The following is a 57,671-nucleotide window of genomic DNA, read 5'->3' on the forward strand; positions in this document are numbered from 1 at the left end:
GCCACGTAGGTGTTCGTCGCGGCGAGCAGACCGGCCTGCACGGCAGCACCGTAGCCCGGGGTCGCCTCGTGCACGACCCTGGCGCCGAGCGCGCGGGCGACGTCGGCGGTGCCGTCGGTGGAGCCGTTGTCGACGACGATCACCGACAGGTCGGGCGGGATGCGGGAAAGCAGGGCGCGCAAGGCAGCGGCCTCGTCGCGGCAGGGGAGGATGAGGTCGCAGTCTGGCATGGTGCTGACAATCTAGGGGTCCACGACCTCCGGGAGCCCACCCGAAGGCTTACAACCCTGTGACACGTCCGGACCCGGGCCGCGCCGGGCTCGTCGGGGGGCCGACGCGTCGTTAGGGTCGGAGCCGATGACCTCGACGACGACACCACCGGCTGCGGCGACCGAGCCCGACGCCCGCCGGGTCACGACGGCGGCGTGGGTCGGCGTCTCGCTGTCGGTCGTCCTGCTGGTGCTGGCCTTCGGGCTGCCGCACCTGCTGTCGTTCGACACCTTCTCGCGCACCCGCTATCCCGGCGAGGACCCGGTGCCGCCGCTGCGCGGCTACCTCGAGGTCAAGGCCGTCGGAGTCCCCACCCTGCGTCTGGTGCTCGTCGGGGTGCTGGCGTGGTTGTTCCTGCCCCGGCTCGCCGCGACCGCGCGGTGGCCGGTGCTCCTGCTGGCGTCGTACGCCGTGGGGCTGGTCTGGCTGCTCACGCTCGCCCTCGTCGACGGGTCCGAGGGGCTCTCGCGGGTCGAGGACATGCCCGGTGAGTACCTCGAGACCGCCCGCACGGTCGGCGACGTGCCCCAACTGCTCGACACCTACGTCGACGGCATCAGCTACGGCGAGCCCGACAGCTGGCCCACGCACGTGTCGGGCCACCCGCCCGGGGCCCTGCTGTTCTTCGTGACGCTGGTGCGACTGGGGGTCACCACCTCCTTCGGCGCCGGCCTGGCCATCACGCTCGTCGCGGCGGCGTCGGTCCCCGGCGTGCTGGTCGCGCTCAGGGCCCTCGACGCCGAGGCCCTGGCCCGCCGGGCCCTGCCGTTCCTGGTCCTCACCCCCGCAGCGGTGCTGATGGCCGTCTCGGGCGACGCGGTGTTCATGACGGTCACGTCGTGGGGGCTGGCCCTGCTCGCCCTGGCCGCGACCTCGTCGACACCGCGCCGCCTGGTGGGCTGGTCGTTGCTCGCGGGGCTGGTGCTCGGACTGTCGGTCTTCATGTCCTACGGGCTGCTGCTCATCGGTCCGGTCGCCCTGGCCGTGCTCGCCGCGGCCCGGTCGTGGCGCCCGCTGCCGTGGGCGGTCGCCGGCGCGCTCGTGGTGGTCGCGGCCTTCGGGGCGTTCGGCTTCTTCTGGTGGGAGGCCTACCCGGCGGTGCACGACCGCTACTTCGCCGGGCTGGGCGGCAAGCGTCCTCAGGCCTACTGGGCCTGGGGCAACCTCGGCGCGCTGCTCGTCAGCGCCGGCCCGGTGCTCGGCGCGGGCCTGGCCTGCGCGCTGCCCGGCCTGCGCACGACGGTCCGCGGCCCGGTCGGCCCCCGGCGTACGGCGGTGCTGCTGTCGTTGGGCGCCGCGGTGGCCGTGGGGGCCGCCGACCTCTCGGGGATGAGCAAGTCGGAGGTCGAGCGGATCTGGCTGCCGTGGGTGCCGTGGCTGCTGCTGTCGACCGCCCTGCTGCCCGAGCGGTGGCGCCGCCCGGCGCTGGCGGTGCAGGTGGTCACGGCGGTCCTGCTGCAGCAGCTGGTCTTCACGCAGTGGTGAGCCCACGAGCGTCGTACGACGTCACCCCACGGTGGTCCTAGGCGCGCAGCGGGGCGGTCGCGAACGCCCGCAGGCCGTCGGCCGGCAGCACCTGCGCGGTGAAGCCGAGCCGTTCGGCCGCCCGGGCGGGCGAGGCGACGACGTGGCGCACGTCGCCGAGGCGGAAGCCGCCGGTGACCTCGGGCTCGATGTCGGCGCCGGGGACCCCCTCGCTGACCAGCCGGGCGACCTCGAGGATCGAGACGGGGTGGCCGGAGGCGACGTTGTAGGCGTCGTAGGCCGCCGACGGACCGGCGACGACCGCCTCGAGGGCGAGCACGTTGGCGCGGGCGACGTCGGCGACGTGGACGAAGTCACGGGCCTGGGCGCCGTCCTCGTAGACCTTGGGTCGCTCGCCGCGCTCGAGGGAGGAGCGGAACATCGCGGCGACGCCGGAGTAGGGGGTGTCGCGGGGCATGCCCGGGCCGTAGACGTTGTGGTAGCGCAGCGCCACCGCGGCCGCGTCGGCCTGGCGCACCCACGCCGCCGCGTAGTGCTCCTGGGCCAGCTTGCTGGCGGCGTAGGAGCTGCGGGGGTCGAGGCGGGCGTCCTCGTCGACGGTGGCCCAGGCCAGCGGCTCGCCGCACACGCCGCAGTGGTTGTCGAAGTCGCCGGCCTCGAGCGCGGCCACCGCCCGCGGCGGCGGCACCTGGTCGCTGTGGGTGGCGCAGGTGTAGCGCCCCTCGCCGTAGACGACCATCGAGCTGGCCAGCACCAGCCGGTCGACGCCCGCGGTGTGCATCGCGGCCAGCAGGGCGGCCGTGCCGAGGTCGTTGTGGGCGGCGTACGCCGGCAGGTCGGCCACGGTGACCCCGGCCCCCACGACGGCGGCCTGGTGGCAGACCGCGTCGACGCCGGCGAGCAGCGGCGCCCACCGCTGGTCGTCGACCGCGTCGCGCACGTCGAGCCGGTGGGTGCCCTCCGGCGGCGTGGACGCACCGTGGGCCTGGGCGAGCATCACGTCGACCCGCACCACCTCGTGCCCGGCCTGCTCGAGGGCCGCGCCGATCGCCGCACCGATGAAGCCGGCCGAGCCGGTGAGGAGGACGCGCATGCACCCACCCTAGGAAGGTCGGGACCGACGGCGGTCAGGTGGGTCAGGAGGTGACGCAGTGGTGCCAGAACAGCTGGGTGCCGGCGTCGCTGAAGGCGTTGAAGGCCCGGTCGAAGGCGATCGGCGTGAAGGGACTGGCGGCGGTGTAGTCGCCGGTGAACTCGTACTGGCCCGGGTTGCCGTCGGCCCAGTCGAAGTCCTCGGTGTGGGCCGCGATCCACCGGGTCTCGGCGGTGGTCGGCAGCCGGCCGTTGCGACCGTCGCAGTCGTCGATCGCCGCCTGGTAGGACGTCGGCCCGCTCGACGCCCGGCGCACGCACCCGCCGAAGACCCCCACCTCACCGGTAGCGCACGCCTTGTCGAGCTTGACCCGTGGGACGGAGCGGTTCTTGAGGTCCTGACCGGTGAGCCCGCCGTTGCGGACGTCGCGGCCCTGGATCGTGCCGTCCTTGATCTGGCGCGAGGTGATCTTGCCCGCGGCGTAGCCGGTGCCCCCGGCGGCCAGGACGAGGGCGAGGACGGCGACGAGCAGGGACGGCGAGACTCGGGTGCGCATGGCCGGACGCTAGGACGGGCCCGGCCTCGGGGGAATGGCCCGAACGGGTCAGGCGGTCGGGCCCGGGACGTCGTAGGTGAGCGCGACGCCGTCGGCCCAGGTCGAGCAGCCGCAGCCCTCGGGGTCGGGCAGGTGGGTGATCGTGTCGGTGAGCAGGCCGGTGAGGCGCTCGAGGTTGGCCTTGAACAGCGCGAAGACCTGCTCCTGGCCGACGCCCTCGCCGGACTCGGCGCCGGCGTCCATGTCGGTGACCAGCGCGATCGGGGCGTAGCACTGGCGCATCTCGCGGGCCAGGGCCGCCTCGGGGGCGCCGGTCATGTTGATCAGGTCCCACCCCTGGGCGGCGTAGTGCTGCGACTCGGCGCGCGTGGAGAAGCGCGGTCCCTCGATGACGACCATGGTGCCGCCCTGGCGTACGTCGGGCGCGGCGGCGGCCACGGCGGCGGAGACGCCCGGGCAGTAGGGGTCGGCGAACGGCAGGTGGCAGGCGCCGGACTCGACGAACGACCCGACCCGGCGATGGGTCCGGTCGACGAGCTGGTCGGGCACCACGACGTCGCCGGGTGCGACCCCGTCGGGCCCGGTGGACAGACCGCCCACGGCACACGGCGCGAGCACCTGGCGCACCCCGAGCGAGCGCAGCGCCCACGCGTTGGCGCGGTAGGGGATGCCGTGCGGCGGGTGCCGATGGTCCTGGCCGTGACGGGGCAGGAACGCGACCCGGCGGCCGGCCACCTCGCCGACGGCGATCGGGCCGGACGGGTCGCCGTAGGGCGTCTGGACGGCGTGCTCGGTGACGTCACCGGTGAGGAAGGAGTAGAAGCCGGTGCCGCCGATGACGGCCACGTCTGCGATCGGGAGGGTCACCGGGCCATCGTCTCAGGTGGGGTCAGCCGGCGTCCGGCGGCGTCGGGCGGCGTCGGGTGGCGTCAGGACGCGCACTCGGTGAGGCCGTAGTCGGTCAGGGCGGTGTTGACCTCGGCGAAGGGGTTCTCGTCGCCGGTGAGCAGGGTCGGGTCGGCCTCGATCTCGTCGAGCGCGGTGCTCGCGTCGGTGAGCGTGGAGTCGAGGAGCTCGGCGTCGTCCTCGGGGAAGCCGAGCGCCCGGATGTCCTCGAGCTGGCCGCGCACGTTGGGCACCAGCACGTCGGTCGCGAACGCCGCCACCGCGTCCGGGTCCTGCGGGTCGACGTCGGCACCGGCCGTCGCGAGCTCGCCGTTGCCGGCGGCGCAGACCTCGTTGGCCCGGGTGACGAACTCGTCCTTGGTGGGCCCGGCGGTCTCGGCGGCGTCGGTCTCGGGGGCGGCGCTCTCGCTGCTGCCGGCCCGGTCGGCGGGCGCGGTGTCCTCGGCGTCGGTGTCGCCACCCCCGCAGCCCGTGAGGACGAGGGGGAGCAGGAGGGCGGCGGCGGACAGGGCGAGGGTGCGCTTCACGGGCGCGAGCCTAGGGATCGCGGCGCGACCTGCCTACCGAGGACCAGACCGGTCCCGGTGGACCCGGGCCCGGCGCTCAGCGCTCGGTGTCGGGCAGGCCGAGGGTCTGCCAGACCGCGGCCCAGACCCGCTTGGGGGCGACCCCGGCGTCGAGCGCGTCCTGGGCGGTGAGCCCGAGGTCGGACATCACGACCTGGGTCGCCCACACGCGGTAGTAGCCGGTGCCGAGCGTGTGCTCGAGCCGGGACCAGAACTCGGTGTGCCTCACGGGTCCCTACGCTAGGCGACGGGTGGCGAGCACCGAGAGCCAGCGCTCTCCGCGCTTCCCGTCGCCGTGCTCCAGGCGGTCGACGGCCCACCCGGCGCCGACGAGCACGTCCTGCAGGTCGGGGGCGCGCCAGTAGGTGAACATCCGCGGCACCCCGATGCTGCCGTGGGTCGACCAGCCCTCGCCGTCGCCCTCCTTGACCGCCAGCCGCAGCACTCCCCCGGGCCTGGTGACCGCCGCCAGGCGCCCCAGGACCGTCGGCACGTCGGCGCGCGCGACGTGCAGGAGGCTCGCGTTGGCCCAGACGCCGTCGTGCAGCCCGTCGGGCGCGACGGTGCGGTCGGCTCCGAGGTCGTCGGTCAACGGGTCGAGCACCTCGGCGTCGTGGCCGGCGTCGCGCAGCAGCGCGACGAAGCCCGGAGCGACGTCGGTACGCCGGACGCGCAGCCCCCGAGCCTCGAGCTCGCGCGCGTCGCGCCCGCCCCCGCTGCCGATCTCGAGCACCAGCGCGCCCGGCGCCAGGCGGGCGGCGACCTCGTCGAGGCCGGCGCGGACCCGGTCGTCGAGCGGGGCCGAGGCGTCGCGGTAGTCGGCGGCCTGCTGGTCGTAGGCGGCGACCGTGAGCGCGCGTCGCACGTCCCACGCGTGGTGCACCACGTCGTGCAGGTGGTAGCGCGCGATCGAGTCGACGGTGAAGGTGCTGCCGTTGCTGCGGACACCGGCCCGGCCGAGGTCGTGGGTCGCCACGGCGTCGTAGCGGGCGGCGACGGCGTCGGCCGCGGCGAGCAGTGCCGGTCCGACCTCGGCCGGGTCGGCCAGGTCGTAGCGCTGCTCGACGGCGGTGGCGTCCTGGTCCCAGTCGTCGAAGAGCGGCCCGTCCTCGGCCAGCATCAGCGCGACCCGCTGGTCGAAGACCGTATGGACGTCGCGGACGTGGCAGGCGTACTCGGTCACCGACCAGGTGCCGGGCCCCGGTCGCCGCGACGGCGCCGGCCCCGCCAGGACCACCGGCCACAGCGCCGCGTTGGCGCGGATCGCGTCGCCGACCCGGGCGACGTCGACGTCGCCGGCCACGAAGCCGCACTCGGGGCACGGCGTCGCCAGCACCCACGTCCAGTCCTTGCCGTCGGGCTCGATCACGCGACCGATTCAACCAAGCACGCAGGTGCCCGGTCCCCCGCGATACGGCCAACCTGCGACAGGATGCCGCCATGGTGGCCCCTGCGATGCCGACGGTCCGCGACGCGACCCCCGACGACCTCCCGGCGGTCAAGGCGATCTACGACGAGCAGGTGGCGCACGGCATCGCGACCTTCGACACCACAGCGCCGCCGCTGGACCACTGGCGCGACCGGCTCGACTCGCCCGGGCACCTGCTCGTCGCGGTCGAGGACACGACGGTCGTCGGCTACGCCTTCTCCTCGACCTTCCGGCCGCGGGCGGCGTACGACCGCACCCAGGAGGTCTCGGTCTACCTCGACGCGCGCGCCCGGGGCCGTGGCCTGGGGCGCGCGCTGTACGACGTGCTGCTGGCCCGGTTGCGGGACGACGGGATCCACACCGTGCTGGCGGTGGTCGCCCTGCCCAACGACGCCAGCGAGGCGCTGCACCGCGGGTGCGGGTTCGAGCGCGTCGGAGTGCTGCCCGAGGTCGGCCACAAGCTCGGCCGGTGGATCGACACCGCGCTCTACGCGCGGGTGCTCGACGACGGCCTCACGTGAGCAGCAGGGTGCCGAGCCGCCGGCGGACCACCACGAGACCGATCGTGCCCATCACCAGCAGGTAGACCACCGAGATCGCCGACTCGACGCTCACCGCGCCGGTGGTGAGCTCGCGGCAGAGCACGACCCCGCGGTAGAGCGGGGTGCACTCCACGACCCAGCGCAGCCACCCCTCGAAGGCCGTGACGGGGAAGAAGGTGGCCGAGAACAGGAACAGCGGCACCTGCACGAGCGTGACCTTCTCGAAGTCCTGCCACGACGTGAACCACGTGGTGCACGCCATCGCCATCGCGCTGAACGCGAAGCCGATCAGCAGCGCGGCGGGCAGGGCGAGCACGGCCCACCAGGTGTGGATGTAGCCGAGCAGCAGCATCACCACCAGGAACGCCGCGGAGTACGACCCACCGCGCAGCTGGCCCCACACGACCTCCCCGCGCGCGACGTCGCCGGTGCCGACGGGGGTCGCGAGCACGGAGTCGTAGAGGCGTTGGTGCTTGAGCTTGAAGAAGAAGTTGAAGCAGCTGTCGAGCAGCGCGCCGTTGAACGCCGAGGCGGCGAGCATGCCGGGGGCGACGAACTCGGCGTAGGGCACCTGCTGGCCGTTGAACTCGAAGGTGTCGATCAGCTGACCGACGCCGATGCCGATCGAGAGCAGGTAGAAGACCGGCTCGAGGAAGCCGGTGATGAACAGCTTCCACTCCGAGCGGTAGGTGATGGCGTTGCGCTCGACGAGCAGGAGCGTGGCCTGCCACGAGGTCAGCGGCAGGACCCTCAGCCGGGCGGCGGCCGGGCGCGCGGCGCTCACGAGGCCATCCGCCGCTCGAGGCCGCTGGTGGCCCACCACGCGCCGAGACCCGCGACCGCCAGCAGCACGCCCACGTTGAGCAGGGCCGTGCCCGGCTCGAGGGTGGCCAGGCTGCAGGTGCGCGAGAGGTTGACGCCGTGCCACAGCGGCGTGAGCTTGGCGACCACCTCGCCGACGGGGCCGAGGTTGGCCACCGGGAAGAACGCGCCGCTGAACAAGAACAGCGGGAAGACGGCGAGCCGGAACACGACGCCGAACGCGGCGTCGGAGCTGATGCGGCAGGAGTAGCCGTACATCAGCGTCGCGAAGGCCAGGCCGGTCAGGCTCTGGGCGCCGAGGGCCGCGACCGGGCTCCACCACGCGGCGTAGACGTCGAACGGCGCGACGACCAGGTCGAAGATCGCGCACACCACGGTCACCCGCACCCACACGAAGAACAGGTGGGCGACCGCGACCTGGCGCACCGTGATCGGGGTGGCCACCATCGAGTCGTAGACGCGGTTCCACTTGAAGTTGCTGAAGACCGGCCACGAGGTGTCGGCCACCGCGGTCTGCATCGCGTGACCGGCCACCAGGCCCGGCACGATGAACGCGAGGTAGGTCGGGGCGCCCTCGAGCCGGGCGGGGTCGCTGTCGATGAAGCCGCCCAGCAGCACCCCCATCGCCACGACGTAGAAGACCGGGGCGAGGAACGCCGAGACGACCGAGCCGCGCCAGGTGCGCAGCGAGACGGTGAGCCAGTAGGGCGCCATCCGGCGGACTGCCTCGACGGTGGACAGGCGGCCGGCCTGCGCGGCGCGGGGGGTCGCGGCGGCCGGGGTGCGTGCGGTGCCTGCGGTGGCCATCAGTCGACCAGGGTCCGGCCGGTGAGGCGCAGGAAGACGTCCTCGAGGGTGCTGCGGCGCACCAGGGTCGCCACCGGGCGCAGCCCGCGGCCGTGGACGGCCTCGAGGACGGCGTCGCCGTCGGCGCTGTAGACCAGCAGCCGGTCGGGCAGCACCTCGACCCGGTCGCCGTACGCCGCGACCCCGGCGGCATGGGTCTCGTGCGGGTTGGTGTCGTCGTGGCCGTCGCCGAGGCCGAAGCGCAGCTCGGCCACCTCGCGCGAGGAGTGCTGTCGGATGAGGTCGGCCGGGGAGCCCTCGGCGGCCACGACCCCCTTGTCCATGACGACCAGGCGGTCGCACAGCTGCTCGGCCTCGTCCATGTAGTGGGTGGTGATGACCAGCGTGACGCCCTGCTGCTTGAGACGGAACAGCTGGTCCCACAGCACGTGACGGGCCTGCGGGTCCAGGCCGGTGGTCGGCTCGTCGAGCAGCAGCAGGTCGGGACGGTTGACCAGGCTGCGCGCGATCGTGAGACGGCGCTTCATGCCGCCGGACAGGTCGTCGACCTTGGCCCGGGCCTTCTCGGTGAGGTTGACCAGCTCGAGCAGCTCGTCGGCCCGGTCGCGGGCGTCGCTGCGGGAGATGCCGAAGTAGCGGGCGTAGATGACCAGGTTGTCGCGCACGTTGAGCTCGCTGTCGAGGGTGTCCTCCTGCGGGCACACCCCGAGGCGGGCGCGGATCGCGGGACCGTCGGTGGCCGGGTCGAGGCCCAGGATGCTCAGCTCACCACCGCTGACCGGCGAGACCGCGGCGATCATCCGCATCGTCGAGGACTTGCCGGCCCCGTTGGGGCCCAGGAACCCGAACGCCTCGCCGCGACGCACGTCGAGGTCGATGCCCTTCACCGCCTCGAAGGCCGACGCGCCCTCACCGAAGGTCTTGCGCAGCCCGCGCGCCTGGATCATCGACTCCGTCACCCGCGCGACCTTACGTCCACCCACCGACAGGTCCGACGGGGTTACGGTGCCGGGCGTGGTGACCACCGGGTCGGCCGTCGTGCTGGTCGAGGGCGAGAGCGACCGACGCGCCGTGCTCACCCTCGCCCCACGCCTGGGGGTCCCCGTCCCCGAGGTGGTCGTGATGCACGGGATCACCAACCTGCGCGCGCACCTCGCCGCCCGCCACGGCGCTGTGCTGCTGCTGCACGACGCCGCCGAGACCACCTGGGTGGGCCGGGTGCTCACCGACACCACGCGGCCCGACCTCCAGGTCGCCACGTTCGTGTGCGACGTCGACCTGGAGGACGAGCTCGTGCGGGCGGTCGGGGTGCGCGGCGTGCTCGCCGTCGTGGTCGAGCAGGGCGAGCGGGCGGCGTACGAGCGGATGGCGCAGCAGCCCGCGCAGCGCGACCGCACCGACGCCCAGCGGCTGCGCCGGTGGCTGGGTGCGCGCAGCGGCCACAAGACGACGTACGCCGGTCTGCTCGCCGGCGCCGTGCCGCTGGACCGCGTGCCGGTGCCGCTGCGGTCGCTGCTCGCAGCCGCGGATGCTCATGACCAGGCGGCGACCTGAGCGCGGGTGGGGTGCCAGGGCTCGACGCGCAGGTGCATGCCGGCCTCGGCGGGGGTGCGGTTGCCCTTGCGCTCGTTGCAGGAGCCGCAGGCGGCCACGGTGTTGAGCCAGGTCCAGCCGCCGCCGCGCGAGCGCGGGAGCAGATGGTCGATGGTCTCGGCGCGCCCGCCGCAGTAGGCACACCGGTGGCGCTCGCGCGCCAGGACGCCCTGGCGCGTGTAGCCGGCCGGGCGGTAGAGCCACTTCGTGGCGACGTAGCGGACCAGGCGCAGCGCCCGCGGCCACTGGTAGGGCCCGATCATGCGCTCGGGGTGGGCCTCGTGGACCACGGCGACCTCGCGCACGAGCATCTTGACGGCGTGCTTGAAGCTGACCCGGCCCAGCGGCTCGAAGGACGCGTTGAAGAGCAGCACCGTTCCCGTCAGTGTGGTCATGGGGGCCGCTCTCCTCTCCAGGTCGGATCCTACGTTCTCGGTGTGCGATTTCCCCGGGGTTGCAGGCATGTGGTCTCTGCATGAAGCCTCGGGGTCGACCCCGGAAACCGTAAGCAGTCAGGGCCCGGGCCGCACCCCCCTTTTCGCGCGCGGTCGCGCACGCCGCCCCGGGTGGGCCGCACGCTCCAGCCACCAGTCCAGGGCCGCGTGGTCGTCGTACGCCGTGCACATCGCCCGGGCGAGCGCGTCCAGCGCCGCGGGGCGGTCGGTCGGGCACGCGGACTGCGCGGCCTGCGCCAGACCCGCCCCGACGTCCCAGGCCGCGGTGTCGGCGGGCAGTGGGAGTGCGGCGACCTGGCGGGCGCTGAGCTTGATGGCGGTCGCGGTCAGCGCGGTGCCCGCGTAGCGCGCCGCGGCCAGGGCGGCCACGGGCGGCGCGAGCAGCACGGCCAGCACGTGCCAGAGCCGCTCGGGCGCCACGGCCACGGTGACCACCGGCACCGACGGCAGCCAGGCGCCCTCGACGTCGACGACCGCCTCGACCACCCGACCCTGCGGGGCGACCAGCACCTTGGGCACCAGCCGCGCCGCGGCCCACCCGTCAAGCGTGCCCTCGGCGCGCAGGGACGTGAGGTCGACGACCGGTGCCTCCCAGTCCTGCTTGGCGAAACGGGTCGGCGCCTCACCCCAGCGGCAGTGCGCGGGATCGACCAGACCGGCGGTCACCAACGGCGCCCCGGGTCCACCGTCGCGCACGTGGGGCACCAGGCCGTAGTACTGGTCGCGGAAGTCGGCGGTGCACGCCCCGAGGTCGCCGAGCAGGCCGTCGACGACCGGCGCGACCGCCGGGACGCCGAGCGCCGGTGCGTGCAACGCCCCCCACTCGTGGACCGGCAGCGCGACGTCGACGCCGTGCGAGGTCCGCACCCGTTCCTGCGCCGCCCCCACCCACACCACTGGCACGCACGTGAGCACCGAGGTCCCGGGGAAGACCGGCGTCGTCGAGGACCAGAGGTCGGTGACGGCGCCGGCCCGCGCGACGGCGGCCCGCACCGGTCCGGCGTCGCGGGCGGCCAGCAACGACAGGGGTTGCACCATCGCGACGTGGCCGCCGGGACGCACCAGCCCCAGCGCCCGCTGCAGGAAGACCGCGCTGGTGTCGGTGTAGGCCGCGGGCGCCCCGTCGGGCACGGGCGCGCGGGGTCGCAACCGGCCGCCGAACGGAGGGTTTCCCAGCACCACGTCGTACGGCGCGCCGGGGTGCTCCCCCAGCCCGTCACCCACCCGGACCGTGTGCTCCACCAGGGCCGGGTCGGTGCCCGGCGCCTCGATCCGCAGCAGCAGGCGGGCGATGGCGACCGCGACCGGGTCGAGGTCGACGCCGTGGACGCGCCCCACCGCCGCCGGCCCGAGACGGCGGACGACGGCCAGCAGGAAGTTGCCGGTGCCGCAGGCCGGGTCGAGCACCGTGTCGCCCTGCTCGAGGCGCACCCGGTCGAGGACCCAGTCGACCAGCGCCGGCGGCGTGTAGAACGACCCGCTCCCGACCCGGTCGGCCAGCAGCGACTGGTGGACGGCGCCGAGGTGGGCCGCGGCACCGGGAACGAGCCACGGCGCGAGCGCCGGGTCGTGGGTGGCCGCGCCGAGGCCGTGGGCCCCGGCGACCGCCTCGAGGACGGCATTCCACCCGGCAGCACGCACCGCCGCCCGCAGGTCCTCCACGGCACGACCCTAGAGCGACCCGTCGGCGACCGTGTTATAGTCACTTTGACTACAAATCAGGAGCCGCCCGATGAGCCCCGTACACGTCTCCCGCACCACCTCCCGCACCACCTCGCCCGGCCTGCTGACCGACCGCTACGAGCTGACCATGCTCACCTCGTTCGTCACCGACGGCACGGTCGACCACCCCGCGGTGTTCGAGGCCTTCGCGCGACGACTCCCCGAGGGCCGCCGCTACGGCGTCCTCGGCGGGCTGGGTCGGCTGCTGCCGCTGCTCGAGGGGTTCACCTTCGACCCGGCCGAGGTCGACTGGCTGCTCGAGCAGGGGGTCGTCAACGAGCCGACGGCGGCCTACCTGCGCGACTTCGCCTTCCGCGGCGACGTCGACGCCTACCGCGAGGGCGAGCTCTACTTCCCGGGCAGCCCGGTGCTCACGGTGAGCGGCACCCTCGGCGAGTGCGTCGTGCTCGAGACGCTGGTCCTCAGCGTGCTCAACCACGACAGCGCCATCGCCTCCGGCGCGGCCCGCATGGTCGTGGCCGCGGGCGGGCGCGACGGACGCCCGCTGGTCGAGATGGGCGGGCGGCGCACCCACGAGGAGGCGGCGGTGGCCGTCGGCCGGGCGGCCTATGTCGCCGGCTTCGCCTCCACCTCCAACCTCGCCGCGGGCCGGCTCCACGCCGTCCCCACCGTCGGCACGGCCGCGCACGCGTTCACGCTGGCCCACCGCAGCGAGGTCGACGCGTTCCGCAGCCAGGTCGCGGCGCAGGGCGTCGGCACCACGCTGCTGGTCGACACCTACGACACCGCCCAGGGCATCCGCAACGCCGTCGAGGTCGCCGGGCCCGGGCTCGGCGCCGTGCGCATCGACTCCGGCGACCTGGCCGACGAGTCCACCGCGGCCCGGGCGCTGCTCGACGAGCTCGGCGCCACCAGCACCCGGATCACCGTCACCAGCGACCTCGACGAGTACGTCATCGCCGCCCTCGCCGACGCCCCCATCGACGGCTACGGCGTCGGCACCCGGGTCGCGACCGGGTCGGGCCACCCGACGGCCCAGATGGTCTACAAGCTGGTCGCCGTGGGCGACGAGCCCGGCGGCGCGCTGCGCCCGGTCGCGAAGAAGTCGCAGGACAAGGTCTCGGTCGGCGGGCGCAAGACGGCCTACCGCACCCACGACGCCGACGGCACCGTGATCGCGGAGTGGTTCACCACCGACCCCGACGTCCTCCCCGGCGACGGCGACCGTCCCCTGCAGGTCGCCGCGATCCGAAGAGGCGACGTTGTCCACTCCCCCGCGCTCGACGAGGTGCGCGACCACTGCGCCGCCGCCCTCGCCAGCCTCCCGCCCGCGGCGCTCGCCATCACCGGCGGCGGCGCCCACCTGCGGGCTCAGCCCCGCACCGCACCCCAGCCCCGCCCGACCACCGCGACCACCGCGACCACCGCGACCACCGCGACCACCGAAGGAGCCACGGCATGACCCGCGCACTCATCGTCGTCGACGTCCAGAACGACTTCATCGAGGGCGGCTCGCTCGCCGTCACCGGCGGTCGCGACGTCGCGACCCGCATCAGCGAGCACCTCGCCGCCCACGCCGACGACTACGCCGCCGTCGTCGCCTCCCGCGACTGGCACGACGCCCACAGCACCAACGACGGCCACTTCGCGGCCCCGGGCACCGACCCCGACTACGTCCACACCTGGCCGGCGCACTGCGTCTCGACGACCGGCGGCTCCGACTACGCCCCCGAGCTCGTCACCGACCGCATCACCCACCACGTCCGCAAGGGCCGGGGGGTCGCGGCCTACAGCGCCTTCGAGGGCGTCACCGACGACGGCACGACCCTGCGCGAGGTGCTCGACGGCCTCGGCGTCACCGACCTCGACGTCACCGGCATCGCCACCGACCACTGCGTGCGCGCCACGGTGCTCGACGCGCGCCGCGCGGGTTTCGGCGTACGCCTCCTCAAGGGCCTGCACGCCGGCGTCGCGCCCGACTCGAGCGCCGCCGCTCTCGCCGAGATGACCGACGCCGGGGCCGCCGTATGAGCGAGCACCCGCCGTTCGCCGTCACCGTCGACCTCGCGGTCTTCACCATCCGCGACGGCGCCCTGGCCGTGCTCCTGGTCGAGCGCGGCACCGAGCCGTACGCCGGCTCGTGGGCCCTGCCCGGCGGCTTCGTCGGGCCGCACGAGGACGCCGAGACCGCCGCCTGGCGCGAGCTGCTGGAGGAGACCGGCGTGGAGCAGTTCGGGGTCAACGGGGGCCACCTCGAGCAGCTGCGCACCTACTCCGCTCCCGACCGCGACCCCCGGATGCGCGTCGTCTCGGTGGCCCACGTGGCGTTCGCGCCCGACCTGCCCGAGCCCGAGGCCGGCTCCGACGCGGCCGGTGCCCGGTGGTGGGCGGTCGACGACGTGCTGGGCGCCCCCGACGGCCCCGCCCTGGCCTTCGACCACGAGGAGATCCTCACCGACGCCCGCGAGCGGGTGCGCGCCAAGCTCGAGTACACGACCCTGGCCCTCGACTTCGTCACCGAGCCCTTCACCCTGCCCGAGCTGCGCCGCGTGTACGCCGCCGTCTGGGGCGTCGCCCCCGACCTCGGCAACTTCCGCCGCAAGGTCCTCGGCACCGCCGGGTTCGTCGTGTCCACCGATGCACAGGGTGCGCCGGGCGGCGCGACCGGCGCCGGCGCCACGGGTGGGGTCGCCGGGCGCCCCGCGCTGCTCTACCGCCGCGGCGCGGCCACGGTCATCACGCCGCCCATGCTGCGCACCGCCGGCGACTGACGTCGTCGTCAGGCCGACCACGCACCTGACGTCGACGTCGACGCACACCGCGTCGACTTCCGGCCACCCCCGCGGACCGGCATGACCCACCCCGCGTCGACTTCCCACCACCCCCGCGGACCGGCATGACCCACCCCGCGTCGACTTCCCACCACCCCCGCGGACCGACATGACCCACCCCGCGTCGACTTCCCACCACCCCCGCGGACCGACATGACCCACCCCGCGTCGACTTCCCACCACCCCCGCGGACCAAGGTGACCCACCCCGGGTCAGAACGCGAGACGGACCCCACCCGAACTCGACGCACCCCGGGTCAGAACGCCACACCGACCCCACCCGAACACGACGCACCCCGGGTCAGAACGCCACACCGACCCCACCCGAACACGACGCACCCCGGGTCAGAACGCCACACCGACCCACCCGAACTCGACGCACCCCGGGTCAGTCCTCCGCGACGCCCCCCTCCGGGCGAAGGGGACTGTCGGTGGTGTCCGTCAGACTGGCGAGGTGCCTGCCGATCCCCTCGCCGCGTTCAGCGAGCCCACACGCACGTGGTTCGAGGCGGCGTTCGCCGAGCCCACCCCGGCGCAGGCCGGGGCGTGGGCGGCCATCGGGGCCGGTCGGCACGCGCTGGTGGTCGCGCCCACCGGGTCGGGCAAGACCCTGAGCGCGTTCCTGTGGTCGATCGACCGGTTGCTGACCTCGCCGCCGCCGAAGGACAAGAAGCAGCGCACGCGCGTGCTCTACATCAGTCCGCTCAAGGCGCTCGGCGTCGACGTCGAGCGCAACCTGCGTGCCCCCCTGACCGGCATCCGTCACACCGCCGACCGGCTGGGCACCACGCTGCCCGAGGTCACGGTCGGGGTCCGCTCGGGTGACACGGCGGCCGCCGACCGCCGCAAGCTGCAGACGTCGCCGCCCGACATCCTCATCACGACGCCGGAGTCGCTGTTCCTGATGCTCACCAGCCAGGCGCGCGAGTCGCTGCGCGGGCTGGAGACGGTGATCATCGACGAGGTCCACGCGGTCGCCGGCTCCAAGCGCGGTGCTCACCTGGCGCTGAGCCTCGAGCGCCTCGACGCCCTCCTGGAGCGCCCGGTGCAGCGCATCGGCCTGTCCGCGACGGTCCGTCCGCTCGAGGAGGTCGCCCGCTTCCTCGGTGGCAGCGCCCCCGTCGACATCGTCGCTCCCCCGGCCGCCAAGAGCTGGGACCTCAAGGTCGTCGTCCCCGTGGAGGACATGACCCAGCCGGGTGGCGCCGACGCCGTCGACGACGACGACGACGACGAGCGCGACGGCCGCAACAACAGCATCTGGCCCCACGTCGAGGAGAGCGTGGTCGACCTCATCGAGCAGCACACCTCGACGATCGTCTTCGCCAACTCCCGCCGGCTCGCGGAGCGCTTGACCGCCCGGCTCAACGAGATCGCCACCACCCGGGCCGGTCTGGCCCTGCCCGAGGGCGACGGGGCGCCCGCCGAGGTGATGGCGCAGAGCGGCGCTTCCCTGGGCTCGGAGACCGTCATCGCCAAGGCCCACCACGGCTCGGTGAGCAAGGAGCAGCGGGCGCTGATCGAGGACGACCTCAAGCGCGGCCGGCTGCCCGCGGTGGTCGCCACCAGCAGCCTCGAGCTCGGCATCGACATGGGCGCGGTCGACCTCGTGGTCCAGATCGAGTCGCCACCGTCGGTGGCCAGCGCGCTGCAGCGCGTCGGCCGCGCGGGTCACCAGGTCGGCGAGACCTCCCGCGGCGTCCTCTACCCCAAGCACCGTGGCGACCTGGCCCAGACCGCGGTCGCCGTGCGCCGCATGCGCACCGGGGGCATCGAGGCGCTGCGCATCCCCGCCAACCCGCTCGACGTGCTCGCCCAGCAGGTCGTCGCCGCGACCGCGCTCGAGCCGATCGACGTCGACGAGCTCTATGCGCTGTGCCGCCGCAGCGCGCCGTTCACCCAGCTGCCCCGCTCGGCCTACGACGCCACCCTCGACCTGCTCGCCGGGCGCTACCCCAGCGACGAGTTCGCCGAGCTGCGCCCGCGCATCGTCTGGGACCGCGTCACCGGCCAGCTCACCGGGCGCCCGGGCGCCCAGCGCCTGGCGGTCACCAGCGGCGGCACCATCCCCGACCGGGGGCTCTTCGGGGTATTCCTCGTCGGCGGCGAGGGTCCCGGCAAGCGGGTCGGCGAGCTCGACGAGGAGATGGTCTACGAGTCGCGGGTCGGCGACATCTTCGCGCTCGGCGCGACGAGCTGGCGCATCGAGGACATCACCCACGACCGGGTGCTGGTCACCCCGGCCCCCGGCATCCCCGGGCGGCTGCCGTTCTGGAAGGGCGACACCCTCGGCCGGCCGGCCGAGCTCGGCGCGGCCATCGGCGCCTACACCCGCGAGCTCGGCGCGCTCCCCCGGGCCCAGGCCGAGGCCCAGGCCGTCGGCGACGGCCTCGACGCGTGGGCCGCCGGCAACCTGGTCAGCTACCTCCACGAGCAGGTCGAGGCCACCCGGGTCCTCCCGAGCGACACCACCCTGCTGGTCGAGCGCTTCCGCGACGAGCTCGGCGACTGGCGGCTCGTGGTCCACTCCCCCTACGGCGTGCCCGTCCACGCCCCGTGGGCGCTGGCGATCAACGCCCGGCTGCGCGAGCGCTACGGCGTCGACGGGCAGGCGATGGCCTCCGACGACGGCATCGTCATCCGCATCCCCGACACCGACGCCGAGCCGCCCACCGGCGACCTCATCGTCTTCGACGCCGACGAGATCGACGCCGTGGTCACCCAGGAGGTCGGGGGCTCGGCACTGTTCGCCGCCCGCTTCCGTGAGTGCGCGGCCCGCGCGCTGCTCCTGCCGCGCCGCGACCCCGGTCGCCGTTCCCCGCTGTGGCAGCAGCGCCAGCGCGCCGCCGCCCTGCTCGAGGTCGCCTCCAAGTACCCCTCGTTCCCGATCGTGCTCGAGGCCGTGCGCGAGTGCCTGCAGGACGTCTACGACCTGCCGGCGCTGGTCGCGCTGATGCGGGCGGTCGACCGCCGCGAGGTCCAGGTCACCGACGTCGCCACCCAGAGCCCGTCGCCCTACGCCCGCAGCCTGCTGTTCGGCTACGTCGCCCAGTTCGTCTACGAGGGCGACTCCCCCATCGCCGAGCGCCGGGCCGCGGCCCTCTCGCTCGACCAGGGGCTGCTGGCCGAGCTGCTCGGACGCGCCGAGCTGCGCGAGCTGCTCGACCCCGAGGTGCTCACCGAGGTCGAGGCCGAGCTGCAGCGCCTCGCCCCCGACCGCCGGGCGCGCGACGCCGAGGGCGTGGTCGACCTGCTGCGCATGCTCGGCCCGCAGTCGCTCGACGAGGTGCGCGCGCGCAGCGTCGACGGCGCCGACGTCGACCACTGGCTCGAGGCGCTCGCCTCCTCCCGCCGGGTCGTCGAGGTGCGGCTCGCGGGAGTGCCGTCGTGGGCCGTCGTCGAGGACGTCGCCCGGCTGCGTGACGCCCTCGGCGTCCCCGTCCCGCCCGGCACCCCCGACGTCTTCGCCGAGCCGGTCGACGACCCCCTGGCCGACCTGGTCGCCCGCTACGCCCGCACCCACGGGCCCTTCACCACCGACGACGTCGCCGACCGGCTGGGCCTCGGGGCCGCGGTGGCCCGCCACACGCTGCAGCGCCTGGCCGCGCAGGGCCGTGTGCTCGACGGCGAGTTCCGCCCCGCCGGCTCCGGCTCCGAGTGGTGCGACGCCGAGGTGCTGCGACGACTGCGGCGTCGCTCGCTGGCCCGGCTGCGCCAGGAGGTCGAGCCGGTCGAGCCGGCCGCGCTGGGCCGCTTCCTCGCCGCGTGGCAGCACGTATCAGGCCGCGGGCTGCGCGGCGTCGACGGCGTGCTGAGCGCGATCGACCAGCTCGCGGGCGCGCCGGTCCCGGCCTCGGCCCTCGAGCCGCTCGTCCTCGCCGCGCGGGTGCGCGACTACGAGCCCTCCTACCTCGACGAGCTCACGACCTCCGGCGAGGTGGTGTGGGCCGGCCACGGCGCCCTGCCCGGCAACGACGGCTGGGTCTCCCTCCACCTCGCCGACCAGGCCCACCTGACGCTGCCTCCCCCCGCAGCGTTCGAAGCGGGCGAGCTGCAGGAGGCCGTGCTCGCCTCCCTCGACGGCGGCGGCGCGTGGTTCTTCCACCAGCTCGCGCAACAGGTCCGCACCCGCCTCGACAAGGCGTCGCTCACCGACGCGGCGGTCAGCGCGGCCCTGTGGGAGCTCGTCTGGGCCGGGCGCGTCGGCAACGACACCCTCGTCCCGCTCCGGGCCCTCATCGGCGGTGGCCGCACCACCCACCGCACCCGCCGCCCGCCCCCGCGGCCCGGCCGCGTCGCCCGCACCGGCCCGCCCGAGACCGCCGGTCGCTGGTCGGTGCTGCCCGAGGTCGACGCCGACCCGACCCGCCGGGCCAAGGCGACCGCCGAACGACTCCTCGAGCGCCACGGCGTCGTCATTCGCGGCGCCGTCGTGAGCGAACGCGTGCCCGGCGGGTTCGCGGCGGTCTACAAGGTGCTCTCGGCCTTCGAGGACTCCGGGCGCTGCCGACGTGGCTACTTCGTCGACGGCCTCGGCGCCGCCCAGTTCGGCACCGCCGGCGCCATCGACCGGCTGCGCACCTTCAGCGACGTGCCCACCGACGTCAAGGCCACCGCGACCGCGCTGGCCGCCACCGACCCCGCCAACCCCTACGGTGCCGCCCTGCCCTGGCCCGACTCCGGGGGCGGGCACCGTCCCGGTCGCAAGGCCGGCGCGATCGTCGTCCTCGTCGACGGCCGACTGCTCCTCTACGTCGAGCGCGGCGGCCGCACCCTGCTCACCTGGTCCGACGACGTCGACGACCTCACGCCCGCAGCCGCCGCGCTGGCCGAGACCGTGCGCCGAGGAGCTCTGGGCCGGCTCACCGTCGAGAAGGCCGACGGTGCCGCGATCCTCGGGGGCGGCTCGACCCCGCTGCGCGAGGCCCTCGACGCCGCCGGGTTCGTCACGACGCCGCAGGGGCTGAGGCTGCGCAGTGCCCGAGGGTGACACCGTCTACCGCGCCGCGCGGCTCCTCGACCGCCACCTGAGCGGCCGCGACCTGGTCGCCACCGACCTCCGGGTCCCGCAGCACGCCACGGTCGACCTGGCCGGCGGCCGGGTCGTCGAGACGGTCAGCCGGGGCAAGCACCTGCTGACCCGGATCACCCACGGCCCCGACGCCTGGACGCTGCACACCCACCTCAAGATGGAGGGCGCCTGGCGGGTGCTGGGGCTCCGCGACCGCTGGCCGCGCCCGGCCCACCAGGCCCGGGTCGTGCTCACCGTCGCCGACGAGCAGGCCGTGGGGTTCTCCCTCGGCATCGTCGAGCTGCTGCCCACCGCCGACGAGCAGTCCGTCGTCGGCCACCTGGGCCCCGACCTGCTCGGGCCCGACTGGGACGAGGAGGAGGCCCTGCGCCGGCTGACCGCCGACCCCGACCGCGAGGTCGTCGAGGCCTTGCTCGACCAGCGCAACCTCGCCGGCATCGGCAACATGTACGCCGCCGAGCTCTGCTTCGTCGCAGGTCTCCACCCGCTCAGCCCGGTCGCCGCCGCGACCGACCTGCGTCGTGTCGTACGCCGGGCGCGGCAGATGCTCGACGTCAACAAGGAGCGCGCCGTGCAGTCCACCACCGGCAACCTGCGCGAGCGGGAGCGGATGTGGGTCTACCGCCGCGACCGGTCGGCATGCCGCCGGTGCGGCACGCCGGTCCGGGTCGCGATGCGCGGGCCGGCCGAGCGTGAGCGGGCGACCTACTGGTGCCCGCGCTGCCAGCCCGGACCCGCGACGTCGGTGGCGGCCGCTACGACGGCGGGATGACGAACGACCCGACCCCGTCGATGACGACCGGCTTGCGGTCCAGGGTGCGCAGCGTCAGGGTGCCCGACCGTGGAGCAGCGAACGAGCCGGACGCGTAGAGGACCTTCAGCTGCGGTCGCCGGGCCGACAGGTCGACGACCTTGAGCCGCTTGCCGTTGAGCTCGATCGCGACCCGGCCCAGTCCCTTGCCCCGGGCGAACAGCACCGCGATGCGCGAGGCCCGGCTGACCCGGTAGCTGAGCGTGCGGCCCTTCTCGCGGGTCGAGAAGTACGTCGCCCGGTAGAACCGCTGGTCCTTGACGTTCTTCCAGCCCGGGCTGCGCTTGACGGGCAGCCGCTCGTTGGCCAGGACCGCGAACTCGCGCCGGGCCGGGGTCGGGTCGACGAGGCCGTCGGCGCTGGTGGCGGCGACCTTGAAGACGTGCGTGCCGGGCTTGAGCCCGCGCAGCCGCGCCGAGCCGTTGCCACACGGCACGCTCGCGCCGTCGAGGGTGCACGCGAACGTGGACCCGGCCAGCGAGGAGGCGAAGCCGTAGGAGGCGCGGTAGCTCGCCACGAACCCACGCTTGGCGACCCCGGAGGTGATCGTGGTCTGGGGCGGCACGAGGTCGACGCCGCCCTGGATGACGAAGTCGGCGTCGTTGGTGTCGTAGAAGTAGTTGTCGATCGCCTCGATCTTGATCCGGGCCTTGGTGGTGTTGAACTTCGGCAGCGTGACGTCCTCGGTGCCGTCGTTGGGCGTCGAAGCCGCCACCACGTAGGGGAAGGTGGTGCCGCCGTCGATCGACACGCTGATCCTCACCAGCGGCGCGAAGGCCGCGGCGTCGGTGCCGGCGACGTCCCAGGTCACCGTCTCGGTCCCGCTGGCCGTCGCCGGTGTGCCGGCGGTGGCGCGCGAGGTGACGGCGAACGGACCCACCGTCGGGTCGGGGGTCAGTACGACGTCGTCGTACCCGGTGCCGCCGCCGGTGACGGCACCGTCGCGGACGGTGAGGCGGAAGTTGAGCTCGCCGGCCAGCAGGCTGGTGGCGTAGGCCGCGTCGGGCAGGAACTCCGAGTAGCAGTCCAGCGTCGCGCCGGTCATGGCCGCCGACGGGTCGGCCGGGAGCGGGCAGGGGCCCTCGGCGTTGGTGTTGTCGGCCAGCACCTGGGCGAGGTCGGGGAAGGACCGGCTCGGATTTCCGTCGACGAGGTTCTCGCCCGGCGAGTTGTAGAGCAGGGTGTCGTCGGCGCTGACGTCGGCGTAGGTCCCGAACACCCGGAACAAGGGGCCGGCCAGCTTGACGGGCTGCGACAGGTTGGTGCCGGGCCCGGTGCCGAGCACGGGGTCGCCGGGCAGGCCCGGGTCGTTCTGCTCCCACAGGTAGGTCAGTCCGGCCTGCTGGGCGCTCTCGGCGTCGGTCGCCGAGCCGGTGAGCACGAACGGGGTCTGGATCGGGATGGACTTGTCGGCGCCGGCGGCGACGACCGGGCGGTGGTCGGTCGTGGTGGTCGCGGTGCCCTGGTTGGTGATCGGGCCACCGTTGAGCGTCACGCCGACGAAGCCGGTCGCGCCGTTGAACCCGCTGAGCGTGAGACGCTCGGCGTCGGCCTGGTCGGGCCAGTCGGCGGTGAAGCCGTTGGTGTCGAGGGTCATGGCGCCGTCGTACGCCGTCACCTGGACGGCCTTGCCGGTCAGCAACAGCAACGCCGCCTCGAGCCCGGCGACGGTGTAGTTGGTGCCGTTGGTGATGGTGATCGGGGCCTTGCCCGGGTAGCCGAGCTGGAAGGAGTCGGTGCCGCCAAAGCCGGACAGGTTGACGACCTGCTGCTCGGCCAGCGTCGTCGGCTTCGCCGTCGTGACAGCGGTGAACTCGTCGATCGTGCGCTGGGAGAAGTAGGGGTCGGTGTGCGGCTGCAGGTCGTCGTTGGTGCAGATGCCGGCGTAGGCCATCACGCTGGTGCCCGAGCCCGGCTCGACGGAGGTCTCGGCGTTGCGGTTGGGTGCCATGCAGGAGCCGTTGTTGCCGTCGAACGTGTGGTTGCCACCCATCTGGTGGCCGACCTCGTGGGCGAAGAAGTCGATCGCGTAGAAGTCGCCGCGCGGCTCGTCGAGGGCGGTGCAGCCGCCGGCCTTGAGCTCGCCGCCGACGACGCCCAGGTAGGCCACGCCACCCCCGCCCTCGCCGGAGCCGAGGTGACCGATGTCGAAGCCGTCGGCACCGATGATCTGGCCGGCGACGAAGTTGTTGCGGTCGATGCCGTCGCCGCCGCAGGAGGCGATGTCGGCGGCGGCGAAGCAGGCGTTGGCGCCGCACGGACCGTTGGCGCCCGTGGCCTTGGCCGCGGTGTCGAGGTTGAGCTTGTCGGTGCCGTCGACGAGCACGAACTTGATGGCCATGTCGTCCATGTAGATCGCGTTGGCACGGTTGATGACCCGCACCTTCTCGGCCAGCACGTTGGCGGTACCGAAGTCGGCGGCGTACGACGGTGTGGTCACGAACGCCATGCGGTAGGTGCGCTGCACGACGACCTCGCCCGCGCGGCGGGCGGCGTCGACCCGGGCGGCGCGCCCGGCGAGGCTGGCCCGTGCGGGCGTGGTGATCTCGCGCTCGGGGAAGGCCTGCAGCGACCGCGGGACGGCGGAGCGCAGGTAGCTGAGGTGCGTGGTGACGCCGCGGCCGTAGTAGGCCGGGTCGACGTACCAGGTGCGGTTGCCCTTGATGTTGCGCACCGAGGCGCTCAGCCCCAGCGGGGTCACGGCCAGGCGGATCGTGTCGCTCGGGTCGGTCACTCCGGTGCCGGCGTAGGTCCGCAGCTCGGGGTGGGCGGCCTGCAGCCCGGGCTCCATGACGGAGTCCTCGACCATCGCGAAGACGACCTCGGTGCCGTCGGGGGCCGGCAGCGACACCCGCACCGGCGCGGCGCCCCGGGCGGCGGCCTGCGCGCTCGGCGCACCGGCGAGCGCCGAGCGCACGACGGCGTCGTCGATGCGGGAGGCGAAGAAGCTGCGTGCCGGCACGTTCACGCGGCGCGACCGGTCGAGCCGGAACCCGGTCAGCGGCGTCGCGAGGGCGGCCACCGCGTCGTCGACCCCGCGGGCCACGCTCGGCGCGGCGGCGGGCAGCGACGCGGCGACCGAGGTCGCCCGGGTCGAGCGGCCGGACGCGGCGTCCGCGCTGGAGGCGATCGCTGGCAGGCCCGCGGCGAGCAGGCCGGCCAGGGCCACGGGAACGGTGCGGCGAAGGAGAGCAGGAAGCACAGGGATCCACCTCGGGGAGGGTGCAGACTCGGAGACCGCCTGCAGGGCGCGGTCGAGTGTCAAACGAGCCCGGGGCGCGGTCGTTACGCGGTGGATCAGGCGGCGGGTGCCACTACGCGGTCAGGACGCGGGTGCGCGTTGATCGGGGTGGCCAGCGCGAGCGCGGCCTCCTCGAGGGCCACGGCGTCGGAGACCTCGCGCAGCACCTCCGACAACGGCGCCTCGAGCGCCCCGCACAGCGAGGCCAGCAGCTCGGAGGACGCCTCCTTCTGGCCGCGCTCGATCTCGGAGATGTAGCCCAGGCTGACCCGGGCCTGCGCGGAGACCTCGCGCAGGGTCAGACCCCGCTGGACCCGGCGCTCGCGGAGGACGTCGCCGAGAAGCCGGCGGAACAGCACCATCTGGTGGCCTCCCTGAGCTGGACGAGGACCCTGCGGTCCCGGACGTGGGGGCAACGGTACCGGAGAGCCGTTTCTTCCGGGGGGTGAAGTCAGCCGGTCGGCCCGGGCGCGTCGGCCAGGACGGCCAGCAGGGCCCCCAGGGCCTCGGCGCAGGTGCGCGACACGACCTGCTCGCGACTGCCGGGCAGCTCGAGCGCGAGCGTCGGACCACCGTCTGGCCCCGCCACCGCGACGAAGACCGTGCCGACCCGCTTGCCCTCCTGCTCGGTCGGCCCGGCGACCCCGGTGGTCGCCACGCCGTACGTCGCCCCCGTGAGCGCGCGGACGCCGCGGGCCATGGCGGCCGCGCACTGCGCCGAGACGACCCCGACGGAGGCCACCACCTCCTCGGGGACGCCGAGGACCGCGACCTTGACCTCGGTCGCGTAGGCCACGACTCCCCCGCGGAACACATCGGAGGCGCCGGGGACGGCGGTGAGGGAGGCGGCGAGGCGGCCGCCGGTCAGCGACTCGGCGGTGGCGAGCGTGGCCGAGAGCCGGCGCAGCTGCGCGAGGACCTCGCCGGCGGCGACGCCCGACCCGGCGCGACGTGAGGAGGCGACCATCGATCGATGCTCGCAGAACGACGACGGGAGACCGACACGAGGTCGGTCTCCCGTCGTCGAGAGTGGTGCGTCAGCACCCGGTCACGGCGTCACCGCCCGGCACCGTCCGGCACCGTCAGCGACGCACGACCCGAATGGTGTGGGTCGTCGTGCGGCTCTGCGTGGTGGCGTTGCCGCCGTACTTGACGAAGACCGTCTTGACGCCCGGCGTGGCGAAGCGCGGCAGCCGCACCGAGATCCGGCCGTCCTCCAGCTTGCGGACGAAGGTCTTGCCCGCCACCCGCACCTGCACGTAGCCGGTGGCCGGTGCGCCGGCGCTGCGCACGACGACCGACAGCGTGGCCCGGGTGCGGCCCGCGATCACCGTGGCCGGCGTGTGCCGGACCGTGAGCGTGGGCACGACCGGCTCCGGCGCCGGCGGCGTGGTGCCCCCGTCGACGACGGGAACCGTCACGGTGGTGCCGCTCGGCTGGGCGACGAAGGTGACGACCCCTCCGGCAGCACCGGCGGGCACCGCGATCGTGACCGCCGCGGTGCCGTCGGTGACCGCGAAGTCGCCGAGCGGCGTCTCGGTGCCGCCCTGGGTGAGCGTGGCCGTCACCGAGGTGTTGGCGGGGCTGCCCAGCGACGTGAGGTCGAGGGTCGTGCCCGTGATCGGGGTGAGGGGCCCACCCGCGGGACGGCCCAGCGTGAACGTCGAGGTCTTGCCCGCGACCAGGCTGTCGCCGAGGCCGTCGACGAAGACCTGCTGCCGCGCGAAGTCGGGCGACAGGGGTGCGTTGTCGGCCAGGTAGTCGCGCCACAGCTGGGCATCGAGCAGCCCGGTGTCGACGTAGGACGCCTCGGTGAAGGCCCGGAAGTTGTCGCCACCCTGGGCGAGGAACGACAGGGTCGAGACCGTGTAGGTCGCGGCCGGGTCGAGGGGCTCGCCGTCGATGCGCACCGAGACGATCCGCGAACCGGCGGGCTGCGACGGGTCGGCGACGACCGCGACGTTGTCGGACATGCCGAGCTGGGCGTAGGGACGCGAGGGGATGTTGCCCTCGGCGTCGGTCTGCCACTGCTGCTCGAGGACCGCCTTCAGCTGGGCCCCGGTCAGGTCGACGATCGCCACCGTGTTGTTGAACGGCAGCACCGCGTTGGCCTCGGCGTAGGTCACCGTGCCGTCGGTGTTGTTGGGTCCGCCGGTGCTGGTGTTGCCGGCGAAGAGCAGCTCGGCGCGCAGGCCGCCGGAGTTGGTCAGACCCAGGTCGGGCTCGGCGAAGTCGGACACGCCGTCGCGCAGGGCGTTGGCCACCAGGCCACCGAGCGTCGACTCGGCCGCACGGTCGTCACGTGAGCCGCCGGTGTAGCCGTCGGCACCGTAGGAGCCGCCCGAGAACGCGGTCGTGATGTCATCGGTGACCTGCCCGATGGGCTGGTTGCCGACGGCCGCCGCGTTGGCGAGCGCCGCGTCGGTGATCGTCTTGACCTGCTGCACCCGGGGCAGGCCCAGGTCGGCGGTGGCGGCCCGGGCGACGTTGCGCTCGGTGTAGGACACGACGGTCCCGGTGGCGGGGTCGACGGTCAGCTTGATCTGACCGACGTTCTCGCCGTAGGAACCGGTCTGCAGGATCGGTCGGGTGCGACCGGGCTGACCGGGGACCGGACCGTCCCAGGCGTACTGCTTGTGCGTGTGCCCGGTGAAGATGGCGTCGACCTCGGCGGAGGTGTCGTTGACGATCGAGGCGAACGCGCCACCCTGGGCGACCTCGTCCTCGAGGGTGGCACCGTCGGGGATCCCCGCGCCGGCACCCTCGTGGAACTCCGCGACGATGACGTCGGCCTCGCCGTTGGCGTCGTCACCGTCGCTGAGCTGGGCGGCGACCCGGTTGACGGCCTCGACGGGGTCACCGAACGAGAGGTCCGCGATTCCACCGGGGCTGACCAGGGTCGGGGTCTCCTGGGTGACCGCACCGATGACGCCCACGGTCACGCCGTCGACCACGAAGGTGTCGTACTGGTCGAGCGCCGGGGTGGTGGTGCCCTTCTGGTAGACGTTGGCCGCCAGGTAGTCCCAGTCGGCGGAGTCGCTGACCCGGCCCGTCAGGTCGGCGAAGCCCCGGTCGAGCTCGTGGTTGCCCAGGGCCGAGGCCCGCAGCTGCAACGCGTTGAGGACGTCGATCGTGGGCTCGTCCTGGTCGATCGAGGAGGCGAACAGCGAGGCGCCGATGTTGTCGCCGGCGGACAGGAACAGGGTCTTGTCCTCGCCGCCCTCGGCCCGCAGCTGCTCCACCGTGGTGGCGAACTTCGTCGTGTTGGCGTCGATGCGCCCGTGGAAGTCGTTGATGTTGAGCAGGTTGATCTCGGTCTGCGTGCCGTCGGGAGCGGTGAAGCCCACGATCTCCGGGTTGTGGTCGGAGGCCGCGAACGGGTCGGAGGCGTCGAAGAACTGGGTGACGTTGTAGTTGCGACGGCTGTACTGGTAGGCGATCGGCTCGTCGGCGTTGATCTCCCAGACGTCGGCACCCGTCACGAGCGCCTTGGCCGCGTCGTTGGCGAAGACGTGGTCGAGGGAACCCGAGTAGCCGCTGAAGCTGTAGGAGTAGTCGTCGGCGTCGTCGGACTCGACCAGCGAGTAGCCGGCGGCCTCCAGCGTGGTGACCGGGGCCTCCTGCGAGTAGGCGTTGAAGTCACCGGTCAGGAAGACGGCCTCGGTGCCGCGGTCGGCGGCGAACTGCTGGGCGAAGCTCGTCAGGGCCTGGGCCTGGCGCACGCGGTCGCCGTTGAACGCGCCCTGCGGACCGTTGGCGTTGTCGCCGGTCGCCGCCGGGGTGCTGTCGCCCTTGGACTTGAAGTGGTTGACCACCACCGAGAACGCGGCGTCGGCACCGGCACCCACGGGCTTGAAGGCCTGGGCGAGCGGCTGGCGCGCGTTGGTGAACGCGGTCGACCCGACCAGGACACGGGAGGCACCGACAGGGTTGACGGCAGCCGGGTCATAGATGAAGGCGGTGCGGATGACGTCCTGCGACGCCACCGGCGGCAGGTCGGCGGCGGCCGGCGACGGGACGAAGGCCCACCGGCGGGTGCCGGCAGCGTCGTTGAGCGCGGTGACGAGCTTCTTCAGCGCCGCGTCACGGTCGGTCTCGCCGAGCATCTTGATGGAGTTCTCGATCTCCTCGAGGGAGACGATGTCGGCGTCCATGGTGTTGATCGCGTTGACGATCTTGGCCTGCTGACGACGGAGGTCACCGAGCTCGGCCGCACCACGCGGGCCGTTGGGGGTGCAGGTGTTGACCGTCACCGGGTCGGCCTGGCGGTCGGTGTAGTAGGTGCACGACCCTCCGCGGCTCTCGAAGACGTGGCCCGTGGTCGGGAAGTAGTTGAGCACGTTGAAGGTGCCGAGCCGCAGGTCGCCGCCGACGGCTGCGGGCGCCAGGTTGGCGGCCCGGGTGTCCTCGAAGGTCGCCACGTCGGCACCGTCGTCGGTCACCTGCTGCTGGGGCTGGAACTTCCAGGTGTTGTTGCGGTAGTCGAGGATGACCGGCGCCACGAGCGTGGCGGCGGAGTCGACGCGCACCGAGCGCGTGGGGGTCAGCCACGGCAGGGGGATGTCCTGGTTGGCACCGCCGCCGAAGGGCAGGAAGTTGATGCTGGCGCCGTCGTCGAGGGTGACCGCGCGCGCCGCGTTGTCGGCGACGACCGCGTCGTACTCGGGGGTGCCGACGCTCGCCACGTCGGTGGGCTGCAGCAGCGGCTTGTCACCGGTGGCCAGGCCGATCTCGCCGTACTGGTTGGTGCTGTAGACGTTGGTCACCGTGAAGGCGTCGGTCGGGGCGAGCAGCTCGCCCTCGTGGGCCTCGCGCGCGTCGGTCGTCGTCGGGTAGGCGGCCACGAGCGGTGTCACGGGGGCCAGCGCGGAGCCCAGCTCCTCGATGCCGCTGCCGGCTGCGGTGACCTGCGTCTGACCAGCGAACTCCGAGACGGTGCCGGTCACCTGGACCGAGTCGCCCAGCGCGAGGCCCTGGGCGTTGTCGAAGTCGCTGCCGCCGTAGACGAAGACGGCGTCGGAGGCGCCCGTCGTGGCGTCGGTGGGCCCGCCGGTGCCGCCGGTCTGGAGGTAGAACCCGTTGAAGGTGCCGGGGTAGAGCGCGGTGACCACACCGGTGGTCACCACCTCGGTGCCGGCGAGGGGGGACGTCGCGCCGGTGCCCTGGACCTCGGCGATCGTGGCCGCGGTGGGGCCGGTCGGCTCCGGGTCGGGGGCCAGGCCCGACGCGGTCGGCGACGGCGCGGCGGTGGTGAAGTCGGCTGCGTTGGAGTCGGTGTCGCCACCAGTGGCGGTGCGGTTGAGCGAGAGCGTCGCGCTGGCCGCGGCGCCGGCGGGGGCGCCCTCGTAGGACGTGGCGCCGAGGGTGCCGAAGGCGTCGATGACGCCGGAGGCCGCCGCCAGGTCACCGGTGCCGTAGGTCGTGCCGGTGCCCAGGATGACCTGGCCCCCGGCCGCCGCCATGCCGATCGCGGGCGAGGCCGTCTGGTCGGGGGTGGGCAGCGCGGCGCCCGTGGCGCCGGCGGCGCTCATCTGCACCAGGAAGTGCCCGCTCGCCGCGACCGTGCCCGTGAGGGTGACGGTGCCGCCGACGGACCCGCTCGCGGAGCGGTACTGCAGCGTCTTGCCGGTCAGGGCGATGGCGGCCGCGGTCGGGTTGTAGAGCTCGACGAAGTCGGCGTTGTAGACGGCGCCGCTGTTGCCACCCGCGCCGTACACCTCCTTGACGACGAGCCCGGTGCCGGCCGGGTTGGCCTGGGCGGGCGGGGTGGTGAGGCCGAGGGCCAGCGGTGTGGCGACCAGACCGGCGACGAGCGTGCCGATCAGGCCGGGGCGCGGCGAGACGTGCGTGAACACAGGGATAGGGATCCTTCGAGGGGACGACAAAGGGAGAGACGACGAACCGAGGTGAACCGAGAAGCCGAGAACGCAGGACAGGACAGGGGTCATGGGGACCACCTGTCCGGGGAAGACCTGAACCATATGCCCCGGGACCGACAAGCTGTCTACCGCTGAGCGGTAACAACGAGAAAACGTCCGGTGGGGACCGCCTACGCGGAGGGAACCGCCGCGTGCCGCTGGCGCCAGTAGTCGCGGAAGAACTCGTAGCCCGACCACATCGTCATCGCGACGGCTCCGGCGAGCAGCGTCTGCGAGAGGTAGAAGAGCACCTCGCCGGGGACGTCGAGCCACCCGGTGAGCTGGCGACCGGGCAGGGTCAGACCGCCGAGGGCGAAGACCTGGAGCATCGTCTTGATCTTGCCGCTGCGCGCGGCGGCGATGACGACGTCCTTGGCCACCGACAGGCGCAGGAGCGTGACCGCCCACTCGCGCAGCAGCACCACGATGGTCACCCACCACCAGACGTCGCCGACGATCGACAGGGCGATGAACGCCATGCCGGTCATCGCCTTGTCGGCGATGGGGTCGGCGATCTTGCCGAAGTCGGTCACGAGGCCACGCGAGCGGGCCAGGTCGCCGTCGATCTTGTCGGTGATCATCGCGACCGCGAAGACGAGGTAGGCCAGGCAGCGCCACAGGATCGAGTCGGGGTCGTGGCCCAGCAGGAACCAGCCGTAGACCGGCACGAGGACGATGCGCAGCACGGTCAGCGCGTTGGCGATGTTCCAGTTGCTGACGACCCGGTCCTGCTGCTGAGGGGAGTCGGTCATCGCGGGGCTCCGGTCGCGCGGGCGACGAGGTCGACCCCGTCGGTGGCGACGACGACGGCCGGGACGAGGTCGCCGACGGCGAAGGTGCCGCCGGTGAGGGTCGTCGTGCCGTCGACCTCGGGCCCCTGGAAGGCGGCGCGCCCCTCGGTGCCGTCCTCGGTGCTCTCGACCAGCACCAGGACCTCCTCGCCGATCCGCTCCTCGGCCCGCTGGGCCGTCAGCTCCTCGACCAGCGCGGTGACGTGCTGGGCACGGGCCCAGACCTCGTCGTCGTCGAGCTTGTCGTCGAACGACGCGGCCTCGGTGCCGTCCTCGTCGGAGTAGCCGAAGACCCCGGTGACGTCGAGGCGGGCGGCCTCGAGGAAGTCGCAGAGCGTCTGCAGGTCGTCCTCGGTCTCACCCGGGAACCCGACGATGACGTTGGAGCGGACGCCGGCCAGCGGCGCGTGGGACCGGACCTGGTCGAGCAGGCCCAGGAAGCTCTCGGGGTCGCCGAAGCGGCGCATCCGACGCAGCACCGTGGCGCTGGCGTGCTGGAACGACAGGTCGAAGTAGGGGGCCACACCGGGGGTGGTCGCGATGGCCTCGACCAGGCCGGGGCGGGTCTCGGCCGGCTGCAGGTAGGAGACGCGGACCAGGTCGATCCCGTCGATCGCCGCCAGCTCGGGCAGCATCGTCTCGAGCAGCCGCAGGTCGCCGAGGTCCTTGCCGTAGGACGTGGAGTTCTCCGACACCAGGAAGAGCTCGCGGACACCCTCGCCGGCCAGCCAGCGGGCCTCGGCGAGCACGTCGGACGGGCGGCGGCTGACGAACGACCCGCGGAAGCTGGGGATCGCGCAGAACGTGCACCGCCGGTCGCAGCCGCTGGCGAGCTTGAGGGGGGCCATCGGGCCCGACTCGAGCCGGGCTCGCGGGGCGACGTCGGGGGCCTGGCGGTCGACCGGGCTGATCGGCAGCAGCAGGCGGCGGTCGGACGGTGTGTGCGGGTGGTGCTTGTCGCCCGCGACGATCGAGCGCAGCCGCGCGGCGATGTCGGTGTAGTCGTCGAAGCCGAGCACCGCGTCGACCTCGGGCAACGACTCGGCGAGGTCCTTGCCGTAGCGCTCCGACATGCACCCGACGGCCACGACGGCCTGGGTGCGACCGCCGTTGCCGGCGGACTCCTTGAGGTCGGCGGCCTCGAGCAGGGCGTCGACGGAGTCCTTCTTGGCCTGCTCGACGAAGCCGCACGTGTTGACCACGACGGTGTCGGCCTGGGCCGGGTCGCTGACCAGGCGGAAGCCGTCGGCCGCCAGGCGACCGGCCAGCTCCTCGGAGTCGACCTCGTTGCGTGCGCACCCGAGGGTGAGCATCGCGACGGTCAGCTGGTCAGGTGCGGAGGCGGCGTCAGTCGTCATAGGTGCTTCCGAGTATGACGGTCCGTGCCGGGTCGCGCGAAACGCCAGCCCGGCAGCCGCCAGCCCGGATGCCCGGCCGGTCAGGGCACGTAGACCCGGGCGGCGTCCTGGCCCGTGGCGCCGAGCGGCCCCTGGTCCTTGCCGTCGATGCTCACCACGAGCCCACCGTCGGTGCTGTTGATGCGCACCGGTGGCACGACGTCGAGCTCCGCGGTCTGGTTGAAGGGCAGGTTCTCGTCGAAGACCACCTTCTGGCGGGCGTCGCGGACGATCACCCGCGCACCCCCGGTGACCGCGGTGAACGTCACCGGGACCCGGGCCGTGGAGCCGCTGAGCTGCACCCTGCCGCCGGGCGAGCCGTTGAGCACGACCTGGTCGGAGACGGGCACAGGACCGTCCATCACGAGCCGTGCGATCGACCAGACGAGCACGACGGCCATCACGGCCGCGACGAGCACCGACCAGTTGAGCCGGCCGCGGGTGCCGCGGATCGCCCCGCCCGTGCCGGAGGCGAGCTCGGCCTCGAAGACGCGGCGCGGGTCGATCGGGGCACCGGCGTAGCGCTCGTCGTAGGCCGCGACCAAGGGCTCGGCGTCGAGGCCGAGGATGCGGGCGAGGGTGCGCAGGTGGCCGCGGGCGTAGAAGTCGCCACCGCAGGGCCCGAAGTCGTCGAGCTCGATCGACTCGATGACGTGGGGACGGATCCGGGTGCGCTCGGCGAGCTGGTCGACGCTGAGGCCCACGCGGGTCCGGGCGGCCACCAGCAGCGGTCCGACGACGGGGTCGGCCGGCGTGGCGGGGACGTCGTCGGCGTGGATCACGATGGTCGAGGTCGCCGAGGGGTCGACGGTGCTGGGCAGCAGCACGACCGACGTCTCGTCGTCGTCCGGGTCGAGCTCGGACCGCTCGCGGGGGGTCACGCGGGGGGTCGTGTCGAGCACGACCTCGCGGCGGCGTACGGCGGCCAGCTCGCGCTCGGGTTCGAGGGCGTCCTCAGGGGCGTGCTCGGGGGCGTGCGCTGGGGCCGACGGCGCGTCGGGGCCGGGCTCGACGACGGTCGTGCGGCCCTCGCTCAGGTCGAGCAGCGCGTCGCCCAGCTCGTGCCAGTCGGAGCCGGTGAGCTGGGTCGAGAGCGACAGCCGCACCGACAGCACGCGCCCGTCGAGGTCGACCACGCTCAACGAGCCGTCGCCCAGCAGCGAGGTGCGGGGGTGGTGCTCGACGCGGTCGACGTCGGACCAGGCGACGCCATGCCAGACGCGACCGCGACGCACCCGCACGCCCTGGTGGTCGATGACCATGAGCGGCGCCCGGGCGTCGAGGACGGCCGCGAGGTGCAGGGCGCCGATCACGGCGGTCAGCAGGCACACGGACCAGTCGAACAGGGACCCCGAGCCGGAGGCCCGCAGCAGGTAGGCCACCGACACGCCTGCGCCGGTGACGCCGACGAGGCCCGAGAGCGGACCGTCGCGGCGCACCTGCACGGTGTCGTCGTAGGTCTCCTCGTGGGGGGCGTCGTCGACCTCGACCGCGGTGCTCAGGTCGGCGTTCAGGTCAGTGCTCACTGCTCCCCCTGGATGGTGTAGATCACGGCGTCGATCTCGTCGGGCTTGATCAGCACGTCGCGGGCCTTGGAGCCCTCGCTCGGCCCGACCACTCCCCTGCTCTCCATGATGTCCATGAGCCGGCCCGCCTTGGCGAAGCCGACCCGCAGCTTGCGCTGCAGCATCGAGGTCGACCCGAACTGGGTCGACACGACGAGCTCGATCGCCTGCACCACCAGGTCCATGTCGTCACCGATGTCGTCGTCGAGGACCTTGTTGCTGGCCGCCGGCGCCGTGACGTCGTCGCGGTAGTTGGGCTCGAGCTGGGCCTTGCAGTGCTTGACGACCTGGGCGATCTCGGCCTCGGTGACCCACGAGCCCTGCACGCGCACGGCCTTGGAGGCACCCATCGGCAGGAACAGCCCGTCGCCCTGGCCGACGAGCTTCTCGGCGCCGGGCTGGTCGAGGATGACGCGGCTGTCGGCCAGCGACGACGTCGCGAAGGCCAGCCGCGACGGCACGTTGGCCTTGATGAGGCCGGTGACGACGTCGACCGAGGGCCGTTGGGTCGCGAGCACCAGGTGGATGCCGGCGGCCCGGGCCAGCTGGGTGATGCGGACGACGGCGTCCTCGACGTCGCGCGGGGCCACCATCATCAGGTCGGCGAGCTCGTCAACGATGACCAGCAGGTAGGGGTAGGGCGTCAGCACCCGCTCGCTGCCCGCGGGGACCTCGACCCGGCCGGCGCGCACGGCCTTGTTGAAGTCGTCGATGTGGCGGAACCCGAAGTTGGCGAGGTCGTCGTAGCGCAGGTCCATCTCGCGCACGACCCAGGCCAGGGCCTCGGCGGCCTTCTTGGGGTTGGTGATGATCGGGGTGATCAGGTGGGGCACGCCCTCGTAGGCGTTGAGCTCGACCCGCTTGGGGTCGACCATGATCATCCGCACCTCGTCGGGCGTGGCCCGCATCAGCACCGAGGTGATCATCGAGTTGATGAACGACGACTTGCCCGAGCCGGTGGCGCCGGCCACCAGCAGGTGGGGCATCTTGGCCAGGTTGGCCACGACGAAGCCGCCCTCGACGTCCTTGCCGAGCCCGGCGATCATCGGGTGGTGGTCGCCGCGTGCGGTGTTGGACCGCAGCACGTCGCCCAGGCTGACGATCTCCTTGTCGACGTTGGGGATCTCGATGCCGATCGCGGACTTGCCGGGGATCGGGCTGAGGATCCGCACGTCGGCCGACGCGACGGCGTAGGAGATGTTCTTCGACAGCGCCGTGACCTTCTCGACCTTGACGGCGGGGCCGAGCTCGACCTCGTAGCGGGTCACCGTCGGGCCGCGGGTGTAGCCGGTGACCTGGGCGTCGATGTTGAACTGCTCGAGCACCTGGGTCAGCCGGGCGACGACCTCGTCGCTGGCCGCCGAGCGCGCCTTGTGGACCGAGCCGGGCTTGAGCACCTCGTTGGCCGGCAGGGAGTAGACGATGTCGCCCGACAGTGCGAGCTGCTCCATGCGCGGCTCGATCGGGGTGTGCGGCGGCGGCTCGAGCACCTCGGCGGGCTCCGCCTTGACGCGGGCGGGCGGCTGGGGCGTCTGTACGACGGACGGCAGCGGCTCGTCGTCGTGGGCCAGCGCCACGTCGAGGGCGTCGAACGCCTCGAACGCCTCGGTGGCGGGACCGGCGTCGGCCTCGACGTCGAACGGCGCGTCCTGCGGCGCCTCGACCGGCTCGACCGCCTTCTTGCGACGCCTCTTGACCTCGCGGTCCTCGAGGACGGGGCTGTCGTAGGCCGGGTCGCCCATCTCGGGGTCGATGGTGTCGTCGAGGGCGCGCGCGGTGGCGGCGTGGTCGTCGTCGAGGGGCGGCCGGCCGAGCGCGAAGTCGTAGAGGTCGCGCAACCGGTCCGGCACCCGGTAGAGAGGGGTCGCGGTGATGACCAGGACGCCGAACAGCGCGACCAGGACCAGCAGCGGGACCACGACGGCGCTCGACTGCAGCAGGTCGAGCAGGAGCGAGGAGACGACGTAGCCGACCGCTCCCCCGCCCTCGCGCAGCGGGGTCGTGTCGCCCTCGACGGGTTGGGGGTTGCCGGAGGCGATGTGAACGACGCCGAGGACGCCGAGGAACAGCGCCACCCAGCCGACGGCCTGGCGTCCGGCCGGGCCCTGCTCGACGGGGTGGCGCATGAGACGCCAGCCCGCCCAGACCAGGGCCAGCGGGACCAGCCAGCCGACCTTGCCGACGGTGCCGACGACCGCAGCGCGGCCCAGGTCCATGACGCCGCCGGGGGCGGCGAACCAGACGGCGGCACCGACGACGACGGCGACACCGACGAGGAAGAGCCCGGCGCCGTCGCGGCGCTGCTCGGGCTCGAGGTCGCGCGCACTGCGTCCTACCCCGCGGATCGTCGAGCCGATCGCGTGGGCGACGGCGAGCCAGACGAGCGTCAGGCCGCGGAACAGGCCCTGGAAGGCCTTGGCCACCGGCCCGGTCCCGCTGCGCACCGCCCGGGGCGCCGGTCGGGCCGGACGTGCGGCCGGTCGGCGCGACGAGGTCGCGGGCCGCTTCTTCTGCGGGGCCTTCGAGGAGGTCTTCTGCGGGGTCTTCCGTGCGTTCCGGGGTGTCGCACCCGATCGGGCCTGTCCGCTGCTGGACCTGGTGGCACCGGTCTTGCCGGCGCCGGACCTGCTGCGGGAGGACGTGCTCGAGCTGCGCGACCCCGGCGGGGAAGACGTACGGGTCGCCATGCCACCAACCTAGGCGATCGCCACTTGCGTCACAGGGATCACGTGGATGCGTGTCGCTCCCCTGCGTCCCACTCGACCCAGGCGTCACAGCTGGTCGGCCCCGGCTGTCAACGCCTGCATGCCACCGTGCGCCAGCGTTTACCTGTCCGTGACTTGCTGGATCTGGACCATCCGGTGCGCGGTGCCTAAGGTGCCTGTTCGGTGCGCGAAATCACAGATGCACCAAATTTTCATCTCTCGGAGGGAACATCACGTGAAATTCCTCAAGGCCGGACTGAGTCTGGCTGTGGTGGGGGCGACGCTCTCGGTCCTGCCGGGCGGCCCCTCGGTCGCCGTCGGGTCCACCAAGGCGGCCGACGACACGTCCGTCACCGCCCGGATGCGCGACGCCGCCGACGGCAGCGTGCGCATCACCACCTCGCGGGCCACGGGCAAGGTCGGCTTCATCGCCGCCCGCGGCACCGACGCCGACCTGCTGCCCACGGTCCAGGCGACCAGCAAGGCCTCGGCCGTCGCCAAGGCCACGACGTACCTCGACCGGTTCGGCTCGGCCTTCGGCCTGGCCGACGGACAGCTGCGTCAGAGCCGCGTCCTGAGCGACGCCTACGGCTGGGTCGTCACCTACGACCAGCAGTACCAGGGCGTCCCGGTCTTCGGTGCCCGGCTCAAGGCCAACGTCGACAGGTCCGGCGACCTGACCGCGATCGCCGGGTACGCCGCCCCCGACCTCGACCTCTCCACCACCCCTCGGGTGAGCGCGGCCAAGGCCGCCGAGCGTGCGGTCGCCTTCGTCAAGTCCGACCCGCCCACCAGCGAGACCGGCGCGCCGGCCGACACCACCCGCGTCAAGGCCGTCGCCAACCAGCTCAACGTCTATCGCATGGGTGCGCTGCGCGGCGACCGGGGCCCGGCCGTCCTGGCCTACGTGGTCGAGGTGTCCGACGCCAAGAGCGTGCGCGACATGGTCTTCATCGACGCCAACACCGGCAAGCCGGTCAACCGCTACTCGATGATCGCCGACGGCCTCGACCGCGAGCTGCAGGAGGCCACCGGCACCGCCCAGGCGCCGGTGCTGACCACCGTGTGGAAGGAGGGCGACCCGTTCCCGGGCACGCTCAACGACGACCAGCAGAACCTCGTCAACTCCTCCGGTGAGTCCTACTGGATGTACGAGAACGCCTTCGGGTTCGACTCCTACGACGGCGCCGGCGCCAAGCGGATCACGGTCAACAACGACCCCCGCATCAGCTGCCCCAACGCCAACTGGAACGGCACCACCACCAACTACTGCGACGGCGTCACCTCCGACGACGTCGTGGCGCACGAGTGGGGCCACGCCTACACCGAGTACACCTCCGGCCTGATCTACCAGTACCAGTCGGGCGCCCTCAACGAGTCCTACTCCGACGTCTGGGGCGAGACGCTCGACCTGGTCAACGGCCGCGAGGACGAGGGCGAGGGCGACCTCACGGTCAAGCGCGCCGACGGCGCGTGCGACCCGACCGCGCCGGCCAAGCTCCAGGTGTCCATCACCGCGCCTCCGGCCGCGGCGGGCCCGTGCACCGCGACCGCTGCCGGTTTCGGCCCGGCCTTCACCACCACGCCGGTGACCCCGCAGGTCGTCGTCGCCGTCGACGCCGCCGACCAGGCCGGCCCCTCGACGACCGACGGTTGCTCGACCTTCACCAACGCCGCGGCCATCGTCGGCAACTACGCCTTCGCCGACCGCGGCAGCTGCACCTTCCAGACCAAGATCAACAACGCGGTGGCCGCCGGCGCCACGGGCCTGGTCCTGGGCCAGAACGTCGCCGGTCTGCCGAGCACGGCGTCGGGCACCTCGACGATCCCCGGTTTCATGGTCACCCAGGCCAACGCCACCCGGATCAAGAGCGCCGGCACCGTGACGATGTCGATCGCGGCCGAGGACACCTCGAGCCGGACGCCCACCAACCGCTGGCTCATCGGTGAGAAGTCCGAGGCCTTCGGCGGAGCGATCCGCGACATGTGGACCCCGACCTGCTACGGCAACCCGGGCAAGGTCTCGGACGCCGAGTACAACTGCGACCCCAACCTGACCGACTCCGGCGGCGTGCACGGCAACTCCGGCGTGCCCAACCACGCCTACGCGCTGGTCGTCGACGGCGGCACCTTCAACGGCCAGACCATCACCGGTCTCGGTCTCGACAAGGCCGCCAACATCTGGTGGTACGCCCAGACGCACTACCTGACGCCGTCCTCGGACTTCACCGACGCGGCCGACGCCCTGGAGCAGTCGTGCGCCGACCTGGTCGGCGAGACGATCAACAAGATCACCACCGCCACCGACGCCGGGCCGACCGCGGTCGCCCCGCTCACGACCGCCGACTGCACCTCGGTCTCGAAGGCCATGACGGCCGTCGAGATGCGCACCGAGCCGGTCCAGTGCAACTTCCAGCCGCTGCTCGCCACGGGCTCGCTGAACCCGTGCGGTGACGGCACCGTCACCGAGACGACCGTCCTCGACGACTTCGAGAACGGCATCAGCGCCTGGACCCTCGAGCAGCAGCTCGGGACCGGGGGCAACCAGGGCTACCCGTGGGAGGCCGACGACACCGCTCCCGCCGGTCGCGCCGGGACCGTGGCCTACGCCGCCGACCCCGACGAGGGCTCCTGCTCCGCCGGTGACGACATCTCCAGCCGGGACTCGATGATCAGCCCGGCCTACACCGTCCCGAGCGGCGCCTCGCCGCGGGTCACGTTCGACCACTACGTGGCGACCGAGGCCGGCTACGACGGCGGCAACGTCAAGGTGAGCCTCAACGGCGGCCCGTTCACCGCGGTCCCCTCCTCGGCGTTCCTCTTCAACCCCTACAACGCCACGATGGCCACCTCCGCCACCAACACCAGCCCGCTCGCCGGGCAGGCCGGCTTCACCGGCACCGACGGTGGCAAGACCATCGGCAGCTGGGGCGAGTCGACGATCTCCCTCGCCAAGCTGGGCGCCAAGCCCGGCGACTCGATGAAGATCCGCTTCGACTTCGGTCGCGACGGGTGCGGCGGCAACGACGGCTGGTACCTCGACAACCTCGAGCTCAGCGTCTGCAAGAAGGTCGCCGAGGTCACGGCCGTCCACGACCCCGAGCCGTCGACGTACGGCACGGCCAGCACGGTCGAGGTCACGGCTCCTGCCGGCGCCACCGGCACCGTGACGCTGCTGTCGGGTGACACCACCATCGCCACCGCCACGCTGGCCGACGGGGCCGCCTCGATCCCGCTCCCGGCCACCGTCCGGGCGGGGTCGTACGACTGGACCGTCGACTACTCCGGCGACAGCCAGTACGGCGCCAGCACCGTCGACGTCACCGTGACCGTCGACCGCGCTGCCTCGACGACGCAGGTCGTCTCCGCCCCTGCTCAGGTCAAGCGCAACGCGCGGGCGAAGGTCAAGGTCGTGGTCGCCTCCTCGGCCGGTACGCCGACGGGTCGCGTCGTCCTCAAGCGGGGCGGCGTGGTCTACGGGCGCGGCGTCCTGTCCGACGGGACCGTCACGATCACGACGCGCAAGCTCAGCAGCGTCGGGCTCACGCGTCTGACGGCCAGCTACCTCGGTGGGGTCAACTACCTGCCGAGCACCGCGCGCCGGATCACGATCATCGTGAAGAAGTAGCACCCCCCGCACCAACGACAGGACCCCCGCCGGCTCACGCCGGTGGGGGTCCTTCGTCGTGCGACCGATGGTCGGCAGAGCGGGGCCTCAGGCCTCGACGACCACCGGGATGATCATCGGGCGGCGGCGGTGGGTGTTGCTGACCCAGCGGCCCACGACGCGGCGTACGGTCTGCTGGAGCTGGTAGGAGTCGACGCTGCCCTCGGCCAACGCGGCGTTGACGGCGTCGACCACGGGCTGCTTGACCGACTCGAAGGTCGAGTCGTCCTCGGCGAAGCCGCGGGCGTGGATCTCGGGGCCGGCGGAGACCTTGCCGCTGACGGAGTCGACGACCACGATCACCGAGATGAAGCCCTCCTCCCCCAGGATGCGGCGGTCCTTGAGGTCGGCCTCGGTGATGTCGCCGACCGAGGTGCCGTCGACGAAGACCAGGCCGCACTCGACCTTGCCGGAGATCGACGCGACACCGTCGACGAGGTCGACGACGACGCCGTCCTCGGCGACCACGACGTTGTCGACACCGACCGAGCGCGCGAGTGCGGCGTTGGCCAGCATGTGTCGGATCTCGCCGTGCACCGGCAGCACGTTGCGGGGCTTGACGATGTTGTAGCAGTAGAGCAGCTCGCCGGCGCTGGCGTGGCCGCTGACGTGCACCAGCGCGTTGCCCTTGTGGACCACATTGGCGCCCCAGCGGGCCAGGCCGTTGATGACGCGGTAGACGGCGTTCTCGTTGCCGGGGATGAGGCTGCTGGCGAGCAGGACGGTGTCGCCCTCCTCGATGTGGACGAAGTGGTGGTTGCGCTGGGCGATGCGGCTCAGCGCACTCATCGGCTCGCCCTGGCTGCCGGTGGAGATCAGCACCTGACGCTCGGGCGGCAGGTCGGCGAGGTCCTTGGCGTCGACCAGCGTGCCGCCCGGGACGGTGAGGTAGCCCAGGTCGCGGGCGATGCCCATGTTGCGCACCATCGAGCGCCCGACGTAGGCGACCTTGCGGTTGTGGGCGACGGCGGCGTCGAGCACCTGCTGCACGCGGTGCACGTGGGAGGCGAAGCAGGCCACGATGATGCGCTGCTTCGACTCGCGGAAGACCTGGTCGATGGCCGGGGTGATCGACTTCTCCGAGGGCGTGAACCCGGGGGTCTCGGCGTTGGTGGAGTCGGTCAGGAACAGGTCGACGCCCTCCTCACCGAGGCGCGCGAACGCACGCAGGTCGGTGATGCGGCCGTCGAGGGGCAGCTGGTCCATCTTGAAGTCGCCGGTGTGCAGCACCAGGGCGGTGCCGGTGCGGATGGCGACCGCGAGCGCGTCGGGGATGGAGTGGTTGACCGCGATGAACTCGAGCTCGTAGGGCCCGAAGAGCAGCCGGTCGCCGGCCTTGACCTTGTGGTGCACGGTCTGGCGCAGGCGGTGCTCGCGCAGCTTGCTGTCGAGCAGCGCCAACGTGAGCTCGGAGCCGACGAGCGGGATGTCCTGGCGCTCACGCAGGAGGTACGGCGTCGCGCCGATGTGGTCCTCGTGCCCGTGCGTCAGCACGAGCGCCTCGACGTCGGCCAAACGGTCCCGGATGGGGCCGAAGTCGGGCAGGATCAGGTCGACGCCGGGCTGGTGGTCCTCAGGGAACAGCACGCCGCAGTCGACGATCAGCAGCCGGCCGTCGTACTCGAAGACCGTCATGTTGCGGCCCACCTCGCCGAGGCCGCCGAGCGGGATGACGCGCAACCCGCCCTTCGGCAGCTCGGGCGGCGCGGACAGCTCGGGGTGAGGGTGGGACAAGGTGACGTCCTAACGGAGGGTCAGAGGAGGTTCGACGCGACGAGGCCGGCACGCAGCTCGGCCACCTCGTCGTCGTCGAGCGCCGCGAGCGGGGAGCGCACGCGGCGGTTGTCGAGGATGCCGAGCAGCTCGAGGCCGGCCTTGGCGGTGGTGGCGCCGTAGTTGGGCGCGCCCATGACCGCGTGGATCGCGGGCAGGAGCCGGACGTAGATCTCACGGGCCCGCACCGGGTCGCCACCGGTGAAGGCGTCGTACATCTCGCGCAGCTCGTCGCCGCAGACGTGGCCCAGGACCGAGACGAACCCGACCGCGCCGTGGGCCAGCCAGGCGAGGTTGAGGATGTCGTCGCCGGAGTAGAGGGAGTAGCCGAGCTCGATGAGCCGGCTGCCGCGAGGCAGGTCGCCGACCGCGTCCTTGACCGCGACGACCGGCTCCCAGCCGGCCATCTCGACGTAGGTCTCCACCGCGATCTGGCTGCCGGTGCGGCCCGGGACGTCGTAGAGCATCACGGGCAGCTCGGCGGCCTCGACGACCTGACGGAAGTGCTGGAGGATGCCGCGCTGGCCGGGCTTGTTGTAGTAGGGCGTGACGAGCAGGATGCCGTCGGCGCCGTTCTTGCGGGCCTGCTGGGCCAGCCACGTCGACGTGCTGGTGTCGTTGGTGCCGACACCCGCGACGAGCTTGATGTCGGGGCCTACGGCCTCACGCACGGCCAGGAGCGTCTCGCCGTCCTCCTCCTTGGTCGTCGTCGGCGACTCACCGGTGGTGCCGGAGACGACCAGGCCGTCGTGGCCGTGGTCGACGAGGTGACGGGCGATGCGCTGGGTGGCCTCGAGGTCGACGGACCCGTCGGGGCGGAAGGCCGTGGCCATCGCGGTGAGGACGGTGCCGAACGGCCCACGAGGTGTCGTCGGTCGCGTCATGCCCCCAGGCTATCGGCAGCGGGCACGAGCGACGTCGCCAGCAGGTCGAGGTGGTCGAGGTCGGCCAGGTCGAGCACCTGCAGGTAGACCCGCTCGGACCCCGCGGCGGCGTAGCGCTCCAGCGTCTCGACAGCCTGGTCGGGGGTGCCGGCGACGCCGTTGGTCAGCAGGTCGTCGGGCTCGCGGCCGATCGCCTCGGCGCGGCGGCGGAATTCCGCCTCGTCGGCCCCGACGCAGACCACCAGCGCGTTGGACCAGCGCATGGTCGAGGGGTCGCGGTCGGCGTCCTCGCAGGCCCGGCTCACCCGCTCGATCAGGGTGCGGGTCGTGTCGGTGTCGGCGAACGGCACGTTGAACTCGTCGGCGTACGCCGCGGCGAGGGCCGGCGTGCGCCGCTTGCCGGCGCCGCCGATGATGACCGGCGGCTTGGCCTGGGTCGGCTTGGGCAGACCGGGGCTGTCGGTGACCTGGTAGTGCGCGCCGTCGTAGGAGAAGCCGCCCTCGGCCGTGTCGGCCGCCCACAGCCCGGTGATCACCGCGAGCTGCTCCTCGAACCGGTCGAACCGCTCCCCCACGGACGGGAACGGGATGCCGTACCTCTGGTGCTCGGCCTCGAACCAGCCCGCCCCGATGCCGAGCTCGACCCGACCGCCGCTCATCTGGTCGACGCCGGCGACGGTGATGGCCAGCGGGCCGGGGTGGCGGAAGGTCGCGCTGGTCATCAGCGTGCCGAGCCGGATCGTCGAGGTGTCGCGGGCCAGGCCGGCGAGCGTGACCCAGGCGTCGCTGGGCCCGGGCAGGCCCGCGGTGCCCATGCCGAGGTAGTGGTCGGAGCGGAAGAAGGCGCCGAAACCGAGCTGCTCGGCGCGCAGCGCCACCGCGAGCAGGTCGTCGTAGGTCGCCCCCTGCTGGGGCTCGGTGAAGATGCGGAGGTCCATGCCTCCACCCTGCCAGGCCGGTGGCGGCGGAAGATTCCGGCTCTTGGTGCGTTCGCCCCCACCGGCCGGTCGCGGGCACCTAGGCTCGCCACGTCGGCGCGCGCGTTCTCGTCCCCACGATCGGGCGCGTCACAAGACGCCCCGTCGAGCTTGAGGGAGGCGGCGGGGCGTCCCCTCCATCCATCCGGTCGTGCCATCGGATCGCGACCGGCTAGCGTTCGGCCCGTGATGGCGATGGCGCGCGCGGGGTTCTGCTTCCTGGCGATGACCAAGACCGGCTCGACCGCGGTCGAGCGGTCCTTCCAGCGCCACGCCGAGATCGTCGTACGCCGCCCGCCCCGGATGAAGCACGCGACGGCGCGGACCTTCGACCGGGTCTTCGTGCCGGTCCTCGAGCACTACGGGCACCCCCGGGAGAGCTACGAGCTGGTCTGCGTCGTACGTGAGCCGGTCGACTGGGCCCACTCCTGGTGGCGCTACCGGTCGCGGCCCGAGACCGTCGGGAGCCCGCAGCACACCGGCGACCTGTCGTTCGACGAGTTCGCCGAGCGGATCGTCGCGGGCGAGATCAACCTGGGCAGTGCGACCAACTTCGTGCGCACCCGTGCCGGGCGCCCGCCGGTGGACCGCATCTACCGCTACGAGCACCTCGACGAGGCGATCGCGTGGATGGCCGGCAGGCTCGGGGTCGACGTACCGGCGGTGGGTCGGGTCAACACCTCGCCGCGCGCCGAGTTCCCGATCGCCGCGTCGACGCGGCGGCTCCTCGAGGAGCACTACGCCCGTGACGTGGTGCTGCACGAGCGGGCGCTCTAGGACCCGACCCGCTCGTACCAGACGCGGTCGTAGCCCTCGAAGCGCTCACGGTCGGCCTCGACCCACAGGGCCGGGTCGATGACGGGGAAGAAGGCGTCGCCCTCCGGCTCGAGCGGCACCTCGCTGATGACCAGCTCGCTGGCCAGCCCCATCGCCTCGGCGTAGACCTGGGCGCCGCCGGCGACGATGACCTCGCCGTCGGGCAGCGTCGCGGCCTTGGCCAGGGCGTCGAGCATCGAGCGGGCGACCAGCACCTCGTGGTGGCCGGGCGACCAGTCGCGGTCGCGGGTCAGCACGATCGTCCTACGGCCCGGGAGCGGGCGACCGATCGACTCGTAGGTGGTGCGTCCCATCACCAGCGCGTGGCCGAGGGTGAGCTTCTTGAACTCGGCCTGCTCGCCCGGGATCTTCCACGGGATGTCGGGACCGTGGCCGATGACGCGGTTGCGCGCGACGGCGGCGACCAGCAGGACGCGCTTCATGCGGGGCTCACGCGGGCTGGGCGCCGGCGTCGGGGACCACGCCCATGAGCCGGTCGCGCAGGGCGACCAGCTCACCGACGGCGTCGACGAAGCGAACGGTGCTCTCGCCGACCTGGAGGTCGTCGAAGTAGTGGTGGCGCATCGCGACGCGGGCGAGGTGGTGCTCGTCGACCTCGAGGCGGCTCGCCAGCAGGTCGGCGAGGTCGGCGACGTTGTCGACGTCGATCACGTCGGCGCACCGGCTGACGGGGACGTCGCGGCGCAGCTTGTCGGCGTCGAGGTGCGGGTCGGTGAGGAAGATGGGCTTCTCGTTGCGCAGGTAGAGCCAGTCGAGCCCGACCGAGGAGACGTCGGTGATCATCGCGTCGCAGGCCGGCATGAGGGCGAGGATGTCGCCGGCGACGACGGCCAGGTGCCCGGCGTCGGGGTCGTCCTCCTGCGCCTGCGCGACCGTGGCGAGGATGTCGCGGTGGGCGTCGTGGATCGAGGCCCGCAGACTGGTGGTGACCTTGGGGTGGGGCTTGTAGACCAGGCGCGTGTCGGGCACGGCCAGCACCGCGTCGACGATGCGGCGTCCGAGCACCTCGACGGAGGTGTAGTCGTTGTAGACGGCGTCGCCCTCCCACGTCGGGGCGTAGAGCACGGTGCGACGCTCGGTCGGCGGCAGCACCGCGTCGGAGCGCAGGTCGAGCTGCGGGCGTCCGATGCGCACCAGCCGCGAGGCGTCGAACTCCATCAGCGCGGCCGTGTGGCGCTGCACCGCGGCCTCGCCGGCGACGAAAACGCGGTCGTAGGCCTTGGCGTTGTTGCTCGCCATGCTCTGCTTGTCGCTCTCACCGTGGTTGACGTGGGCGTGCAGCATCCGACCGTCGACCAGCGACTGGAAGTTGGCCGGCGAGTTGTTGACGTAGAGGACGACCTTGGCGTCGATCGCGTCGTAGAGCTCGGTCAGCTCGGGGAACGTCGGTGCCAGCCGGATCGGCAGGTCGGTGCGCGCCGACACGACCTCGGCCGAGTCGGGGTCGCGCAGCACGAGCCCCACCGGGTGCTGCTGGTGGAGCACCTCGAGCACCGGCAGCCACTGGATCAGCTGGTAGGTGCGCGTGGGGTCGTCGGCGAAGTAGGCGACGACGGAGACCTCGGACACTCGCCGATCCTATCGGGGGTGCGTGCCGGGGTGTGGTGCGGCCACCGACGGCGCGCTGAGCCCACGGTGGCCGACGAGGTCGCCCTGGCGACCGTCACGAGACGACCCGGGTGACGTCGTACGACGACCGGGCCCCACGGTGGTCGAGGAGGTCGCGTCGACCGACCGTCACACCACGGTGGTCGAGGAGGTCGCCCTGGCGACCGTCACGAGACCCACTCGGCCACACCGACGTACGAAACCCATCCACAAACTCGTCGCACAGACTTTCGAATATGTGCCATCAGGCGTAGAATGAGGCCATGAGCACCCGCACCCGGACCCACAGCAGCGACCCGCTGCTGGAGTCCGTGCGCGCACACCGCGACGACGAGTCCAGGGTCCAGGTTGCCAAGCTCAACGCCGTCCTCGACTGGGCGTCGGTCAACACCGCCGACCCCGACGAGACCGCAGCCCTGCTCGACCCCATGGAAGAACCGGCCCTGCACCTGGGTGGCCCCGGGTGCCCGGTCATCGGCGAGTACGCCGCCCTCGACCTCGCGTTGTCATTGGGGATGAGCACCGACGGTGGGCTGGCCTACCTCGGCAAAGCGTTGGAGCTGCGCTACCGCCTCCCACGGCTGTACGCCCGCGTGGTCAAGCTCGAGGTGCCGGTGTGGAAGGCGTTCCGCGTCGCCGAACACACGATGTCCCTGCCTGCGGCTGGTGCCACTGAAGTCGACAAGGACATCGCCCCCTTCCTGCACACCTGCTCCTGGGCCCAAGTGGACCGCGCCGTCGACGCCGCCCGCGCCAAGCACGACCCCGACGAAGCAGAACGCCGCCGCAAGAAGGCCGCCGAGAACCGTCACGCCGACGTCCACCTCGGCGACGCGGGCACCTCGGGCACCGTGGAGATGACCGCCACCCTCGACCTGGCCGACGCGATCGACCTCGAAGCCGCGCTGAAGAACGGGGCCCAGGCACTGGCCGACCTCGGGTCCACCGAGACCCTGGACGTCCGCCGCTCCCAGGCCCTGGGAGAGATGGGCCGCCACCAGCTCGCCCTCGACCTGCTCACCGGCGAGATCACCAGCGAGATCACCGGTGGCACCGGGCGCGGTGTGACCCTGTACTGCCACCTCGACGCCGAGCACCCCGACCTGCCCGGGTTCCTCGACAACACCTGGTCCCCGGTCCTCATCGAACAGATCCGCGCCTGGTGCCAACAAGCCGGCACCAAGGTCACCGTCAAACCCGTCGTCGACCTCGCCGCCGACCCGGTCACCGACGCCTACGAGCCCACCGACGCCATCCGCGAGCTCGTGCGCCTCCGCGACCACACCTGTGTGTTCCCCGGGTGCAATCGCCGCCGGGTCGACCTCGACCACATCATCCCGTTCACCGCCGGCGGCCCCACGTCAGCGCACAACCTCGCGATGCTCTGCAGACGCCACCACCGCGCCAAGACCCACTCCCGGTGGCGCTACGTCATGCTGCGCCCCGGGCTCTACCACTGGACCAGCCCCACCGGCGCCACCTACCTCGTCGACCGCAGGTCCCCACTACTCCGTCCACCCCGTCCACCCCGTCCACCGCGCCGACAACCCTGACCGCCCCACCACCCCGCCCAGCACCACCACAGCGGGGCCACCGGCACGCCCAGCGGTCCTCACCCCACCCCGCCCCACGGTGGTCGAGGTGCGAGGCCGCGTGGCACTCGGGTCGGCAGCGCCGGTGGTGGTGGTCTCGAGGCTCGGCCGCGGGCGGCCTCACATCTCGACCAGCGTGGGGTCGGGCCGGGGCACACAGTCGGCGTACGACGTCAGACGGCGATCGGGGCCTTGATGCCGGGGTGGGGGTCGTAGCCCTCGACGGCGATGTGGTCGAGGTCGAAGGCGGCGAGGTCGGTGACCGACGGGTCGAGGACCAGTCGCGGCAGGGGGCGGGGGTCGCGGGTGAGCTGGAGGCGGGCCTGGTCGAGGTGGTTGGTGTAGAGGTGGGCGTCGCCGAGGGTGTGCACGAAGTCGCCGACGCCGAGCCCGGTGACCTGGGCGACCATGTGGGTGAGCAGGGCGTAGGACGCGATGTTGAAGGGCACGCCGAGGAACACGTCGGCGGAGCGCTGGTAGAGCTGGCACGAGAGGCGGCCGTCGGCGACGTAGAACTGGAACATCGTGTGGCACGGCGCCAGGGCCATGTCGGGGATGTCGGCGACGTTCCACGCCGAGACGACGTGGCGCCGCGAGTCGGGGTTGGTGCGGATCTGCTCGACGACCTGGGCGATCTGGTCGACGTGTCGACCGTCGGGGGTCGGCCACGAGCGCCACTGGTAGCCGTAGACGGGCCCGAGGTCGCCGTCGGCGTCGGCCCACTCGTCCCAGATGGTGACGCCGCGGTCCTGGAGCCACTTCACGTTGGTGTCACCGCGCAGGAACCACAGCAGCTCGGCGAAGATCGACCGGGTGTGGACCTTCTTGGTCGTCACCAGCGGGAACCCCTCGGTCAGGTCGAAGCGCATCTGGTGGCCGAAGACCGACAGGGTGCCGGTGCCGGTGCGGTCGGCCTTGGCGACGCCCTCGTCGAGGATCCGCTGGACGAGGTCGAGGTAGGCGCGCACGGGTCCAGGCTATCCGCCGAGCGCGACGGTCCCGGCGACCGTGGTGCGGGTGTCCCCGCCCACCCAGACCACGTCGTCCTCACGCGTCACGTGGACACGCCCGCGTCGCTGCAGCACCGTGCCCTGCGCGGCGACGTACGACGCCGGCAGGCGGGTCCCGGCCAGCCAGGCGCCGATGCCGGCGTTGAGGCTGCCGGTCACGGGGTCCTCCTCGGGGCCGTAGCCCGGGCAGAAGGCACGCACCTCGACGGCGCACTCCGAGCCCTCCGGCCAGGGACCGACGATCCCCACCTTGAGGTCGTCGAACGCCCCGAAGTCGGGACGGCAGGCGAGCACCGCGTCGGCGTCGCGCAGCAGCAGGCCCATCCACCCGGGACCGTTGTCGATCCAGGCGGCATCTACGACGTCGTCGTCGCCCAGCCCGAGCACCCGTACGGCGTGGGCCAGGTCGGCGGGGTCGACGAGCCCCGAGCGCACCAGCGGCGGCCCGGCGAAGGCCAGCCGCTCCCCACGGCGTACCTCGACCAGCCCGGCCGCGCACTGCTGCACGACCACGTCGGCAGCGGCGGGCGCTCCCCCGGCCTCGAGCCACGCGTGGGCCGAGCCGAGGGTGGGGTGACCGGCGAAGGGCAGCTCGCCGCCGGGGGTCCAGATGCGCAGCCGGTAGTCGGCGCCGGGATCGGTGGGCGTCAGCAGGAAGGTGGTCTCCGACAGGTTGGTCCAGCGCGCGAACGCGGCCATCTGGTCGTCGGTGAGCCCGTCGGCGTCGTGGACCACGGCCACGGGGTTGCCCCGCAGCGGCTCGGTGGAGAAGACGTCGACCTGGCGGAACGGCAGCATGCCGCCGACCCTAGCCAGCCGGGGCCTGCCCCGTCCGCGGGCCCGTCAGTGGGCCCGTCAGTGGGCTTGTCAGTGGGCCAGCAACGGCGGGGTGGGCGCGCCGTCGACCTCGGCGGCGCCCAGGCAGATGCGCTCGAGGAGGCGGCAGTTGACGATGTCGTAGCGCCCCTCGTCGCCCCGTGAGACCACGACGGTGACGATCCCGAGCGGCCCGAAGACAGCGTCGACGACGACGCCGTCGGGCAGCGCCAGGGGGACGGGCCGTCGGTTGCGGGCGTCGACGACGGCGACCGCGCGTGACGAGGCGCCCGCCGCCGCCGGGTCGGGGACGACCCGGAACAGGCCGTCGGGGGACAGCGCCGTCCCGAGCGCGACGGCCGGCGGCACCGGTCCCGGCACCCGGCGCCCGGTGCCGTTGTCGGGCACGACGAGGTGGCCGTCGGGCAGGGAGAGGTAGGTGCGGGTCGCGTCGCGGCCCACCAGCACGGCCCCGGGCGGGACCTCGTCGCGGCTCAGGGTCGGTGGCACGCGGGCCACCACCAGCGCACCGGCGTCGAGCCACGCGACGGCCCGCGCGTCGGGCGAGGCCACCACGGGGCTGTCCTCGTCGGCCCGCCCCAGGTCCTGGACGCCGTCGGGGCGCACGACCACCACGGAGCCGTCGGCGAGCCGTCCGGCGACGCCGTCCTGGACGCGGGTCATCGACCGCAGCCCGTCGACGGGCACGACCGCACCGTCGAGGCGCACGGAGCGGCCGTCGTACCACGGCACGGGCTGCGCCGTGCCGATGCGCACCGTGACGACCTGGACCGGCCGTGCGGGTCCGGCGACCTCGCCGTCGGAGTCGAGGCCCACCACAGCGGCACCGACGACCACGGCGACCAGCGCGACCAGCGCGCTGCCCAGGACCGCACGCGTACGCAGCCGCGAGCGTCGGGCGGTGGCGACCGGGCTCGCGCCCCCGACCGCAGGGGCTCCGACGACGACCTGGTCGGCGACGTCCACGACCGCGGGGCCCAGCCCGGGCGGCCACGCGCCGCCGCCGAGCACGACCGCGTCGACCTGCTCGGGCGCGAGCCGGGCGACCTCGGTGAGCACCAGCCGGGCGCGGGTCGACGGGTCGAGGCGGTCGAGGGCGGGCTCGAGGTCGGCGTACCCCGCCTCCCCGGGCCACCCACCGGTCGCTGCGGGCTCGGCCCACCACGCGACCGGGTCGTCCTCCCACGCCGCGACCACCGCCGCGAACAGGGCGACGTCGAGGTCGTCGGTGGCCGGGGCCTCGAGCAGGCGCGCCACGGCCTCGCCAGCGAGCCGCTCCGCGTCGACCAGGGGTACGCCGAGCAGGACCAGCGTGCGCACGACCACCGGCCAGCGCACCTCGGCGTGCGTGGCCCGGCCCGCACGCTCGGCCGCCGCCGACCTCTCGGACGTCATGGCTCGCCCGTCATGGTCAGTGCGCCAGCTTCAGCGGGGCGGCGGCGCCGAACACCTCGACGTCGTCCTGGCACGCGGCCCGGGCCAGGTCGCACACGACCAGGGTGTAGCCGGGGATGTAGCCGCGGCCGCGCGGGCGGTCGGGTGGGTACTGGATGCCGTTCTGCACCTCGACAACGAACGTGACGGTGCCGTCGTCGAACGCGGCGTCGCGCACGATGGCCCCCGGGCGGAGGTCGAGCGGGAGCGGCGTGCCGGGCCCGAGGTCGACCACGACCCTCAGCGGGGCCGCGCTCGCGGCGACGTCGCGGGTGAGCAGGTAGTGGCCGTCGTCGGACAGCGAGCCGTCGCGCCCGGTGACCCCGCTGGCGTCGTGGCCGGTGGACACCGCGATCAGGTCGTCGTCGAGCTGCCTGGCCTGCGTGCCGCCCGCGACGTCGAGCAGGCCCTCGGGGGCCTGGAGGACGACGACGTCGCCGACCCGGGTCAGCGGCTGCTCGCCCGCGCTGTCGACGTAGACGGTGCCGTCGTCGAGGGCCACGACCGTGGCACCCACGGCCGGGACGGTGGTGGTCCGCGGCGTCGTGCCCCGCAGCGACCGTACGACGACCGCACCCGACGTCGCGTCGACCCAGGCGGTCTCGCGCGCCTGGGGGTCGGCCACGGCGGCCGCACCCGGCGTCGTGCGTCCGAGCGTCTCGACGGGCCGTCCGGCCCGCACGTGGACGACCCGGCCACCGTCGTCGGTCGCCACCACGCCGTCGCCGACGCGCACCATCGCGACCAGGCCCGGCAGCCGCACCGTGCGGTCGGCCAGGTGGATGCGGCGGCCGTCGTACCAGGTGACGGGGTCGAGGTCGGGGCCACCGGTCAACGGGACCCGCGCGGTGGCACCGACGCCGGCGACGGGCGCGGCGCTCGGTGACGGCCCGGCGGCGCCGGGGTCGGGTGCGGGCTGGGGGTCGATCGAGCGCACGGCGACGGTGACGGTCGCGGCCACGGCGGCGAGCCCGGCCACCGCCGCGACCAGGGTCAGACGACGTCCGCCGCGGCGCCGCTGGACGTAGCGGGACCGCGCCTGCTCGACGTGGGGGTCACCGACCGGGATCTCCTCGGCCAGCCGCGGCAGGTCGGCGAACGTCGACTCCCCCACCGGCGACCCGAGGGGGGCCGGACCGAGCGCGTCGTCGAGCTGCTCGGGGGTCAGGGCCCCGACGGCCTGCGCGACGACCCGCGCGCGCTGGGCGGGCGACAGCACGTCGAGGGCCTCGACCGCCTCGTCGAGGTCGCCGGCGCAGGGCTCGGGCCGGTGCCACCACGCGGTGCGGTCGCGCTCCCACGTGTCGACCACCTCGGCGACCAGCGTCGCGTCGAGGTCGAGCCACTCGTCGTGCGCGCAGCGCTCGAAGAACGCGCCGACCGCGGTGGTCGCCAGGTCCTGCGCATGGCGCGGCGGCGCACCCAGGAGCACCAGCATCCTCACGACCACCGGCCAGCGGCCGACGGCGTACGTCGCGATCTCCTGCACACCGGGACGCCCCGGCCGGCCGTGGACGAGCACGTCGGGCACCACAGCCACCTCTCCGGTCGGTCAGACCGCCTCGTCGCGGCCCCGCGGGGCCGGACTCCAGGGTATTCGTCGCGGCCCCACGCGCGGATGCGCGAGACGGGCGAGACTGGCGAGACGGACCTGCAGGCGGTGCCGGGTCAGGGGTCAGGGGTGCAGCGACATGGGTCCGTAGACCCGGCGGTCGTGCTCGAAGAGCGTGACCTGGTCGACGCCGGCGGCGGCGAGGTCGCCGAACAGCTCACCGACCCACGACTCGGCGTCGGCCTGGCTGGCGAAGCGCTGGGCGACGAGCTCGTCGGCGCCGTCGCCGGTGGGCGTGACCTCGGCGCCGGTGGAGTCCTCGAGACGCCACGTCCAGGGGCGCTCGGCCGCGGTCGGCCGTCGGAACGTCGGGGGCTGGTCGGGCAGGTTCATGGTCATGACTCTCGCACCGAGGGCTCGACGAACGGCAGCGGACGCACCTGGAACATCTCGCGCCGCCCGCGCACGTCGACGCCGACCTGGGCGTCGGGGTTGACGACCGACGAGAGCAGCGCGAGGGCGATGCCCTTCTTCAGCGTCGGCGAGAAGGTGCCGGAGGTGACCTCCCCGAGCAGCACGTCAGGCACCAGGGAGACGCTCATGTGGGGACGCGGGATGGCGCGGCCGGTCGACTCGAGCCCGACCAGGCGGCGTCGCGGCCCGGCCTGCTTCTCGGCGACCAGGGCGTCGCGGCCCCAGAACGCGTCCTTCTTCCAACCGACCGCCCAGCCCAGGCGCGCCTCGTTGGGGGTGACCGACAGCGAGATGTCCTGGCCGTGCAGCGGGTAGCCCATCTCGGTGCGCAGGGTGTCGCGGGCGCCGAGGCCGCACGGGGTCAGCCCGAACGGCTCCCCCGCCGCGAGGATCGCGTCCCAGACGGCGCCGGCACCGTCGCTGGGCACCACCAATTCGTAGCCCCGCTCGCCGGTGTAGCCGGTGCGGCAGATCACGACGTGGGTGCCGGCGAACGAGGCGTCGACGAAGCTCATGTAGTCGTGGCCGGTGGGCAGCCCCACGGCGGCGAGCAGGTCGTCGGACGACGGCCCCTGCACCGCGAGCACGGCGAAGTCGCGGTGCTGGTCGACGACCTCGACCCCCGCCGGCGCGGCGGCGGCCAGGCGGCGCACGACCTCGGCGGTGTTGGCGGCGTTGGGGATCAGGAAGACCGCCTCGTCGGAGCGGTAGTAGGCGATGAGGTCGTCGACGATGCCGCCGGTCGCGTCGTCGCAGCACAGCGTGTACTGCGCCTGGCCGGGCCCGATCCTGCGCAGGTCGTTGGACAGCGTCGCGTTGACGAGGTCGGCGGCACCGGGACCGGTCACCGCGGCCTTGCCGAGGTGGCTGACGTCGAAGATGCCGACGGCGGTGCGCACGGCGGTGTGCTCCTCGACCACCCCGGCGTACTGCAGCGGCATCGACCAGCCGCCGAAGTCGGCGAACTTGGCGCCCAGCGCCAGGTGTCGGTCGTGGAGGGGAGAGCGCAGCGGCTCCTGGGGACCGGAGGCCTCGGACATGGACCGAAACCTACCGCCACGCACCCCGCGCGGCCCACGTCCGGTCGGCACCGCCGTAGGCTCCCCGCGTGACGACGTGGACCCTGCGCAGTGCCAGCCCCGCCAAGACCCGATGCGACGCGGTCGTCGTCGGCGTGCTCTCCGGGGGCTCGCGCCCCACGATCGCCCCCGGCGGCGACGACGTCGCCGAGGCCTACGGCCGCAAGCTCGCGCCGCTGCTGACCACGCTGGGCGTGACCGGCAAGGCCGGTGAGGTCGTCAAGGTCCCGACCTCCCAGACGATCGCCTCGCCGATGCTGGTCCTGGTCGGTCTGGGCCCCGAGGCCACGCCGGCCGCCGTACGCCGCGCCGCCGGCGCCGCGGCCCGCGCGGTCTCCAACGCCGCCTCGGTCGCGCTCGCCCTGCCCGCCGACACCGCGGGCCTGGTGCGTGCGGCCACCGAGGGCTACCTCCTCGGCGGCTACACCTTCACGACGTACAAGAAGAGCGCCGGCGAGAAGAAGACGCCGCCCGAGGTCGTCGTGCTCAGCCCCGCGGCCCGCAAGAAGGACGCCGTCGCCGCCTTCGACGAGGCCCAGGTCCTGGCCGCCGCGGTCACCACGACCCGCGACTGGGTCAACACCCCGCCCAACGACCTGCGCCCGCCGTCGTTCGCCGACGGCATCGTCGCCGCGGTCAAGGCCCGCCCCCGCGGCGCCGCCAAGGTGGGCGTCAAGGTCCTCGACGAGCGCCAGCTCGCCGAGCTCGGCTGCGGCGGCATCCTGTCGGTCGGCCAGGGCTCCGACGCCCCGCCGCGGCTGGTCGAGCTCACCTACTCCCCCAAGGGCGCCACGCAGCACCTCGCGCTCGTCGGCAAGGGCATCACCTTCGACACCGGCGGGCTGTCGATCAAGCCCGCGGCCAACATGCACGAGATGAAGTCAGACATGGCCGGTGCCGCCGCCGTCGTGGCCGCCACCCTCGCGATCGCCGACCTCGGCCTGCCCGTCCGGGTCACGACCTACGCCTCCATCGCCGAGAACATGGTCGGCGCGTCGGCCACCCGGCCCGGCGACGTCGTGACGATGTACGGCGGCACGACCGTCGAGATCCTCAACACCGACGCCGAGGGCCGGATGGTGCTCGGTGACGCCCTGGTGATGGCGACCGAGCAGCAGCCCGACGTGATCCTCGACGTCGCCACCCTGACCGGCGCCATGGTCGTCGCGCTCGGCGACAAGGTCGGCGGCGTGATGGGCGACCCGACCGTCGTCGACGGCGTGCTCGCCGCGGCCGAGGCCGCCGGCGAGGAGCACTGGCCGATGCCGATCCCCGCGGCCATGGTCGAGCGCGTGCACTCGAGCAAGATCGCCGACCTCGCCCAGCACGACTGGATCCGCTGGGGCGGCGGGCTCTACGCCGCGGCCTTCCTGCGCGAGTTCACCGCCGGGCTCCCCTGGGCCCACCTCGACATCGCCGGCCCGTCGTACAACTCCGGCGGCCCCCACGGCCACGTCACCAGCGGCGGCACCGGCGTGGCCGTCACGACCCTGGTCGAGTACGCGCGGTCCCTGGCGGGCTGAGCCGGGCCGAGCGGGGCCGAGCAGGTCCTACAGGCCCTGCTCGCGTCGCTGCTGCTTCATCCGCGAGTTGTAGTCGCGCATCCGCTGCGGGATGCCGACGACCGCGGCGTCGTAGGACGGCACCTGGTGCTTGTTGCAGAAGTCGTGGGCCCAGGCGGCCGAGGGCACCCGGCGCCGGGTCCACTCCCCGTCGTGGGCCACCAGCAGGACGGTCACCTCGCTGACCGCGGTGCGGGGCTCGACGAACCCCTCGACTCCGCGGCGCTCGGCGACCCAGGCGTCGAGGTGGGCGATGTCGACCTTGTCGGCGGCACGCACCGTCGTGGAACCGGTGCGCAGGCCGCCGGTCGGGCGACTCACGCGGGTCCGGGACCTGCGGCGGAAGCGGTCGAGGAAGGCCATGGGGCCAGTCTGCCTGGTCCACCGCCGTACTTGCGGCAGCGCCCTGCGGGCGCGTGCGGTCAGCCGGTCCCCGACGACCAGGTGAAGACCTCGTGCGGCCCGATCCGGAACACCCGCCCGTCGGTCCCGTCGACCTGCAGGCGCAGGTAGCGGTCGCGGTCGCTGCGGTTGTAGCCGTAGACCCCGACCGAGCCGTCACGACGCCGGAAGCCGGCCGAGACGACGTCGAGCGGGCCGCTCACGCCGACCACCGTGGAGCCGCGGCGCGCGGCCCGGCTGAGGTGCGCCAGCACGTAGAGCTCGGGCTCGGCGTAGGAGGCGTCGCCGTCGACCGTGAGCAGCCCCCGGCAGGTGCCGCACCCGCCGAAGGCGCCGCGCTCGCCAGGCGAGAGCGCGAGGTTGAACATCAGCAGCCCGGTCGAGCCGGCGTCGACCGACTGGTCCACGAGCACCCGGGAGTCCCAGTCGAGGGTGCCGACGGCGGAGTCGTCGGTGCCGGTGCACTCGTCGACGAGCCAGGGCACCTCGAGCCCCGCGGCCTGCGCGGGGACGCCGGCGTAGCAGTGGAAGGCCACCGCGGCGTGGGCACCGGGCGCGTCACGCAGGGCGGTCCGCGCGCGTGCGACGTCGCTCCAGTTGTGGTCGAGCGCCCACAGGTCGACGCCCAGCGCGTCGACGCGCGGGCCCACGAGCCGCGCCAGCCGCGAGAGCTGGGCGTCGCTCACCAGCATCGTGGGGTAGCGCTCGGCCAGGCCCGGCTCGTTGGCCAGCGTCAGCGCCCGCACCGGGAAGCGGTGCTCACGCAGCCACCGGACCTGGCCGACCAGGAAGTCGGCGTACGACGCGACGGCGTCGTCGCGCAGGCTGCTGCCGAACCACGTCCTGCGCACCTTGAAGCGCGGCGGCGCCGACCACGGGGTCGCGACCAGGCGCACGCCCCGGTCGATGGGCAGGACCTGCTCGCGCAGGAACCGCAACGTGCGCCGCGCCTGCGGGCCGGGCACGACCCGCCCGTCGCGGACCCGCCAGCCCCACGTCTGCGTGGAGAAGTCGGTGGCCGACAGCGGCAGCCGCAACCACTGCAGGCGCGCCCCCTGCGCGGCCGCGGGATCGAGCAGCAGCCGGACCAGGTCGGGGCGGTCCTCGAGGTGGGCGACCGCGGAGTCGGTCAGCGCCGCACCGACGCCCGTCCACGTCTGTCCCGACGTGGCGGGGTCGACGGTCACCGGCTCCACGAGCGTCAACAGCGGCACCGACTGCTGGGGCGGCCGCGTGCTGAGGCGTACGGCGGGGTCGTCCGGCGAGCTCACCACGAGCGTGCCGCCCGCAGCCCGAGCATCCCGAGCAGCCGGGTCGACCGGACCGGCCGGGTCGGCCGGACCGGCCGCGTCGGTGGCGACGGCGCTGCGGTCGTGCGGTCGGGCCGTGCTGGTGATCCCCGCCGCGACCACCGCGCATGCGACCAGGACGGCCAGGACGACGAGGACCGCGGAGCGACCGGTGGTGCTGCGGGCCCGGCGCGGTC

46 protein-coding genes (2 of these 46 only partly in view) are annotated in these 57,671 nt (G+C 73.3%); 13 read left to right on the forward strand and 33 right to left on the reverse strand.

Annotated elements, in window-relative coordinates; genetic code table 11:
• A protein-coding gene (locus FZC61_RS15440; protein ID WP_148615068.1) for a glycosyltransferase family 2 protein crosses the window boundary here: on the reverse strand, positions 1 to 230 show its 5' portion. 430 nt of this gene lie to the left of the window's left edge; the window shows 230 of its 660 coding nt (coding positions 1-230); it begins with the start codon at positions 228 to 230; its stop codon lies beyond the left edge, outside the window.
• Positions 231 to 357: 127 nt separating this feature from the next.
• On the opposite strand from FZC61_RS15440, the gene FZC61_RS15445 reads away from it, so the two are divergent.
• Positions 358 to 1,755, forward strand: a complete 1,398-nt coding sequence (locus FZC61_RS15445) for a hypothetical protein (protein WP_148615069.1) — start codon at positions 358 to 360, stop codon at positions 1,753 to 1,755.
• Positions 1,756 to 1,792: 37 nt separating this feature from the next.
• Here the strand turns inward: FZC61_RS15445 and FZC61_RS15450 are convergent, their stop codons facing one another.
• From FZC61_RS15450 to FZC61_RS15475, 6 genes are all read right to left on the reverse strand, one after another.
• Positions 1,793 to 2,848: an NAD-dependent epimerase/dehydratase family protein gene (locus FZC61_RS15450; RefSeq protein WP_148615070.1), complete on the reverse strand. Its 1,056-nt coding sequence runs from the start codon at positions 2,846 to 2,848 to the stop codon at positions 1,793 to 1,795.
• A 43-nt stretch (positions 2,849 to 2,891) separates the two neighbouring features.
• Positions 2,892 to 3,404: a hypothetical protein gene (locus FZC61_RS15455; protein WP_148615071.1), complete on the reverse strand. Its 513-nt coding sequence runs from the start codon at positions 3,402 to 3,404 to the stop codon at positions 2,892 to 2,894.
• 48 nt (positions 3,405 to 3,452) lie between these two features.
• Positions 3,453 to 4,271, reverse strand: coding sequence for an S-methyl-5'-thioadenosine phosphorylase (locus FZC61_RS15460; protein ID WP_148615072.1), 819 nt, complete (start codon positions 4,269 to 4,271; stop codon positions 3,453 to 3,455).
• A gap of 62 nt (positions 4,272 to 4,333) precedes the next feature.
• Positions 4,334 to 4,837: a hypothetical protein gene (locus FZC61_RS15465; protein WP_148615073.1), complete on the reverse strand. Its 504-nt coding sequence runs from the start codon at positions 4,835 to 4,837 to the stop codon at positions 4,334 to 4,336.
• 76 nt (positions 4,838 to 4,913) lie between these two features.
• The gene (locus FZC61_RS15470; protein ID WP_148615074.1) at positions 4,914 to 5,105 is read right to left on the reverse strand and encodes a DUF3046 domain-containing protein; all 192 of its coding nucleotides are present in this window, start codon (positions 5,103 to 5,105) and stop codon (positions 4,914 to 4,916) included.
• 6 nt (positions 5,106 to 5,111) lie between these two features.
• Complete coding sequence (locus FZC61_RS15475; RefSeq protein ID WP_246142724.1) at positions 5,112 to 6,245, reverse strand: SAM-dependent methyltransferase; 1,134 nt, start codon at positions 6,243 to 6,245, stop codon at positions 5,112 to 5,114.
• 71 nt (positions 6,246 to 6,316) lie between these two features.
• Here FZC61_RS15475 and FZC61_RS15480 point away from each other — a divergent pair, with 71 nt between their 5' ends.
• Positions 6,317 to 6,826 (forward strand): GNAT family N-acetyltransferase, encoded by a 510-nt coding sequence (locus FZC61_RS15480; protein WP_148615076.1) that lies wholly within the window; start codon positions 6,317 to 6,319, stop codon positions 6,824 to 6,826.
• Here FZC61_RS15480 and FZC61_RS15485 read toward each other — a convergent pair.
• Genes FZC61_RS15485 through FZC61_RS15495 form a run of 3 tightly spaced genes read right to left on the reverse strand, consistent with a single transcriptional unit; the run spans position 6,819 to position 9,423 of the window.
• Positions 6,819 to 7,631: an ABC transporter permease gene (locus FZC61_RS15485; RefSeq protein WP_246142725.1), complete on the reverse strand. Its 813-nt coding sequence runs from the start codon at positions 7,629 to 7,631 to the stop codon at positions 6,819 to 6,821. The genes FZC61_RS15480 and FZC61_RS15485 overlap by 8 nt on opposite strands.
• Positions 7,628 to 8,476, reverse strand: coding sequence for an ABC transporter permease (locus FZC61_RS15490; protein ID WP_148615077.1), 849 nt, complete (start codon positions 8,474 to 8,476; stop codon positions 7,628 to 7,630). Before FZC61_RS15490 ends, FZC61_RS15485 begins: the two co-directional genes overlap by 4 nt.
• Positions 8,476 to 9,423 (reverse strand): ABC transporter ATP-binding protein, encoded by a 948-nt coding sequence (locus FZC61_RS15495; RefSeq protein WP_148615212.1) that lies wholly within the window; start codon positions 9,421 to 9,423, stop codon positions 8,476 to 8,478. Before FZC61_RS15495 ends, FZC61_RS15490 begins: the two co-directional genes overlap by 1 nt.
• Before the next feature lie 67 nt (positions 9,424 to 9,490).
• Here FZC61_RS15495 and FZC61_RS15500 point away from each other — a divergent pair, with 67 nt between their 5' ends.
• Positions 9,491 to 10,030 (forward strand): ATP-dependent endonuclease, encoded by a 540-nt coding sequence (locus FZC61_RS15500; protein WP_148615078.1) that lies wholly within the window; start codon positions 9,491 to 9,493, stop codon positions 10,028 to 10,030.
• On the opposite strand, the gene FZC61_RS15505 is transcribed toward FZC61_RS15500, so the two are convergent.
• Complete coding sequence (locus FZC61_RS15505) at positions 10,009 to 10,464, reverse strand: HNH endonuclease (protein ID WP_148615079.1); 456 nt, start codon at positions 10,462 to 10,464, stop codon at positions 10,009 to 10,011. The two genes, FZC61_RS15500 and FZC61_RS15505, sit on opposite strands and share 22 nt — an antisense overlap.
• A gap of 117 nt (positions 10,465 to 10,581) precedes the next feature.
• On the reverse strand, positions 10,582 to 12,186 hold the full coding sequence (locus FZC61_RS15510) for an N-6 DNA methylase (protein ID WP_148615080.1): 1,605 nt from the start codon (positions 12,184 to 12,186) through the stop codon (positions 10,582 to 10,584).
• Positions 12,187 to 12,256: 70 nt separating this feature from the next.
• Between FZC61_RS15510 and FZC61_RS15515 the strand changes: the two genes are divergently transcribed.
• The 5 genes from FZC61_RS15515 to FZC61_RS15535 all read left to right on the forward strand — a co-directional run bounded on the left by FZC61_RS15515 (position 12,257) and on the right by FZC61_RS15535 (position 20,841).
• The gene (locus FZC61_RS15515) at positions 12,257 to 13,669 is read left to right on the forward strand and encodes a nicotinate phosphoribosyltransferase (RefSeq protein ID WP_148615081.1); all 1,413 of its coding nucleotides are present in this window, start codon (positions 12,257 to 12,259) and stop codon (positions 13,667 to 13,669) included.
• On the forward strand, positions 13,666 to 14,238 hold the full coding sequence (locus FZC61_RS15520; protein ID WP_148615082.1) for an isochorismatase family protein: 573 nt from the start codon (positions 13,666 to 13,668) through the stop codon (positions 14,236 to 14,238). Before FZC61_RS15515 ends, FZC61_RS15520 begins: the two co-directional genes overlap by 4 nt.
• Positions 14,235 to 14,978 (forward strand): NUDIX hydrolase, encoded by a 744-nt coding sequence (locus FZC61_RS15525; protein WP_148615083.1) that lies wholly within the window; start codon positions 14,235 to 14,237, stop codon positions 14,976 to 14,978. The genes FZC61_RS15520 and FZC61_RS15525 overlap by 4 nt, the downstream gene beginning before the upstream one ends.
• Positions 14,979 to 15,491: 513 nt before the next feature.
• Positions 15,492 to 20,027 carry an ATP-dependent helicase gene (locus FZC61_RS15530; RefSeq protein ID WP_148615084.1) on the forward strand — a complete coding sequence of 1,512 codons (4,536 nt, stop codon included), beginning with the start codon at positions 15,492 to 15,494 and terminating at the stop codon, positions 20,025 to 20,027.
• Positions 20,014 to 20,841, forward strand: a complete 828-nt coding sequence (locus FZC61_RS15535; protein ID WP_148615085.1) for a DNA-formamidopyrimidine glycosylase family protein — start codon at positions 20,014 to 20,016, stop codon at positions 20,839 to 20,841. The genes FZC61_RS15530 and FZC61_RS15535 overlap by 14 nt, the downstream gene beginning before the upstream one ends.
• Here the strand turns inward: FZC61_RS15535 and FZC61_RS15540 are convergent.
• From FZC61_RS15540 to FZC61_RS15575, 8 genes are all read right to left on the reverse strand, one after another.
• The gene (locus FZC61_RS15540) at positions 20,825 to 24,082 is read right to left on the reverse strand and encodes a reprolysin-like metallopeptidase (protein ID WP_148615086.1); all 3,258 of its coding nucleotides are present in this window, start codon (positions 24,080 to 24,082) and stop codon (positions 20,825 to 20,827) included. The genes FZC61_RS15535 and FZC61_RS15540 overlap by 17 nt on opposite strands.
• A 95-nt stretch (positions 24,083 to 24,177) precedes the next feature.
• A complete protein-coding gene (locus tag FZC61_RS15545; RefSeq protein ID WP_148615087.1) occupies positions 24,178 to 24,483 on the reverse strand; it encodes a helix-turn-helix domain-containing protein in 306 nt (101 codons plus the stop codon).
• A gap of 89 nt (positions 24,484 to 24,572) precedes the next feature.
• Positions 24,573 to 25,088 (reverse strand): CinA family protein, encoded by a 516-nt coding sequence (locus FZC61_RS15550; RefSeq protein ID WP_148615088.1) that lies wholly within the window; start codon positions 25,086 to 25,088, stop codon positions 24,573 to 24,575.
• Between the two features lie 115 nt (positions 25,089 to 25,203).
• Positions 25,204 to 29,976, reverse strand: coding sequence for an ExeM/NucH family extracellular endonuclease (locus FZC61_RS15555; RefSeq protein ID WP_170286121.1), 4,773 nt, complete (start codon positions 29,974 to 29,976; stop codon positions 25,204 to 25,206).
• 194 nt (positions 29,977 to 30,170) lie between these two features.
• Positions 30,171 to 30,791: a CDP-diacylglycerol--glycerol-3-phosphate 3-phosphatidyltransferase gene (pgsA, locus tag FZC61_RS15560; RefSeq protein ID WP_148615090.1), complete on the reverse strand. Its 621-nt coding sequence runs from the start codon at positions 30,789 to 30,791 to the stop codon at positions 30,171 to 30,173.
• Positions 30,788 to 32,155 (reverse strand): 30S ribosomal protein S12 methylthiotransferase RimO, encoded by a 1,368-nt coding sequence (gene rimO, locus FZC61_RS15565; RefSeq protein WP_211357287.1) that lies wholly within the window; start codon positions 32,153 to 32,155, stop codon positions 30,788 to 30,790. The genes pgsA and rimO overlap by 4 nt, the downstream gene beginning before the upstream one ends.
• A 113-nt stretch (positions 32,156 to 32,268) precedes the next feature.
• Positions 32,269 to 33,753: a helix-turn-helix domain-containing protein gene (locus tag FZC61_RS15570; RefSeq protein WP_148615092.1), complete on the reverse strand. Its 1,485-nt coding sequence runs from the start codon at positions 33,751 to 33,753 to the stop codon at positions 32,269 to 32,271.
• The gene (locus tag FZC61_RS15575) at positions 33,750 to 36,215 is read right to left on the reverse strand and encodes an FtsK/SpoIIIE family DNA translocase (protein WP_246142726.1); all 2,466 of its coding nucleotides are present in this window, start codon (positions 36,213 to 36,215) and stop codon (positions 33,750 to 33,752) included. Before FZC61_RS15575 ends, FZC61_RS15570 begins: the two co-directional genes overlap by 4 nt.
• Between FZC61_RS15575 and FZC61_RS23735 the strand changes: the two genes are divergently transcribed.
• On the forward strand, positions 36,208 to 36,492 hold the full coding sequence (locus FZC61_RS23735; RefSeq protein ID WP_148615093.1) for a hypothetical protein: 285 nt from the start codon (positions 36,208 to 36,210) through the stop codon (positions 36,490 to 36,492). The genes FZC61_RS15575 and FZC61_RS23735 overlap by 8 nt on opposite strands.
• 240 nt (positions 36,493 to 36,732) lie before the next feature.
• Positions 36,733 to 40,125 (forward strand): M4 family metallopeptidase, encoded by a 3,393-nt coding sequence (locus FZC61_RS15585; RefSeq protein WP_170286122.1) that lies wholly within the window; start codon positions 36,733 to 36,735, stop codon positions 40,123 to 40,125.
• Positions 40,126 to 40,212: 87 nt separating this feature from the next.
• Here the strand turns inward: FZC61_RS15585 and FZC61_RS15590 are convergent, their stop codons facing one another.
• The 3 genes from FZC61_RS15590 to FZC61_RS15600 are packed head-to-tail and all read right to left on the reverse strand — an operon-like array spanning position 40,213 to position 43,759.
• Positions 40,213 to 41,898, reverse strand: a complete 1,686-nt coding sequence (locus FZC61_RS15590) for a ribonuclease J (protein WP_148615095.1) — start codon at positions 41,896 to 41,898, stop codon at positions 40,213 to 40,215.
• A gap of 20 nt (positions 41,899 to 41,918) precedes the next feature.
• Positions 41,919 to 42,821, reverse strand: a complete 903-nt coding sequence (dapA, locus tag FZC61_RS15595; RefSeq protein WP_148615096.1) for a 4-hydroxy-tetrahydrodipicolinate synthase — start codon at positions 42,819 to 42,821, stop codon at positions 41,919 to 41,921.
• The gene (locus FZC61_RS15600) at positions 42,818 to 43,759 is read right to left on the reverse strand and encodes an LLM class F420-dependent oxidoreductase (RefSeq protein WP_148615097.1); all 942 of its coding nucleotides are present in this window, start codon (positions 43,757 to 43,759) and stop codon (positions 42,818 to 42,820) included. Before FZC61_RS15600 ends, dapA begins: the two co-directional genes overlap by 4 nt.
• 225 nt (positions 43,760 to 43,984) lie before the next feature.
• Here FZC61_RS15600 and FZC61_RS15605 point away from each other — a divergent pair, with 225 nt between their 5' ends.
• The gene (locus FZC61_RS15605; RefSeq protein ID WP_148615098.1) at positions 43,985 to 44,575 is read left to right on the forward strand and encodes a hypothetical protein; all 591 of its coding nucleotides are present in this window, start codon (positions 43,985 to 43,987) and stop codon (positions 44,573 to 44,575) included.
• Here FZC61_RS15605 and FZC61_RS15610 read toward each other — a convergent pair.
• Both FZC61_RS15610 and FZC61_RS15615 read right to left on the reverse strand, forming a co-directional pair.
• Positions 44,572 to 45,057 (reverse strand): dihydrofolate reductase, encoded by a 486-nt coding sequence (locus tag FZC61_RS15610; RefSeq protein ID WP_148615099.1) that lies wholly within the window; start codon positions 45,055 to 45,057, stop codon positions 44,572 to 44,574. The two genes, FZC61_RS15605 and FZC61_RS15610, sit on opposite strands and share 4 nt — an antisense overlap.
• A 7-nt stretch (positions 45,058 to 45,064) precedes the next feature.
• On the reverse strand, positions 45,065 to 46,204 hold the full coding sequence (locus FZC61_RS15615; protein ID WP_148615100.1) for a CDP-glycerol glycerophosphotransferase family protein: 1,140 nt from the start codon (positions 46,202 to 46,204) through the stop codon (positions 45,065 to 45,067).
• Between the two features lie 302 nt (positions 46,205 to 46,506).
• Here FZC61_RS15615 and FZC61_RS15620 point away from each other — a divergent pair, with 302 nt between their 5' ends.
• On the forward strand, positions 46,507 to 47,796 hold the full coding sequence (locus FZC61_RS15620) for an HNH endonuclease signature motif containing protein (RefSeq protein WP_148615101.1): 1,290 nt from the start codon (positions 46,507 to 46,509) through the stop codon (positions 47,794 to 47,796).
• Positions 47,797 to 48,008: 212 nt separating this feature from the next.
• Here the strand turns inward: FZC61_RS15620 and FZC61_RS15625 are convergent, their stop codons facing one another.
• The 6 genes from FZC61_RS15625 to gcvT form a co-directional block, all read right to left on the reverse strand.
• Positions 48,009 to 48,803, reverse strand: a complete 795-nt coding sequence (locus FZC61_RS15625) for a thymidylate synthase (protein ID WP_148615102.1) — start codon at positions 48,801 to 48,803, stop codon at positions 48,009 to 48,011.
• A gap of 9 nt (positions 48,804 to 48,812) precedes the next feature.
• On the reverse strand, positions 48,813 to 49,643 hold the full coding sequence (locus tag FZC61_RS15630; RefSeq protein ID WP_148615103.1) for a PhzF family phenazine biosynthesis protein: 831 nt from the start codon (positions 49,641 to 49,643) through the stop codon (positions 48,813 to 48,815).
• Positions 49,644 to 49,712: 69 nt separating this feature from the next.
• Positions 49,713 to 51,077, reverse strand: coding sequence for a hypothetical protein (locus tag FZC61_RS15635; protein ID WP_148615104.1), 1,365 nt, complete (start codon positions 51,075 to 51,077; stop codon positions 49,713 to 49,715).
• A gap of 16 nt (positions 51,078 to 51,093) precedes the next feature.
• On the reverse strand, positions 51,094 to 52,647 hold the full coding sequence (locus FZC61_RS15640) for a SigE family RNA polymerase sigma factor (protein WP_148615105.1): 1,554 nt from the start codon (positions 52,645 to 52,647) through the stop codon (positions 51,094 to 51,096).
• Positions 52,648 to 52,791: 144 nt separating this feature from the next.
• Complete coding sequence (locus FZC61_RS15645; protein ID WP_148615106.1) at positions 52,792 to 53,061, reverse strand: hypothetical protein; 270 nt, start codon at positions 53,059 to 53,061, stop codon at positions 52,792 to 52,794.
• A gap of 2 nt (positions 53,062 to 53,063) precedes the next feature.
• Positions 53,064 to 54,182, reverse strand: coding sequence for a glycine cleavage system aminomethyltransferase GcvT (gene gcvT, locus FZC61_RS15650; protein WP_148615107.1), 1,119 nt, complete (start codon positions 54,180 to 54,182; stop codon positions 53,064 to 53,066).
• 68 nt (positions 54,183 to 54,250) lie between these two features.
• Between gcvT and FZC61_RS15655 the strand changes: the two genes are divergently transcribed.
• Positions 54,251 to 55,744: a leucyl aminopeptidase gene (locus FZC61_RS15655; RefSeq protein ID WP_148615108.1), complete on the forward strand. Its 1,494-nt coding sequence runs from the start codon at positions 54,251 to 54,253 to the stop codon at positions 55,742 to 55,744.
• Between the two features lie 27 nt (positions 55,745 to 55,771).
• On the opposite strand, the gene FZC61_RS15660 is transcribed toward FZC61_RS15655, so the two are convergent.
• Together FZC61_RS15660 and FZC61_RS15665 are read right to left on the reverse strand one after the other, a co-directional pair.
• Positions 55,772 to 56,146 carry a hypothetical protein gene (locus FZC61_RS15660; RefSeq protein WP_246142727.1) on the reverse strand — a complete coding sequence of 125 codons (375 nt, stop codon included), beginning with the start codon at positions 56,144 to 56,146 and terminating at the stop codon, positions 55,772 to 55,774.
• Between the two features lie 59 nt (positions 56,147 to 56,205).
• A protein-coding gene (locus tag FZC61_RS15665) for a glycoside hydrolase (protein ID WP_148615109.1) crosses the window boundary here: on the reverse strand, positions 56,206 to 57,671 show its 3' portion. Its footprint extends 10 nt past the window's final position; 1,466 of the gene's 1,476 nt are visible here — the last part of the coding sequence; its start codon lies off the right edge, out of view; the stop codon is at positions 56,206 to 56,208.

The organism is Nocardioides rubriscoriae, from assembly GCF_008087085.1.
GTDB lineage: Bacteria > Actinomycetota > Actinomycetes > Propionibacteriales > Nocardioidaceae > Nocardioides > Nocardioides rubriscoriae.

Coding starts and splice junctions, on each gene's coding strand:
- FZC61_RS15445 (WP_148615069.1), top strand. CDS start 358: ATGACCTCGACGACGACACCACCGGCTGCGGCGACCGAGCCCGACGCC.
- FZC61_RS15450 (WP_148615070.1), bottom strand. CDS start 2,848: ATGCGCGTCCTCCTCACCGGCTCGGCCGGCTTCATCGGTGCGGCGATC.
- FZC61_RS15455 (WP_148615071.1), bottom strand. CDS start 3,404: ATGCGCACCCGAGTCTCGCCGTCCCTGCTCGTCGCCGTCCTCGCCCTC.
- FZC61_RS15480 (WP_148615076.1), top strand. CDS start 6,317: ATGGTGGCCCCTGCGATGCCGACGGTCCGCGACGCGACCCCCGACGAC.
- FZC61_RS15490 (WP_148615077.1), bottom strand. CDS start 8,476: ATGGCCACCGCAGGCACCGCACGCACCCCGGCCGCCGCGACCCCCCGC.
- FZC61_RS15495 (WP_148615212.1), bottom strand. CDS start 9,423: ATGATCCAGGCGCGCGGGCTGCGCAAGACCTTCGGTGAGGGCGCGTCG.
- FZC61_RS15505 (WP_148615079.1), bottom strand. CDS start 10,464: ATGACCACACTGACGGGAACGGTGCTGCTCTTCAACGCGTCCTTCGAG.
- FZC61_RS15515 (WP_148615081.1), top strand. CDS start 12,257: ATGAGCCCCGTACACGTCTCCCGCACCACCTCCCGCACCACCTCGCCC.
- FZC61_RS15520 (WP_148615082.1), top strand. CDS start 13,666: ATGACCCGCGCACTCATCGTCGTCGACGTCCAGAACGACTTCATCGAG.
- FZC61_RS15525 (WP_148615083.1), top strand. CDS start 14,235: ATGAGCGAGCACCCGCCGTTCGCCGTCACCGTCGACCTCGCGGTCTTC.
- FZC61_RS15545 (WP_148615087.1), bottom strand. CDS start 24,483: ATGGTGCTGTTCCGCCGGCTTCTCGGCGACGTCCTCCGCGAGCGCCGG.
- FZC61_RS15550 (WP_148615088.1), bottom strand. CDS start 25,088: ATGGTCGCCTCCTCACGTCGCGCCGGGTCGGGCGTCGCCGCCGGCGAG.
- pgsA (WP_148615090.1), bottom strand. CDS start 30,791: ATGACCGACTCCCCTCAGCAGCAGGACCGGGTCGTCAGCAACTGGAAC.
- dapA (WP_148615096.1), bottom strand. CDS start 42,821: ATGACGCGACCGACGACACCTCGTGGGCCGTTCGGCACCGTCCTCACC.
- FZC61_RS15600 (WP_148615097.1), bottom strand. CDS start 43,759: ATGGACCTCCGCATCTTCACCGAGCCCCAGCAGGGGGCGACCTACGAC.
- FZC61_RS15610 (WP_148615099.1), bottom strand. CDS start 45,057: ATGAAGCGCGTCCTGCTGGTCGCCGCCGTCGCGCGCAACCGCGTCATC.
- FZC61_RS15620 (WP_148615101.1), top strand. CDS start 46,507: ATGAGCACCCGCACCCGGACCCACAGCAGCGACCCGCTGCTGGAGTCC.
- FZC61_RS15630 (WP_148615103.1), bottom strand. CDS start 49,643: ATGCTGCCGTTCCGCCAGGTCGACGTCTTCTCCACCGAGCCGCTGCGG.
- FZC61_RS15635 (WP_148615104.1), bottom strand. CDS start 51,077: ATGACGTCCGAGAGGTCGGCGGCGGCCGAGCGTGCGGGCCGGGCCACG.
- FZC61_RS15645 (WP_148615106.1), bottom strand. CDS start 53,061: ATGAACCTGCCCGACCAGCCCCCGACGTTCCGACGGCCGACCGCGGCC.
- gcvT (WP_148615107.1), bottom strand. CDS start 54,182: ATGTCCGAGGCCTCCGGTCCCCAGGAGCCGCTGCGCTCTCCCCTCCAC.
- FZC61_RS15660 (WP_246142727.1), bottom strand. CDS start 56,146: ATGGCCTTCCTCGACCGCTTCCGCCGCAGGTCCCGGACCCGCGTGAGT.